Raw genomic sequence first — 57,671 nt, 5'->3', positions numbered from 1 at the left:
CCTCCTATTGCACCGGATGGTAAATAAATTGAATGTTTGTGTTTTTTCCCCAAAAATTTAACTTCTTCTAAAAATGCCTCATCAGCTAGTGCTCCGATACTAATGATGATCACTTCTTTTTTCTCAAGCACCTTTGGAACGTGCTGATGAGCCGTTGCTACGTTGGCTGCTTCCACTACGATGTCTATATCGGATTCGAGGAATTGATCGATATCATTGAACAACTGGACTCCATAATCAGCAGCTAGCTGTTCATATTTTTTTAAGTTGCGGACAAATAAGCTCTTCACTTTCAATCCGTCCAACTGCATTTGCTGTATTTCTTTTATGATGAATGTCGCAATGGAACCGGCTCCGATAATACCTATGTTCATTCAGACAACTCCTTATTCGGCAAATCCATATGAATCAGTGAAATGTTCAAAGCCGCCAAATTCTGTCACGCTCGATAGACCACTTTCTTTGATTCCTGGAAAATCGAGGCGTAAATCTTTGAAAATCGTATGATTGTTAAAGAATATGGCGCCAGCTTCGATACGATCAGCCAACCGTTTTGCTGCTTCGATGTCAGTTGTCCAAATGGATGCCCTTAATCCATATTCCGAATCATTCGCATATTTGATTACTTGCTCGGTATCATTGAACGACATCACCGGAATGACAGGACCAAATTGCTCCGCTCTCATGATCTCACTCTCCTGATGCACATTTGTAACGATGGCCGGAAGCATGAAATATCCGTCTTCCCATGTATCCTCGTTTAGTTTTCTACCAAAATAATGCACTTTGGCACCTTCTTTTTCTGCACGGTCAATCAAATCTTTCACGAAACGAAATTGTGATTCATTATTCAATGGGCCCATTTTGACATCCGGTTGGATCCCGTTTCCGACAATTGTTTTGTTAAATTCTTCGCTTAGTTTATCCAACAACTCTTCGTATCGAGTTTCGTGGACATAAATGCGCTTAATGGCAGAACATACTTGCCCAGCACCTTTCAAAACTCCATTTCTTAACTTTAGGATTGTTTCCTTGTTCAAATCGGCATCGGCCAATATAATGGCAGGGTCATTACCGCCCAGTTCCATATTCAATTTCTTCAAATTAGACGAAGACTTTTCCATCAATACTTTTCCTGTATTTGTGCCACCTACAAACGCAATTGTCCGGACCCGTTCGTCCTTCGCGATTCGATCTCCAATAAGACCACCCGAACCTGTCACAACGTTCAATACCCCTGGCGGTAGACAGTCAGCAAGCTCTTTCATGAAGACCATAATTGTCAATGGACAATCTGTCGCAGGTTTGAAAACGACTGTGTTTCCTGTCAAAATAGCCGGTATGACCCGCTTGAACGTTAAGATCATCGGGGAATTCCATGGGGTGATGATTGCCGTCACACCTCTTGGACGTCTCCGAATTTCGACCTGTTGGGCCTGTCCGGACAAATCTCTTGGCTCATACCAGTTTTTCAGGTTTTCCGGCAACTCATTTAAAATCTGTACACATCTTTGAATATCTAACTTGCCTTCTTGCAGAGTTTTACCATTTTCTCTGACAAATAAAGTCGTATATTCATCGACACGGTCTTTCACACGCTCCCATACTTGGTGAATACGCTCAATTCGTTCATCCAATGATGTTTGCGACCATGTTGGATACGCATCTGCCGCTGCCGTAATCGCCCGGTCTACATCTTCTTCGGATGCCAGCCCGATAAAACCGACGACTTCACTTGTGACGGCAGGATTGATGACGTCTTTGTGCCTATTTAACGTTTTCCATTCACCGTTCACTAATATCTTTCCTGAAATTTGCAAAGTTGCTTCCGTTTTATAGACCAATTTGTCTCCCTCATTTCCATTGAACGATCTTATTTTATTCTTTTCGGTTGAAATGACGAAGCGACACCCGGGGGCCCCCCGAATGGTTTAGCCATCGGTCCTACTGCTTCCATATCGACGACAATCAAAGTCATCTTATCTGACCCTGTAGCATTCTCCAATGCTTGGTCAAATGCATCGGCAGAACCTACTCTCGTTGACCCTATCCCCATCGAATGTGCCAGCTGTACAAAATCCGGACTGACCAAATCGACACCGACTTGTCGGCCATATGCTGCGTCTTGAATATTTCGAAGTACACCGTAACCGCTATCGTCAAACACAAGTATGATCATCGAAAGGTTCTCTTGGACTGCTGTTGCAAGTTCACCAATATTGACCATGAAGCCGCCATCCCCTGCTAATACGACAACCCGTTTATCAGGGTTTGCTTTTTGTGCGCCGATTCCTGTCGGTAAGGCTTGGCCAATTCCGCCTCCCGAGGCATGAATCGAATGGCGTGGTTTATAGATCTCGAACAGTCGGCTTCCCCAAACATTCGCTGGAACGGTAACGTCCCTTACAAAAATTGTTTCTTCGTCCAGTCTGTTTCTCATACTGTCCAAAATGTTTTCATAAGGTCCTAATGTTTTGCGTAACTTGGCTCTGAGCGTTTCACGCAATTCTTGCACATTTTCACTATATTCACCGCTCGGCATTGTGTAACCGCTTGCTTCTAGTTGAGTGACAAGACTCTCTACGACCGTTTTAATATCTCCGACTAACCCATACTTCGCTTCATAATTTCGGCTGACCGCCAAATAATCGGCATCAATTGTAATATGGTTTTCCGGCACTTCAACTGACCAGCCGGCAGTTTCATTACTCCGGAAACGTACACCAATACTAATGAGTACATCAGCATTCGCCAAAAATTGCTTTGTTTCTGGAGAAGCCCCAAAATGTCCAATACATTGCGGATGATCCTCCGGAATGATTCCTTTAGCTGATTGGCTCGTAATGACAGGCGCGTCCGTCATTTCCGCCAACTGTCTGATTTGTTCGGAAGCACCTGACAAAATCGCTCCGTTTCCGACCCATAATACTGGTCGCTTCGCTTCTTTCATCGCCTGCACAACCGCTTCAGGTACAATGAATTTTTCTTGTATTGAAGAACTATTTGCCAATTCATCGTAAATCGGAGTATCTGGAATAATGGCTGATTGATAATCAATTGGTATTTCAACACTTATTGGACCTGATGGTACTTGAAATGCTTCCTTGATCGCTTTTCGGATAAACCCAGTTGCCTGCTCCGGAACCTTTAGTTGGTAAGCTTTTTTACAAGCTCCCTCCATCATTTGAAGCTGATTTTTACATTCGTGGATATAACCTCTACCTGTCCCAATCTGTTCAGAAGAAACTTCACCGGTTATATGTAATAGGGGGACACCGGCACTCCAGGCTTCCACCAAAGCACCTGCTGCATTTCCTGCGCCTGTGCCTGTACTTGTAATTGCCACGCCTAGCTTGCCAGTCGATCTTGCATGTCCGTCAGCCATATTCACTGCGCCACTCTCTCCACGTGCACAAACTAATTCAATACTTCCTTCACGTAAAATCGCGTCGTAAATCGGCATATTATGAATACTCACAATCCCGTAAGCGGTTTCAACACCCGCATTGACTAATTCCTTTACTATTGCATCCGCTACCGTAAACTGCTTTTGTGTACTTTCCACTCCAAGTCCCCCTTGTCCTATAAAACTTTACTTAACCCACCCGATACTTCTATATTTGCACCTGTGACATAGCTGGCACGTTCCGACGCTAAAAATAAAATGACATTTCCGACTTCTTCAGGTAAACCGACCCGAGCCAGTGGGATTTTTCTATTTTCCGCCAACTCTTTATAATACACTTCCGGATCCACATCTGGTGCTCGTTCCAATCTTCGGCGTTCCCATTGGTCCGTTTTGATCAACCCAAGGCTAATTGTATTGATGAGTATATTATCTCTCGCCAACTCATGCGACAAACTTTTCGTCATATTCAACAATCCCGCTCTCGTTGCGGCAGTTGCAACCATGTGTGGTTCCGGCTCTTTGGAAAGTGTCGCATTCATATTGATAATTCGACCTTCCCCTTGTGCTTTCATGAATGGAACAACTGCTTGGACCGCGTAAATGACTGCAAAATATTTCAGATTGATTTGTTCTTGCCATTGCTCATCCGTAATGTCGAAGAAGTGTGACATAATACTCCGCCCTGCATTATTGACAAGTACGTCAATTCGTTTGAAATGTTCGCCCGTCGCATTAATGAATGCTTCTACGTCTTCACGTTTGGAAACATCACATGTTAGGCCGAATAGATTTTCCCGATTTGAATCGTTTGTCAACTTTTCGACTGCTTGGTTTAAGCGATCTTGGCTCCGTCCGCAAATAGCGACTTTCGCCCCCTCTTCCAGTAGCATCTTCGTTGTTTCAAAACCGATACCCGCCGTGCCGCCCATGACGACAACAACTTTGTCTTTTAAATTTAAATCCATACTACTCAGCCACCCCTTTTTTCCATCACTTCGTATTTACTAAAGCCCAACCGGGATCCGGCTCTCCCGCCATCTTCAATCTAGTTTCTGGCGAAGGCGGTCCTGCAATTCCCCATCTATCCGATAAATGCGGTACTCGCTTCCAAACTTGCGCGCGCCATGTTTTTTTATCTTCAATCACATCTACATAGCATGTGTACTCCATGACAAACCCGCCTGGATCTTGGAAATAACAGAAGATGTTATTGCCTGGTCCGTGTCTTCCCGGTCCCCAAATCTCTTTGTATCCTTTCTTCCGGACATTGCCGATTCCACGCATCACTTCATCCACACCTTCCACTTCATAGGCGATATGGTTGAGCGATGCATGTTCAGCCCGGTTAAACGAAATTTCATGGTGATTTTTATCGCACCGCAGGAACACCATCTGATCCTCACTCCAATCTGAAACCATAAAGCCGAGCACTTCAGTGAAGAAATCCGTTGACCGTTGGATATCAGTTGTGTTTAAGACGATATGGTTCAAGTAAAGCGGGTTCGAATTGACTTTTCTTTGCCATGGTTCTGTATGGATGTTTACCCATGTTGAAAGTTCATAGCAACGGTTTTCATAGTCTACGAAACGAAGGCCATAACCGCCCCCCACTTCATCTAGATAGCCCGGCTGTTGGATGATCTCCACGCCTTTCTCTTTCAGAAAGACCGCCGCTTTGTCTACTGCTATTTTGTCCACCATTCCAAATGCAATGTGATGGAGACCTCTTCTTTCTCCTCGTTGCAGATGAAGGATATGATGTTCAGGACTTGAACCGCGGAAATAGACATGATTGTCATCTTGTGAGACAACATCCAATCCCCATACATCCCTATAAAATTCGATTTGTTCTTCCAGGTTAGGTGTTATTAAACTTATGTGGCGTAAATGTGTTATTTCAAGCATTGAGTTTCCCACCTCTCCAATCTTTCTTTACTAAATGACATAGAATAGTAATTTTTTTACTCAAGCGGTTTTTTTACAATATCCTTTGTTTTGCATAGGAAACATTGTTTCTAATACTAATATTCACATTATCTTACTTGTGCATTTTTGTCAATACAGTTTTCAGACTTATCAAAAATTAACTTAAAATCAGTAACTAGGCACAGCTACAATTTGCTGAAAGACGCAAATAATGTCTATGCCTAGTAGATTGCGACTTCTTTTGTAATACAGATTAGATAGTCAGAACCATAAATGAGGATATTTCTCTAGCTACTTGACAAACTGCCGGGATAATCTTTTCTTCCATCAGCTCTTCGTCGGCCGCATGTTGTGTAATCGCTATGTTTATGGCAGCAATCACTTTATTGTCTTTCCCAAAGATCGGGCAAGCGACAGACCAAACTCCTGTTTCAAACTCCCCTTTATGGAAGACGTAGCCTTTTTCTTTAATGGATTGTAATTCATCACGCAATTTTTTGACTTCCACTATCGGTGCATCCGGTATCTGCAATACTTGCAGCTTTGACAACAACTCTTCTTTATTTTCTTCGGGTAAATGTGCCAATAGACATTTCCCCATCGCTGTAGCATGGACAGGCAGATGTGATCCGACGTTAATTGTAATCGTAGCGACACTTCTAGCCGGATACCTGGCGATATACACTATGTCATTCCCGTCCAATATCCCCATATGTGAAGACATGCCCGTTTCATCTCTTAACTTCTCCAAATAAGGCGCCGCTAGTTCTGGTAGTTCGAGACTGTTCAAATAAGTGTAGCCTAGTTCAAGTACTTTCGGTCTAAGTCCATAGCGCTTCGTATGACTATCTTGATAAATATAACCACACTCTTCCAATGTATACAAGATGCGATAAGGCGTTGTTCGGCTGACACCTAAATTACTTGCAATTTCTGCCAAGGACAAAGTCTGATTTTCTACACTGAACATCTTTAAAACTTCCAATCCACGTAAAATGGAATTTGAAAGATATTTTTCATTATCACTTTTTTGCTTTTCCAATTTCTTTTTTGTGATCTCCACTATCTATTCCTCTTCTCTTAAAAAATCTAATACATATTTATTGAATACTTCCGGTTTTTCCAAGTAACTGAGATGGCCCGCATCCGCTATTGTCTTCAAACGTCCGTCTTTCAGCCTTTCGACAATAATTTTCGACTCGCTGACAGGCGTCACCTGGTCCTCTTCTCCACAAATTACCAGTGTCGAAACCATAACTTTTGAATACTCATCCATTTGATTCAGGTGATATAAACTGTTGGCAACTGATTTATAACCCGCCGGTCGGACTTCAGCCATAATGTTTTGCGCATATTCCAAAATTGCAGAATCAACGTTTGCAGCGAGCAGTGCAGACGTTCTTTGTCTTGCTAATTCTTCCGGTGGAGTATTTTCCACGAGATCATGCCGAGCTTTTCTTTTCTTTATATTTTCTTCTTCATTGAGCCCAGCCGCTCCTCGGGTCGGTGCAGCAATCATCAATTTGGTAACCATTTCAGGAAACCTTATCGCAAAATCGATCGCAATCGCCGCCCCCATCGAATGCCCTAACAAATAGACTTCCTCTAATAGAAGATCATCAAGAAATTTCTTTAAATGATCCGCAAACTGGGAAAAATGTTGTAATTCTGGAACAGGGTCCGCACTTTGACCGTAACCGGGAGCATCCCAAGCAATTACCGTATAATCTTTCTTCAGCCCTTCCAATTGATGAATCCATGACTTCGAGTTATTTCCTAAGCCATGCAATAAGACCAGCGGTGGTCCACTTCCTTCTCTGAGATAATGAATTGGCAGATCCCCCAACTCCACTTTCGACATAAAACCCCTCCTCAAGCATTTTTATCGCCTTTTCTATGTTTTATTAATAAAACAAAGTTTTCGATATTAAGATTGATTGTACGTACTTATTCTTCATAAAGTCAAGCGACTCCCAAGTCCAAACTGACTATTACCGAAATACACTATATTCAAATAACTCCTTAAAATAAACAAAAAAGGAAATAAGAAGCGACCTCTTATTCCCCCTGTCTATAATTAAAATTGAGAATCTACATCGTCATTACATTATAAGAAGGGAGACTTCTATCTTAGGATATTATTTTTCAGCTACACGTAGAAACGGTTCGTCTGCTACTTGTATCGAGTCTGTTGGACATCCCTCACAAGCATCCATAAGATCATCTACTAAATCTTCTCCTATTGGCGTAACCCCTGTATTATCGTCGAGAATACTATAGGATAGGCCATCATCATCATAATCAAATATATCGGGGGCAGTAGCTCCACACGCACTGCAAGCGATACAAGTCTCTTGTTCTACTAATGTATACTTCTTCATATCGGGATTCCCCTTTCATCTTCTATTATCAATTGCGCCTCCGCACAATTAGATTTATGTCTTTCAATCTTGTGCAAAAAACTAGATGAACTCGTTTACAAGTTCCCTAAAAAGTTCAGGTTGTAAATCGAGATTCATATGGGCCAAGGGTTGCTCAGCATACCCTTTTACTAACTCCTGATAAGAAGGCTTCTCTTCTTGATAAACAATTCCAGTTACTAGGCTGTTATGTTTCATTAAAATGTTCATGGCCATTTCGCGGTTGGAAGAATCATATCCTTCTAGATCACTCAATTTGATCAAATTCTCTTTGAACCAATCATACGTATTCACTTTGTTGTATGTGACACATGGACTATAGACGTTAATAATAGAAAAACCTTTATGTTGTATTCCTGCTTCTATTGTCGCAGTCAATTCTTTAATATCCGCTGAGAAACATTGTGCCACAAAGCTAGCTCCACTAGTTATCGCCATCTCCATTGGAGATATTGCTTTTTCAATTGATCCTTCCGGTGTCGATGATGTAATAAACCCATCCTCTGAACGCGGTGATGTCTGACCTTTTGTTAAGCCGTAAATTTGATTATCCATTACGATATAAGTAATATCCATATTACGCCGCATCGCATGAATCGTATGTCCAATCCCAATTGCAAAACCATCGCCATCTCCTCCAGCCGCAACGACAGTAAGTTCACGATTCCCCATCTTTACCCCTTGAGCAATCGGAAGCGCCCTTCCGTGGATTCCATGTAAACCGTAGGATCTAATATAGCCTGAAATACGACCGGAACAGCCAATTCCAGAGATAACCGCCAGATCCTCTGGAGAAAGATGTAGATTAGCTGCACCACGCTGGATCGCTGCTTGTACAGAGAAATCTCCACAGCCTGGACACCAATTTGGTTTCACACCATTTCTAAAATCTTTAATTGTTGATGTAGACATGTTCTAACAACTCCTTGCCCGCGTCGTAAATATGGTGTGGTTGGAATGGATCACCATCATATTTCAATATGCTTTGAATTTTATTGACATGACCAACATTCATTTTTATAATATTGGCAAGTTGCCCCGTCGCATTGCTTTCTGCAACAAGTACATAATCTGCCCCGTCTATATAAGGCTTAATAGCTGCCGCCGGGAATGGGTGAATGAGTCGAATTTGCAAGTGATTTACGTTCAATCCATCTTCTCTCAGACGGTGGACAGCTTCTTCAATAGCACCACGCGTTGCATTAAATCCAATTAGTAAAAGATCTGTTTTTGTTGTTGGAACATTCACCGTGATTGGATTTGGGAATCGTTCTGTCAAGTTGGATAATTTACGCATTCTCTTATCCATTTGTTGTTTACGATTACTTGCAGTTTCATTTGGTCTACCTGCTTCGTCATGCTCGACACCAGTTACATGATGAATGCCACCTTTCACCCCTGGGATCACACGTGGAGAGACACCATCTTCTGTTACTTCGTAGCGTTTAAAATAATCCTTTTCATCCGTTTGTTCAATGTCACTAGTAATTAACTTACCTCGTCGAATGTGTACTTTATCAAAATCAAAAGTTTCTACGGTTTGTTTTGCTAACGAAAGTTGTAAATCGGTTAATAAAATAACAGGGCACTGGTATTCATCTGCAATATTAAATGCTTCTATCGTATCGTAAAAAGCTTCATCAGCTGTACTTGGCGCAATGACAACCTTCGGGATTTCTCCATGATTCCCATAGATCATCGCCATTAAATCCGACTGTTCTTGCTTTGTTGGTAATCCTGTAGATGGCCCACCACGCTGTGTATCAACAACCACAAGAGGGGTTTCCGTCATGCCGGAAAGGCCAATCGCTTCCATCATTAAGGATAATCCAGGACCAGATGATGCAGTGAAAGAACGAGCACCCGCATAGTTAGAACCGATTGCCATCGTCACAGCTGCAATTTCATCTTCTGTTTGAATGACTGTTCCACCCACTCTTGGTAACTTTTTAATTAAATACTCCATAATGTCAGAGGCTGGTGTAATTGGGTAAGCAGGCATAAAACGAACCCCTGCTGTCAAAGCCCCAAGCGCAATCGCATCATTACCAATCAGAAACATCCGTTTATGAGTATTTTCAGCCTTTGCAAGATATAAAGTTGAGGCTTTTTCTCCAAGGCTTTTTTGCATATACATATACCCTTCTTGGATAGCCTTCATATTTTTCTGAACCATATCTCCGCCTTTTCTATTAAATATCTCTTCGATAACAACAGAGAAATCCTCAACCTCCAAATTCATAACGGCACAAGTAGCACCGATCGCTACCATATTTTTCATCAAAGAAGTGCCGAGGTCGGAAGCGATATCAGTAAATGGAACAGGATATAGTTCAGCCTTCGAGTCTTCCGGCTTCACTGGTTTAAATTTCGTATCAGCAATGATAACACCTTTTTCATGTAATTCATGATAGTTTAGATCAATCGTTTCTTGATCGAATGCAAGAAGTATATCTAAATTATCGGCAACTGCCTGGACTTTTTCAGTACTTACGCGAATTTTATTGTTCGTATGACCACCTTTAATTCTAGATGAAAAGTGGCGATATCCATATAAATAAAAACCGAGCCGATTCAGAGTTTTGGAGAAAATCTCACCCGTACTTTCAATTCCTTCCCCTTGCTGTCCTCCCACTTTCCACGAAAGATCTGTTTTCATGAAATCTGCCCCTTTTAGCACGGTTACTGTTAAAATCATATAAGTTAACATTCAACCGCTGATTTTTGTCGATAAAATTACGATAGATAGCAATTCGGACAGTAAGCCGATAGTTATAGCCAAAATAACTTCAACATATATATTATCGTAAAACTTTATGCAAAGATTGCCGTACTATGTTTCGGTTGTAAACGTACATTCGGGTCAATGTACTGCTTTGCATTACTAACTGCGACCGGTGCCTCACCGAATCCGGTGGCAATCAGTTTTACTTTCCCTTCATACGTTGCAATGTCACCCACAGCATAAATGCCAGGAATGTTCGTTTCCATTTTATTGTTAACGATTATGCAATTTTTCTCAATCTCCAATCCCCAATCTTTAATTGGACCGAGCGCGGAAACGAATCCATAGTTGACGATAAAGTCATCGACATCAATCACTTCACAGTTTTCAGTTTTAGGCTCTTCGATGACGATTTGTTTAATACCACCTTCATCTCCGATCAGTTCAGACGGAACATAAGGGGTTTTGATTTCCACACTGGATTTTTTCAAATTTTCCACGCTATGTTCGTGAGCGCGGAATTTATCGCGTCGATGGATGATGGTAACTTTTTTCGCAATCGGTTCGAGCATCAATGCCCAGTCGACCGCCGAGTCTCCCCCGCCACATACTGCCACTTCTTTATCTGTAAACCTATTTAAGTTGTCAATGAAATAATGAAGGTTTTTCCCTTCGAATTTCTCCGCGCCTTCAATCCCTAAGCGACGAGCTGCAAATGCTCCGTTCCCTGCCGTAATAATGATCGTCTTTGAAAAATGAATTTCTTGATTCGTTTGGAGTTTAAAAATCCCGTCTTCTTGACTTTCCACCGTTTGTACAGCTTGCTCCAAGCAGATTGTCGTTGGGAACATATTCACTTGTTCCTTTAAATTATCGATCAATTCTTGGGCACGGACTTTCGGCAATCCAGCAATATCGTAAATATACTTTTCCGGATAGAGTACTGACAACTGGCCACCTAACTGAGGTAAACTTTCTATAATCTTCACACTAGCTTCCCGCATTCCTCCATAGAATGCAGTAAACAACCCAGCAGGGCCACCTCCAATTATTGTGATGTCGTATACTTTCTCATCGATTTTCATTTTAAATTCCTCACTTTCCTTCGATTGATGTCGATGCACCTCTACCGTTAAGTAAAATATGAAACTATGTAATCAATTACGCCGAGGCGTAATTGCATCCAGATTAAGAACGCAAGTCATCTAGAGTTTGGATGACCTGCTAAACTGGATAATTAAAGCGCTATCATTTTGTCACTTTTAGAGATGAAAGTCTTCTATGGTAGACGCCTCTACATTCTGTGCAAAAATATTTTTTGATTGAAGATCAGTTGATCCATCGATAAATTAGCGGTCTGCCTGCGCAACAATCGCTTCTCTTTCTTTCGCACGCTCAATGCGAATCTTTTCAAGTTCGCTGCCTTCTGGATAAGTCGGTAGTTGTGGTTTTGCCGCACCTAGCATAACAAGCATCATCGCATCTTCTTTTCCATCGTTGCGGATACCACGCTGAATGCCAGGTGGTACGCTGACACAGTCGCGCTTATTCATTTTTATCTCATACTCTTTTCCTTCATACTCTAAAAGGACCGTCATTTCACCTTCCAAAATGAAGAACACTTCTTCTACGTCTGAGTGTAAGTGCAATGGACCAATTGAACCAGCTGGTAAAACCATCGTGCTTAATGTGAAGTTGTTTGCTTCAATTACATTTGAATCTTTGTTTGCTGTTGCACCACGTCCAATATAGCGCATTTGTGCACGGCGATATCTCGGATCTAATTCTTCTTGGAACTTTAAAACGTTCCAGTCCAACTTTCTATCTCCCAATCTCGCAATATATTTCTTTTCAAAATCCTCTACTGTTGTGAACTCCATGTTTTCTTCCTCCCTATTTTTAGACCTCTTGACGAAAACGCTTATTCAAAGAAGGCCCCTGTTTTATATAGAAAACAATGTTTCTATATGGTCATATCATACTTCTAAATAAATTCATTGTCAACATAAAATTTCAAATCTTCTAATAATTAACTTGGTGATTAATGAGATGCTATGAAAAGATCGAACATTATCCGAAGATTGTGTGACGGCATTTGTGGCTAGTGAATCCGTTTGAAACCGCAGTTATTCACTTGGATGGAGGATGTACATCTCGTGCTGCTCGATCCGACAAATCAGATATTGTGAAAGGACTCGACCAAGGTGCGGATGATTATATTACGAAACCATTTGACGAACGCGAACTCACAGCAAGAGTGCGTGTGGCATTACGGCGTACAGAGGGTGAAAATCAACCAAAGGCTATTCAGGAAGGCCCATTTACTCTTGACTTGGAGTCCTATTCCATCCTATATGACACGCATGAAGTTCGACTTACGTTAAAGGAATTCTATATCATAGAAGCGATGATGAACCGGCCAAATCGGACGTTCACACGGGAAGACTTGCTTCAAGTAGCTTGGGAATATGACACGTATACAGAAGTTCGGACAGTCGATTCTCATATTCGAAATCTACGGGATAAATTGAGGAAATCCAATTTTCCTATTGAAGAGATTTTGGTGACGGTTTGGGGGATCGGGTATAAGTGGAGATAACACGGACCCCTCTAATCACACCATGCCATAAAGTCAGAAAAGGCAACTTTCCACGAATGGAAAATTGCCTTTTCTTTATGAAATCAAGCGCTTCTTTCATATAAAGAAGCAGACCATCAGCAAATTATTACTCAATTACGCAAAATAACATACACAAGATACACGACGTATGCTACAGCTAACATCAGACCTTCACGCTTACCAATTTTGAAACCAGTTCTTGCAAACAGTAACAATACTAAGGTCAATACTAGCATAATGACAACGTCAATAAATACTTTATCGTTCACTGCGATCGGCGTAATGACAGAGGAAGCCCCGAGAACAAACAGGATGTTAAAAATATTGCTCCCGACGATGTTCCCCAAAGCGATTTCACTTTCTTTTTTCAAAGCCGCTGAAATCGACGTAACCAATTCAGGTAGAGAGGTACCGATGGCGATGATCGTAAGACCGACCAATGTTTCACTCATGCCAAGAGAATAAGCAATCTTCGTAGCATGATCGACGACCAAATCCCCTCCGAAAATAATCGCCGCCAGCCCGACTAGCGTAATGAAGATATTCTTCCCCCACTTCACATTCTCAGTAGCTTGTGTAAGCGTGGAATTTTGACGGCTTCGAAGCCCAAGTTCAATCACATAGTACATAAAGATCGAGAGGAATAGCAAGAAAATCATTCCATCACTGCGCGTGAGCACATTGCTACTGAAGCCTTGCAGTGCCATATCACTCATCAACACCAACATGACAATACCTGCCAGTAAAGTGAACGGAATTTCTTTCCGAATGGTTTCGCTCTGTACTTTCAATGGAAACAGGAATGCTGCTATTCCGACCACGATGGTGATGTTGAAAATATTACTTCCCACTACGTTCCCCACTGCGACGTCTGCATTTCCACCCATAGCAGCAATAATACTGACCGTCGCTTCTGGTGAGCTAGTTCCGAGCGCTACAATGGTTAGCCCGATCAAAATAGGGGGAATTTGCAGTAGCCTTGCAATATTTGAAGAGCCATCTACGAAATAATCGGCTCCTTTTATTAATAATATAAATCCAATTATTAATAAAATATAGGACATTTATTGATTGCCTCCTCCAAGGGAATGAAATTTCTAGTCGATAAAATATTTTGTCCAATTACTGCACATATGATGCGACTTGTTACATTCACAATGACCCATAACACCATAGGAATTTGATTTTATATACCCATAGGTTTCATTGTTCTCAATCGCTAATATTTTATACGACGTCAGCTCCACTACAACGATCTTTCCTTCTTTGTTTATCACTTTTGATTATCTCACGTCATCACTGCTAATGCATCCTTCAAGTCATACAAAGATATTCATTTCTCATTAGAATCTACTTTTTTGAGTTATGGAAATCAAAAGTATACTAACTCTTTAAAAACAGCTAATTATATGGTAGACTATTCCTGTTCACACAATTTAATACTATAACTAGGGGTGTCCAACGTTATTGGACTGAGATGGAATGATAGTACACGCATTCCGGACTCTTTGGACCTGATCTGGCTCGTACCAGCGTAGGGAAGTTTTCATTTTATCAGCGACGCGTATTTTTGCGTTTTGAAGACCAGGTCCTATCTACGGAACTGGTCTTTTTTGTTGCCGATTCCCTTTACTTGAATCGAGTCATGGTCAAACCTCAAAAGGAGACGATGACAAAATGCAAGAGAAGAAAGAAGAAATCTATATCCATGAATGCTTTCCAGCAAGTCGAAAGGTTTACGTACAAGGAAGTCGTCCAGACATACTTGTACCGATGCGCGAAATTGAGCTATCACCCACTGTAACTGATCAAGGCGAAATACCGAATGAACCTTTTCGTGTCTACGATACAAGCGGTAAATATACGGAAACTGGTTATACAGTTGATATTAAAAAAGGACTGCCGAACATCAAGAAGAACTGGATAGTAGAACGAAATGACGTGGAAGAATATGAAGGCAGACAAGTGAAGCCGCGGGATAACGGGTATCGTTCAATGGAACAAATGCAAAATGATGCAGAATTTCCATTGTTGAAACGCAAACCATTACGAGCAAAAAGTGGCATGAATGTTACACAAATGCATTATGCACGCAAAGGAATCATTACACCTGAGATGGAGTTCATTGCTATTCGTGAAAATATAACGCCAGAACTTGTACGGGATGAAGTCGCAAGGGGCCGAGCCATTATCCCGTCGAATATTAACCACCCTGAAGCGGAACCGATGATTATCGGCAGTAAATTCCATGTGAAAATTAATGCGAATATTGGTAATTCTGCTGTCTGTTCATCCATTACTGAAGAAGTGGAAAAGATGACCTGGGCTACACGTTGGGGTGCAGATAATATCATGGATTTATCAACGGGAAAGAATATCCATACAACACGCGAATGGATTATCCGCAACTCGCCTGTCCCAGTGGGAACGGTTCCGTTATATCAAGCGTTGGAAAAAGTAAACGGCAAAGTGGAGGATCTCTCATGGGAAGTATTCCGTGACACTTTGATTGAGCAGGCCGAGCAAGGTGTCAGTTACTTTACAATCCATGCAGGTGTTCTACTTCGTTATATTCCCATGACGATTAATCGTGTGACTGGCATTGTCTCACGAGGTGGTTCTATTATGGCCCAGTGGTGTATGTTGCATCATACAGAAAGTTTCCTCTACACACACTTTGAAGATATATGTGAAATCATGAAACAATACGATATTGCTTTTTCATTAGGAGACGGATTACGTCCAGGATCTATCGCGGATGCCAATGACGAGGCGCAATTCGCTGAACTTGCAACACTTGGAGAACTAACGAAAATTGCTTGGTCCCATGATGTGCAAGTCATGGTAGAAGGTCCTGGACATGTGCCTATGCATTTAATCAAGGAAAACATGGACAAGCAAATGGAGATTTGTCAAGAAGCCCCTTTCTATACACTCGGTCCTTTGACGACAGATATTGCTCCTGCCTATGACCATATCACTTCTGCTATTGGTGCGGCTATGATCGGTTGGTTCGGGACCGCGATGTTATGCTATGTAACGCCTAAAGAGCATCTCGGTCTCCCGAATAAAGAAGATGTGCGTGAAGGCGTCATCACGTATAAAATTGCAGCACATGCAGCTGATTTAGCAAAAGGTCATCCCGACGCATACAAACGTGACGATGCATTGTCAAAAGCCCGTTTCGAATTCCGTTGGAGAGATCAATTTAATTTAAGTCTGGATCCTGAACGCGCGATGGAATACCATGATGAAACATTGCCGGCTGAAGGGGCAAAGGTCGCCCACTTCTGTTCAATGTGCGGGCCGAAGTTTTGCAGTATGCGTATTTCGCACGACATTAGAAAATATGCGGATGAAAATAGTTTAGAAGAGAAGCTTGCAATGGAAAGTGGCATGAAAGAGAAAGCTGAAGAATTCAAAAAATCCGGTGCTGAAATCTATCTTTAATCAGGAGTGAATTGAGTGATGACAACTGAACAGTTAATTCATCAGATTACTGTAAAACGTCGAAATCTTCATCAATTAGAAGAACAGTTGGCACTCTTGCAAGCACAATGTATACACGAATATACCGAAACCTTCACCTATAGGAAATGCTTGAAATGCTTGAAAATAGAGAGTGTTCATTATTAATAGATGTTCTGCCATTCAAAAAGGGCCATTATGTTCTTTGTGTTTCCTAGAAAAATTGTTGGTGCAATAAAAACAACAAAACCCACCTCGCCACTTTATAATGTGGATCGAGGTGGGTCATTTTTTTGATGGGGATTTATATTAATTTCATTAGAAATTCAAAGTCTGGTACGCTGATTATACGATTGAAGGTATCCGGATTATTAAACTTATTAATATTTAATCAAACTCTTCATATTCGTTCGGATGCTGTCCTTCTACTCTTCCCGCTTCACCTTTATCCAAGGAATCAATTTGTCTAATGTCTTCTTCGGTTAATTCAAAATCGAATACATCAAGGTTTGCTTTTTGATGATCATAAGAAGATGATTTCACGACGGTTAAGACTTCATTCTGTAAGTTCCAACGAATAATAATCTGCGCGGGTTCTTTATTGTATTTTTTAGCGATGGATACAATTGTTTCATTCTCTAACACGTCGTTTAATTTGCGCCCTAAAGGACTCCATGCCTCCGTTACAACTCCGCGACTTTTATTGTATTCCACTAGTTCGTTGTTAGTAAAATACGGATGGCGTTCAATTTGATTGGTAGCCGGTGTTACACCTGTTTCTTCAATGATCCGCTCCAGATGCTCTGGTAAAAAATTAGATACACCTATCGTCTTAATCAGTCCAAATTTCTGCGCATCGACTAACGCTTGCCATGCTTCTACGTATCGATCTTGTTTTGGAAGCGGCCAATGAATCAAGTATTTATCAAAGTAATCGATTCCGATACGATACAATGACTCTTGAATCATAAGAATTGCTCGTTCGTAATCATGTGAAGCACCAGGAAGTTTGGAACTTATTATCAATTCTTCTCTAGGTACAGATGAACGCCGAATCGCTTCCCCTACCATTCCTTCATTATTATAATTCGTTGATGTGTCAATCAGTCTGTATCCCGCTTCGATTGCTGTTAGTGTACTGACGACACCTTGCGCACCTTTTACTTTTACGGTTCCAAAACCAATTGAAGGAAGGCTCGTTCCATCATTCAATCGCATCGTTTGTACATTTAATTGATCCATTTTTATCTTACTCCTTTTTAATAGTACACTCTTCTAGTGGTGGAAACATGATTTCATCGGACATGTATACCGCTCATCTTATCCTTGTAAATTCCCTTACTGAAAGTTAATTAAACATTCTTTTCTGTTTGAAAAAAAAAGCACTTGTGTCTGCAATAAATATGAATGGTTGAACATCCACATTCTTTACTGGCTCAAGTGCACTTTTTATTTTTCCTTAAACAATCGATATAGCATAAAACAGAATAACAAACAAAATTAAATTTTGTTTGTCCGTGTAGTATATAGAGAATGAAAGTAACATCACTCTAGTCTCAATACCTTACTCACGCTTCTCTATCTTCTATCTATAGCTCATAACTTTAGTACATAGCTATGTAATCATTAGTTCAAGGGATAGTAATTTCTCACAACATATTTATTTATTCAATTTTATCATCCATACGAGCAAATCTTGCAGAACCGTTGTGTGGAGAGTGTAGTAAATATATTGACCTTTTTTCTCAGAACTGACAAGACCCGCATTACGCAAGATGTTTAAATGGTTGGAAATGCTCGGCTTACTCATCTCGAATTCTTCATGTATTTCACTAGCAGTTAAAGAACCTTTTTCACTGAGTAGCGTTAGTATTTGTCTTCTTGTTTCATCATTTAGGGATTTAAAAACTTCATTCAAATTGAGTCTCTCCTTTCGCTTGAGATATTTAGTCGTTTGTCTAATTAGATATTTATCTAATTATATACTATTTGAAGTGATTAAAAAAGCACCTATTTTGAAAACAACTATGAATGGTTGAATACTCACGTTTGTTTTCACACAGGCACTCCTTATTGAAATATTTACTTCACGTTTGACGGCCTCATGCGCTCTTTTAATTTGTCATGGTATTTCACCGTAGTTCATACGATCTTGTCTCACTAAGTGTTCAGCAATGTTTGCGCCAATGAAGAAAGCTGGCGCCGACGTATTGCCATCCGAAACAAACGGTGCAATGGAATCATCTGCAACGATCAAATCTTTTACACCGTATACTTCACCGGCAGCATTCACCACACCATTTTCTTCACTTGGCGCCATTCGTAGCGTACCTTGTATATGGTGTGTTGGACCTAAGTTTTCTTGAATGAACTTTTCGAGTTTGCTATCATCCTGAATGGTTTCCAGTGAGGGAGTAACGAGTTGATAGTGTGAATCTATTTTTGATAGTTCTGTTGCAATATTTTTAATATATACTCTGTAAACGTTTTTTATGGTTTCTAGGTCGGAGCGTTTATTCAAAAAGTCAGCATCAGCAATTGCAATCTTTAACGGATCCCCATTTTGGATTTTGATAGTTCCTTGGCTTTTCGGTTCTAATAAAATAACGACGATGCTTAACATTCCGCCAGTGCCGATTTGTCCAATTAGCTGCACACCACGGCGGTTGGGGTCAGCGCCTGGTGTTGGATCCGGTAAGAAGGCTCCACCCGTATAAAGCGCAAAAGGATCAGCGTCCGGAAGTGCTTTGTCATTCGGATTCGTTGTAAAGGTGGAAGTGTTAACTGGATGGGTAGTCATGTTCTTTCCCACATTCGCATTATGATGAACGACGGGAATACTCGCTTTATGGAGTGTTTCGGATGGCCCAATTCCAGAAAGCAGTAACAGTTGTGGGCTATTTATTCCAGCCGACACAATGACTTTTTTACGAGCATATGCGTAATAACATTTTCCTTCCTTAAGAAATTCAACACCTATTGCCCGCCTTTCATTATCAAAAATCACACGCTGAACCGTTGAATTATAAGATACTACTAATCTTCTTCCATTTACTCCTTCACCGTTTTCAGTCAGTACATCCGATGAAAGAAACGCCGTATCCGCACTTTCTCGTTGACCATAGGGGGTCTGATAAAGCTGCCACCTCGTAAAGGGGCCAAGTGGTGTATTGGGATCGTTATAATCTAAAATTCTTTTGAAACCAGTGGCTTTTTCCATCGCTGTAACTAATTTTTCAGCCATGGTGGTTGGATTAGCAGGAGCCTGCCTGATATCCAACTGCCCGTTATATCCTCTCGCATTTGGATTTTCCGTTTGGCCATTGTAGTTTTCTAGTAGTGAAAATTGATAGGTCTGTTGTTCAGGTGACCAAAGTGGACCTAGGAGGTTTTCCCATTGTTTCATATTCGCCTGTGATGGCCTTACATACTGGTTATTGTTAATGGAGGATCCGCCACCCAATGTTCGTCCTCCCGTCCAATCAAATGACCTTCCGTTTACATTTTTCTGGGGGACACTTTTTCCTTGCCAGAAGTATTGGGGGAAAAAGTCGTCAGTGAGAATAAATGGTGGCGCAAACAAAGAATCTCTGATCGGCTGTTCCTTACTGTTATTATCTCCCGCCTCTAAAACTAGCACAGAATTTTGTTTAGTATCTGTTAGTTTTCTGGCAATAGTAGCACCCGCCGGACCCGTTCCAATTACGATATAGTCAAACGTTGATTGATTATTGGCGTCTCTATTCATTTCAATCCCCCTAAGTGATTTTCAAGCAGTATATCCTATGGCATGGAAGGTTGGATTATGAAGCTTATAGAGACCATCGCCTGGATCGTAGTGCAAGGTCTTTGCGCATAATGGTTTATTTGATTAAAGCGAGGTAGTAAAAACCTTGTGAAAAAAAGCACCGCTAAATGCGATGCTTTTAATACCTCACTAATATTTCAGGTTGTTACTGCCAAACAGCATAGAAAGTTCCTGAACTTCTCTATCTTTATTTCAGATCACTTAACAGCTCACCTAATTTCTTCACACTAGCTGTTTCATCCGTTACGGTTTGTTCCAATAGCTTCTTTTGTCTGTCGAGTGCATTCATCAACGAAGTGATTTCTACTGACAGATCTGGCTTCGTTTGTTCTTTCTTCGTTTTCAATGACTGGATCGTTTTGAATAAATCTTCATGGTCGACAATTCGGCCAGCCCCCCACATGAGCTGTTCTTTTGGTGCTTTTATGACGTAGTCTGTAAAGTAGTTAAATACTTCCTGATCAAAGTCATACGCATACCAATTGTTGTCAATTGCATATAAGTGCTCGTCCAGCGGAGTGGCGATATCACCTGTAGTTAATGCTTCAATGGAAGCGGCTAAGTTTTTTACGTTGTTTTGCGCATGTTCATGAGGGAAAATCGGTTCGTCTTCCCAAGTCAATCGCACAAATTGATCTTCGGCATATTTATAAGCCGCCAACAAGCCGCTGTTCAACTCACGACTTTCATCGTACAATTTCTTCGCTTGGTCTGCATCCTCTTTTTCGAGTGCTGCCGCATATTCTTTATTCATGTACGCGACTTTTTTGTTCACTTCTTGTGCACTGGACATCGCTTGATCGATCTCTTTCGTCAAGTGATCCGACGCCACAGAAGCTTGTTCAAATACATCTGCGTCGATCATGTCTTTCATCGCTTGCAAACGTGTCGTGAAATCCAATGGCACGATAGCGGTTTGATCGTAGTGTATCGTCAATAATCCATAGAGATTTAAGTGGAATTTCAACGCATCGGCATTGTACGTATCTTCATTGTCGAATTGAGAATGATAGTGAGTTTTCATGAATTCACTATCTTGGAAATCGTTTCGAAGCGCTGGTACGCCTGCGATACCGAATGAGAAATCATCTGACCACGTACGCAACGGAGACACTACTGAAATTCCGTCTTTATACACATCGGCAACTGTAGGTACTTCTTTTGCAAACTCTGTCAAATAGTTATTCAACTCGTAGACGGATCGGATTTCATCTTGTGTCGTATGTTCATATGCCGGAAGCTCGAAGTTCAGATTCGCAAATGTCTTACCGACCCAGTCCGGATGAATATTGAAGATTTGATTGTAAGCGCCCGTCGACCAGTCGTATCGAGTATTCGACTTACCCCATTCTTCCGCGGCAAGCGCGTTGAAGACCAACGTCTTTTCCGGTTGATAGCCGCTGTCGATCATCCCTTTGGCGATTCCGAGCATTAATGCAATTGCTGCATTGTCGTCTTGGAACCCAGCAAAATATGAATCATAATGGGCGGACAATAAAATGTAGGAATCAGGATCTTTCCCGACGATTTTCCCGTAATAATTATACGTTTCCTGATCCATTTTCACGGTCGATTTAGCATCAAACTTTACGGTTAGCGTCTCTTTTTCGCTTGCCTCTAAAGCTTTCTTCAACTCGGCCGCGTCGGTTTGAGACATCGAAAACGCAGGTGCATCATCGGGTCCGCAAATGTCTTGCGCATTCAATGCATCGGGATCGACTTCTCCGTAGCCCGCTTCTTGCACCGCAATGACTGCAGCCGCCCCTTTAACATGTGCTTGATAGGCGGGATAATTAATCCACCATTCTTCCCTTTGATTAATATCGATTAATACAAGTTTCCCTTTTATGTCCAATCCTTCTAAATCTGCCGCGGTACCTTTTCCTGCGTAGATTACTTCAAGTTCCTGGACGCCGTTCGTATCAAAGTTCGCTTGATAACCGCCTAGCACAGCAAGATACTCTTTCCCAGCAGTATCTGTAAAGGACAAATCAGCCTTCTCGAACTCCCAACTATCTACCATAAATGCATCTTTCGTCACTTCAGTCAGTCCGATTTTCTTCATTTCTTCTCCAATTTTCTCCCCCGTCTTTCGTTCCGCTTCTGATCCAGCAGTCCGATAGCCAAGCTTCTCATTGGTTTTATATTCTTCCATTCCTTTAGCAAATTCAAAAGCATATTCCACATCTACTTCTGACAAGTATTTGTCTTTCTCATCTGACAACGGAATGGTCTTCACGTCCTCTACAGGCTCTTTCTTGTCCTTAGAGGAATCGTCTTTTGGCGTACACGCAACGAGCGATGTGGCAACGAGCATGGACAACGTTAAGTAACTCACCATCTTTTTCATATATCACAGTCCTTTTCATTTATTGCAATCAATTCATTAAACGATATAGAGTGAGTTTGCGCAATAGAAATATTCGGATTTTGTCATGAATTCTTTTGAATATTTTCACCGTACTAGATTTATAATAATGACGAGCAAACAAAATGCTTGTTTGTTTGCTAATTTACTTTAGTTAGTAAGGACCCACTCCTATTCAGATACTTTGAAAGATCCTCTCGCGTAAGTTTCCGTGTAGTATAAATGAAAATATGTATTCTAGATTATGCGTTCACACATATCATTTGTGATCTAATAGCACTACGCACTTAGTTGCGTATCACTTTCTTACAATCTATGATAATCTCACTCTTGGAAGTAAGTGTTAAGTAATTTAAGGGAATTGAGAGTGATAATATGTTTGTGTTTTTTGCGTTATTTGGTTTTCTATTTATAGTGATAGGTATTGTCGGCTTACTTATTAAAGTAATCTTTAAAAAACCGAAGAGAAAGTTTGGCACTCTCGCTTTAGTAGGCATTGCGATGTTCATAGTAGCTGCAGTCATTGTGCCAGACGATATAGAGCCAGAGATAGAAAAAGCTGATTCAGTGGAACAGACGCCTATAGATGAACCTTCTGAAACACCGAAGGAAGCACCTGATAAAGAGACTGTAAAAGATATAGAAAAACCGGAAGAGGAAATTTCCAAAGAGACTGAAGAAAAACCAGTTCCAGTCGTTGCGCCACCAAAAAATGATTCTTCAAAAGTAACTCCTGAAAAACTAAAAGACTCCACAGAGACAAGCGGTACCACTGCGAGAATCCCTGTAGAGTTAGTGAAGGTTATAGACGGTGATACGATTAAAATACTATATAACGGCAGGGAGCAAAACGTTCGATACTTGTTGATCGACACGCCTGAAACCAATCATCCTAGACTGGGAAAGCAACCATTTGGGGATGAAGCCAAAGCTAGAAATAAAGAACTGATCGAGAGCGGTACACTAGAAATCGAATTCGATATCGGTGAACGCTTTGATAAATACGACCGTTTACTTGCCTATATATATGTCGACGGAAAAAGTATTCAAAAAATCTTGTTGAGTGAAGGTTTAGCCCGTGTAGCGTACGTCTACCCACCAAATACTCGACACGTAGATCCTTACGAGAAAGCACAAGCCATCGCAAAAGAAAAGAAATTGGGTATTTGGTCAGTTGAAGATTATGCTACGGACACAGGCTTTAACGCGCAAGTAGTAAAAGAGAAACCTGCAGAACCGACACCTGCACCCACAAAACAGCCAGCTGCACCTGCTCCAGCACCTGCAGCCAAGCCAACACCACCTGTCCAAAACACGGAATGGTTTCAAAATTGTACAGAACTAAGGAAGACGTATCCTAATGGTGTGCCGAGCAGTCATCCCGCTTATCAACCTAAAATGGATCGTGATAAAGATGGATTTGCTTGCGAAAGATAAAATAATAGCTAGTTAGTAAAAGGAATTTTAAAACCGCGTGAGACCAAGTGTGCTAACTTGATTTCACGCGGTTTTAATTTTGCTTTCATCATTTCTTTATCCATTTCGACTCTACGGGAATTCCTGCATCGGTGAATAGATTATATACGGGACATCTTCTTTCCACTTCGGCTTTCAATTGCTCGATCGCTGTATCTGATTCATTCGTAGTAATTTCGCAAATAAAACGGATTTTCTGGAAATGTGTTTTTTGAATATAAGAATGTAATGGGATATGAAAAATCACTGTGCAAATTCATAAAAAATTTTCATAAAACGAAAACTATATTCAAGCACAATTCGTAACCAGTTATACCACCTTTACTCGCTTGATAAATAGTGAACATAAAAAACCAAGAATGGATATGATAGTGGCAAATAAAAATGCATTTTGCACACCTGAAATGACTGCTTCGGCTTGGTGAGCTGCCGTAATGGGATCGCTAATATTGCGCAAGAATGTATTTTGCGATGTATTTAATATAGTAATCCCAATCGCGGTACCAATTGCTCCAGACGTTTGGATGGTAGAGTTCACGATTGCCGTACCATCAGGATAGCGGTTTAGCTGTAGCGAGTTAATTCCATTTGTTTGAGATGGCGTCGTCACCATGGACATACTCATCATTAATAACATAAAGAAGATGATGATCAAGTAAAAGCTAGTCGTCGATGAAATCGTGGCAAAAAATAGCGTAGCCACAATACTCATTGCAAATCCACCAATAACCAAGCCCCTTGGACCATATCGATCAAAAATCCGCCCACTGACCATAGACGTAATACCGTTAAAAATACCACCCGGTAATAGTAACAGGCCTGCTATCGACGCGGATAAACCAAGTCCTGCTTGCATAAACAAAGGCAATAAAATATTGGAAGAAAATATAATGAGATTAGCAAACAACGTAAGGATGATGCCTAACGTAAACATGGGATGCTTAAACACTTCCAAATGTAACATCGGTTCCTTAATCGATCTTTGACGAAATGCATATAGAACGAGAGCAATCAAACCTGCCGCAAAAGATGAAATCACAATCGGACTTGACCATCCTTCACTTTCGCCAGCATAGCTAAATCCAAATACGATACCGCCAAAGCCAATGGTAGAAAGAATTATGGAGTATGCATCGATCTTTTGCTTCTGAACAGCGGATAGATTCGGTAAGTAAATGATTCCAAATATCAATGCGAAAACCAGAATCGGGGCGATGATCCAAAATATCAGTTGCCAATTAAAATAATCAATAATCAATCCCGCAGAAATCGGACCAATAGCGGGTGCAAACATCATGACTAGACCGACTAATCCCATCGCAGTTCCTCTTTTCCAAGGCGGAAAAAGAATTAGCACGGTATGGAATAACAATGGCACCAATAACCCAGTGCCTATCGCCTGAATAATCCGTCCGGTTAACAACATGATGAAGCTCGGAGATACAGCAGCAATTACTACACCCACAATTGAAAAACTCATACTCGTTATAAAAAGATTCCTTGTGGGAAAACGTTTGATGAGTAACCCCGAAACAGGAATGATAATACCGAGCACGAGTAAATACCCCGTAGTTAACCATTGCGCTGTAGATGGAGAAATCGCAAATTCCTTTATCAAGTCATTCATCGTCATATTTAATGCTGTTTCACTAAACAATCCGATAAACCCACCAATCAGTAGCACAGTCATGATGGGAGCGACTTTTAGCTCTTTATTTTTTATTTTTTCTTGTATTGAATCCTTCATGTATTGAACCTTCTTCCATAACATTTACTGACCATAAAAAATAAGATAACATCTAGCCACTACGATAGCTAGATATTACCCCGGAAATATACTTATTATAGAAGGGATGGGTATTTAATTTCCTTAAGACTTTTTCATTACCTAAACGTTGGGTTTTAAACGGTTTACATAATATGATTATTTTTCTTTATATCATGGGAAATGCTTGTTATAGCTGCTCCATGGAAAAGAAACTTATTTAAGACGGTTCGCTAAGGATTCGATTGCCAGTTTGAGCGCAGTTATTCGACGCTCATTCACTGTTTTTTGTGGGCTACCAACCTTCGCTTTTGCTAATTGCTTTTCAATAGATGGAATGATACTTTGTAAAATCTCCTTAGATTGTAAAGTCACTTTTCTGTCATAGAAAAAATCTACATCATACCAAACGTCTTGTAAGCTCTCTAATCCCACTTTTATAGCGTCGCGTCGCTTTTTTACAAGTGTTGTATTGGAACCTTTTTCCGTCATACTTTTATACGCATTCGAAAGTTTAGTATAAGTGGATTCTAAGGATCTAATGGTCAATTCTTGAACTTCTAAGCTAACCGTTCGCATACATGCTCCTCACCTTTCAAATTATTTTATCCAAACTGAAACAGCTATTTTATACATCAAAAGCACCTATGCATGAAACTTTTACGAATGTTTACACCTTCTCGTTTGTTTCATACATACGCACTTTTAAAAATTAATACGATCTTATTTACGCCAAAACGTTGTGCAATTTATCTTATCTTGAATATTAAATTCAATCAATTTTTCCATCAAGCCGTAATCAACTGATTCATTCCATTTAATTCTAAACAAGCCACTTGTAGCGCTATAGCCTGCTTCTGCAATTTCATCCGCAAAGCGCGCAATTCCTGCTGGTTCAGGTGAAATGCTCATATGGTGCTTTGCGATAGAAATGCCAATAATAAATGTGCCATGGTCAGAGAACATAGGTGTATTCCACTTCATTTGCGGTTCCAAATTCGGGAATGTAGTAGTGATCCACGCCAACACTTCCTCTACACGTTGACGATGTTCCGGGGAATCGATACCCGCTATGTATTGCTTGAATAGTTCCATGAGGTGACCTCCTGAATTGATTCCTTTGTAAATCATCAAAAAACACAGTTTTTAGATATAGCTAGCTGGGATTCTGACTCGATTATAGAGTGGTGAAAGTAAAAAGTAAAAAGCTTTTGTGCATGAAACTTTGCAACTGTTTAAAAAATCACGTTGTCCTCACGCACAGGTGCTCTTCTTAATATTTTTTCTTGTAGTGAATAATAAACTAATATAGAACGCTTTCTACTTCTTCATTTTTCACGATAATCTTGTCGGTTTTTGAATTCAGTTTTCAATTTAATACAAAGTTCAAATATTTACCTATTTAAAAAGTATATTCAAATAGACTGTCTAGAACAAGCTCTTGTATTGTTTCTTTTAGGAAAGTGTTATTTCTGTTTGAAAATCGTGACTAATAGCTGAGCGTTTAAAAAGCTCATCGCCAACAGATGGCGACGAGCTGAGATATCCTACTTAATCTTCTTTTGTTTGTATTGTCACGGCCGTTTCAGGATTACTCAAATCTCCCAGTGACGTGTCATTGATTGAAAATACACTTGTTTCTGTATCGTCTATTCTACTATTTTCCTCCCAAACCCATGGCGTTTTTTTAATTGTGTGATCTGCAAAAGGAATGTAGATGGACATAACAGCAAATATACCAAGTAGCATCACATACCACATATAAGGAATAATCTCGATTGGAGAAACAATACCGCCAGCAATTCCTACTAGTAATAATATTTGATTACCATACGGTAGGAGACCTTGTGCTACGCTGCTGAAAATGTCCATTAATGCAGCAGTTCTTCTTGGATCTACTCGGTGTTTATGTGTAATTTCTTTAGCGATATCGTTTGTTGCAATCAGAGCTGCTGTGTTATTCGCTATCGCGGCATCTGCCAGTGCAACCATTCCGGCAATCCCCAGTTCAGCAGATTGCCGACTATTAATCTTCTTTGTTACTTTCTCTATAATGAATTGAATGCCACCAGCATCTTTCATCATTTGAGAAAGCCCGCCAATAAATAGTGCCAACACTACAATTTCAATCATTCCTTCAAAGCCTTCAAATACTGCCTGGTTGAATGTCAAGAAGGTTAAATCACTAGTGAACAATCCGATAATTCCAGATAGTATAATCCCGCTCGTTAACACGGCAAAGACATTCATTCCTAATACTGCAAAGAGCAAAACAACGAAATAAGGTATAATTTTTATCAGATTATATTCGCCAATTTCAATCGGAGCGGAAGTCGCCTGCCCGCCAAATACCAGTAGTAATGCAATAGTTACCACTACTGCTGGTAGCGCAATCCAGAGGTTAATACGAAACTTGTCTCTCATTTCTACTCCCTGACCTCTTGTTACAACGATAGTAGTATCAGAAATGATCGATAAATTATCGCCAAAGAATGCTCCTCCCAACACAGCAGCAAATAACATAGCCATATTCAAATCCGCAACTTGTCCGATGCTAAATGCAATTGGAGCCAAAGCTGCTACAGTTCCACTTGATGATCCTGTTGCCAAAGACATTAGAGAACAAATTACAAAGAATCCGGCAATAAGAATAGACGTGGGCATGAAAGTTAAGCAAAGATTCACGAAGGACTCTACTCCACCCATGACTCCCGCTACAGTAGCAAATGCACCCGCCAGTAATACGGTTAATACCATAATTGCAATGTTTTCATTTGTACATCCCGAAATGAAGGATCCTACTTTCTTTTCCATGGGGGCCTTGTAGATGACAAATGCTGAAATAACCGCTAGGAATAATGCAGCAGAAGGCGGTATCTGATGAAACGGCTTTTCTACTCCAGCAATTGTTAGAATAATCCCTGTTCCAACCATAAGACCGATAAATATTAATAACGGTAATAAAGCTAACCCATTCGCGCCTCTATTTTCTATTCTATTCATTTCCCTACCACCCTTCAGAATATTCCGACTATAATTCGCACACTGACTGTAATCGCTTACAAAAAAACTTGGATAGTGTCTGCTTTCATTCAGACACTATCTCTCAATTATTGTAATTTCCCTCTGCCTTTGACTTCATATTCCTCTACTACTTCGCCTTCCGAAATTAAGTAGGCTTTCTCATGTAAATTACATACTGGACAAATATGATTAGGAATGATTTCTACTTTGTCTCCTATGTTAACTTCATTACTAAACTTTTCATTATAAATGATGGCATGCTCATCATAGACATCGTAAATATATACTTCATCATAATCTTTAATGCAGCCTAAACCAGTAGTCTTGGTTATTCCTTTACTTCTGGTTTGTGCAGTAATTCCTTTCGCACCGACATCGGTTATTACTCTTTCACGAGTAGGTTTACTAATAACTGTAGTTAAAATTGTAGCTGCACATTGATCGTAAGAACTAATTACATTAGCCTGGGAGGCGTCCATAAAGACATATGTTCCAGGTCTGATTTCTGTCACTCCGGTAGGTATGTCATAGCCTTGAAGTAAAGAAGGTGTAGAACCAATACTCACCACCTCTAGATGAAGTCCATTTTCACTGGCAAGTTCTGAAAATCTAAGTGTTCTAGCTACACTGGTGTAAAATATATCTCTGCATTCTTCCAAGTTTTCGGCCATATAAGAATGCCCATCATGAGAGAAGATACCTTTAAGTTCAATATTGTTACACTTTTTTAACTCATCCAGAAGTATGATAAAATCACTTTCTTCTATAATTCCGGAGCGTTCTTCTCCCACTTCGATTTCAATTACGACTTTCGCCTTCTTTTTGGAACCTTCAAAGATTTTTTCAATATCCGGAAGTTGTCTCGGATCGTCGATACCAAATGAAATTTCTATAGTATCGGATAACTCTCTGATCCGCTCTATTTTTTGTCTCCCCACTACTTGGTTGGCAATGAAAATGTCTTGCAGTCCACTTTCGGCCATCACTTCCGCCTCACCCAATTTAGCAACAGTGATTCCCCTCGCTCCAAGTTTTTCTTGAATAATAGAAATCTCTGGGATTTTATGAGTTTTAGTGTGAGGGCGCAATCCTACTTTGTTTTCGTTTGCATACTGTTGCATGGATTCAAGGTTTTTCATCATAATGTCTCGATTAATTAATAGAGCCGGTGTATCTAACTCCTTATATTTCATTTAGATTCCTCCATTGCAGCGATTGCTTCAATCTCCACAAGACACCCACTATACAGGTCATTTGAAGGGACGACTACTCTCGCAGGCTTGTGGTCTCCAAAAAAATTCGAGTAAACTTCATTTAGCTCCGGCCACAACTTAACATCAGGTATGTAAACCCTGCACATAATAATTGAATCTTTCTTTAATCCTGCTTCTTCCAGTACATACTCTAGATTTCGAAGCGCCTGAGCAGCTTCCACTTTCACTCCGCCTTGAGGTATAGTTCCTGTTTCTGGATTTATCGACAATTGTCCTGATATATATAACACACCGTTAAATTCCATGGCTGGGACATAGTGTCCTCCGTCACGTGTCGAGAATTTCGTTTCAATTTTCCTCATGGCAATGGCCTCCATATTTCAAATGTTGTTTAACAAATATTCTAAATCGTCTTCCATATGTTCTTGCATTAAGATTGATGCTCTATCTGCATCTTGATCTTTCATTGCATTGTATATTTCAAAATGTTGTTTGTGGATAATGACTCTTCTTCTTGCGTCCCTAAGCTTGGAACTTTTATAGAACCGTGTTAAATTTCTCAGATGGTTGGTCTGTTGATACAATCTTTCATTTTTACTTCCAATGAGAATTATATCGTGGAAAGCTGAGCACATTCTATTAAAGTCTTCGGATTCATTAGGGTTCTCAAGTTCGTTAATAAATTTTTCTTTTTCCAAAAATAGTTCTTGCAATTCCTGATGAACTTCTTCAGTCCAATTCGTAATTAACAATCTGACGGCGAGTGATTCCAGAACAATTCTACATTGGTAGATTTGTTTCAGATCTTCCTTAGATGTTTTATAAACAAATAAAGTACCATTTTTTCGAAGAAGAAGACCTTCCAATTCAAGTTTCCCAACCGCTTCTCTAATTGGACCTCTACTGACTTTTAACTTCTTGGCTAATTGCGCTTCAATAATTTGTTCATCCGCTTTAATAGCACCAGTTAAAATATCTTCTCTAATTGCCTCGTAAATTTGTAAATACAATGGCGGTGCTTGCACTATTTGTATTGTCAACCTCTACTCCTCCTCTCTGCTCTATCGTTTAACATCATTTTTCGAAATACTCTTTATCGATACGAACACCCGCTGCTAATAATACCGCCAGCTTAATTCTAGCCTTTTTCCCATCATAGTCGCTACCAAGAATAACCCCTTCATTTTGCAAGCTCCATGCACTACCTGGGAAATCATAGACGGTCTTAACTTCTCCTTCTTCCGCGCTAGTGGTCAGAATTACAATAACGCCTTTCTGAACTGCTCGCTTCACGCTGTCTAAAATATAAGGAGGAGCGTGCCCTCTGCCCGGCGCCTCGACGATGATTCCTTTCGAGCCCGAATCTGCAGCACAGTCAATGAATTTCCCATCCGACCCTAGCGTACATTTCACAAGGTCTATAGTTGGCAACGGATTGTTAATCGCATACGTTTCTCTATGAATAGGTTTTTGATAGTAAGAGACTTTCTCTTGATCCACAATTCCTAAATAACCAAATCCGAAAGAGGTAAACCCATCCACATTTGAGGCATGCTTTTTTTGAACATAACGACCCGAGAAAATTCTCTCATTAAATAAAGCAATCGTTCCCAAGCTACGGCTTTCCGGATGTGCTGCTAAGATAATGGATTGCCTTAAGTTAACAAAAGCGTCCGTTCCAATAACAGTTGGCCCTCTTTGAGAACCTGTAATAACTACAGGGCGGTCATCAGAAATGACAAGATCCAAGAAGTATGCGGTTTCTTCTAAAGTATCCGTACCATGCGTAACCACTATGCCATCGACCTGCTCATCTTGAAACACTTCTTCAATCTTCTCTTTAAGTGTATATAAATATTCAAAGTTCATATGGTTGCTTGGAATTTGGAATACTGACTGAACATCCAATGCAATTGTTTCAGGCAAATCACACATCTCTGACAGTTCTTCTCCAGACATAACACCAGCCGTAAGCAAACCGGTTTCCGGGTTTCTCTTACTAGCGATTGTTCCACCAGTACTCAACATGACAATTTTCTTTTTTTCCATTTTCAATCCACCTACTCTTTACTATTATTCTTTTTGGAGTCCATATTTACTGTTAGCTGTTAACAGCTAACAGTAAAGAAATCTTAGTACAAATATAGTTAATTGTCAATACTATTTAGTAAATTTAAATTTATCTGACTACTCTCCGGTTGTATTTCATTTTCACATTGAGGATCAAAGGATTAGCAGAGAAAATAGAATATGTGGTTCCATAAGAAAATAACTTCACTAAAATATATTTAAGCACGCAAGAGATTTAGCGGCTAACATAATATTGCAATTTGAATAGAGGTACCCACTAGCGTTGCATAGCTGTAAAATATGTGGTAAATAAAAAAAGCTGATAGGATCTGTTTGAAAAATGAAAAAAGGAGCTCTTTCCTGTAAAATTAGAACTGACGACCAATTAGCTTTTAATCTACAGAAAGGAGACTCCTTATGAGAGTAATAGACCAAAACTTAGTCTTACGTCAATATTTATCATGGCTACCGGAGAATAGACTTGCGTGTCCCTTGATGAATTATGAAGCGAAAAAGTTAACGGATTTTAATTTGGTCAAACTATTTATCGTAAGTACTTTGTGCAAATGGGAAAGCCTTCGTGAAATAGAAGAAGGAATTCGTTCTAAAAAAGCATTGCAGAGGGAATTGGAGCTCACATCCATCAGTTATTCACAAATTAGTCGTCGATTAATCGATTTAAATACAGCTGATTTAGCAGATTTTCTTGGTCGATTAGCTAGACATTATTGGGTACTTCAACGACATGCGAGAGGCATTAATCCGAAAGTGGGCATCCTCCGAATCATTGATGGAACTTATGTTAAACCACCCGATAATGCTTCCAATTGGACAGCCATATCTAAAGTTTCCAGTGGTATTAAACTTCATGTCAGAATCGCAGTCGCTTATGCTGACAGTGTATTTCCTAAAAAGATGATCCCATCCACGGGGAATATAGCGGATTCAGATGCTGTGAATCATATCATTGATGAGGATGCTTTATATGTTATGGATCGAGGATATGGCCAGAAGACAAAAATCGGGGGCTGGCTCGAAAGAAATATTCAATTTCTCTTACGTGTTCGAAAGACGTTTCGTGTAGAAATCATCAGGGCTTATAAACCTACTCTTCCCCATGTGAAGCGAAATGATTTAGTTTCGATATTGACACGAAAAGAAATTTGTAGATATATAGAGTTCGTGGACCATGAAGGAACCACGTTCCACTTACTCACAAACCGGCTTGATTTAAGTGAAAGTAAGATACTAGAGACATATAAGAATCGTTGGTATATCGAATTATTTTTCAAATGGATTAAGCAACATTTGAAAGTACGTCATGTGTTTAGCCACTCACCAAAAGGCATTTGGAATCAAATGTTTATCACGCTGATCACGTTTGCATTGATTGAAATCATGCGATTAATTCAACAACCGCGTAAACCAATTTGGGAGTTTCTTCGGATGATACGGCATTATGTTTTTCAGCCAATCAGTCAGTTACTAAAGTCTTGTAATCGGCGTCTAAAGAAAAGTAAAGGACGGCAAAAGCTACCTGAATGTATTCCTATCAAGATTGAATTTGGAGAGGATTTCGCCATTGTTTCACCCAAGACTAAAGAATGTTTTTTGAATAAGAAGAAATAGTTTCAAAAAAACAAGCAATTATCAACTAGCTAGTGGAAGGTACCAGGTCCCGACACTATTCTGAATTGTGTCGGGACCTGGTACCTCAAAAATTACTTTATCGTAGCAACCGCTAGTATAGGTTTCATTGCATCGCTGTTTATGAAGCATGTTCGTGTATAAATGAAATAGTACCTATGTGAGAAACTAACGTGAATGCTTACCATTCATGAAAGTTTCGTGCATAGGTACTTTTAAAATCTGGCTATTTTGCTTCAGCTTTCAATAAGATTTGTTCGATCTCTGTAAATCCTTTCGCGCGTGCATGTTGCAGCGGTGTAATATGATCGTTGTCCGGAATGGTCGCGTCCGCCCCGTGGTCTATGAGCAGTTGTACGACTTGTTGCTGGGTTTCGCCGCCGTCATTGAGGATGACTGCTTCCATCAAAGCCGTCCAGCCAAGATTGTTGACGTGGTTTATGTCCACTTCTGTTTGGTTGAGTATTTCTTCGATGATTGCCAAATGGCCTCGTTCGGAAGCCGGAATCAATGCCGTTCCGCCATAGCGGTTCCTGATGGCGGGATCTGCATGTGCAGCGATCGCGAGCTTCAATATGTCGAGATAGCCTTCCGCACCCGCGTACAGGAAGGGGTTATTCTTCATGTTATCCTGCAGGTCCACGTTGGCTCCCGCGTCCAGCAGTATTTCTGCCATTTCCGCGTCTTCGTTGTAGACCGCGATCATGAGCGCGGTCCTTCCTTCGTCGTCTCGTACGTTCAAATCGGCATGATTTTCTATCAAGTCGGCTACGATTTTCATTTCTCCGCGTCGCGCCGCCGTCAGTAATTGTTCATCCACTTCGGTTTCCTCCTTTATCGTTTCACGTATTTCTTCGTCAGTATTTATTGCACATGCTTGCATATAAAAAGTGGCAAGTACAAGTATCGCCAAGTATTTCCCCACTACTGATCGCCTCCCATACCGCACATTTTTACTTTTCCCGCTCGATTGCATCGATCTGTTCTGGCGGAACAAGCAACAGCAATACGTCTTTTCATGCAATGTTCCCGTCAAAAATCCCCCGAGAAATCACGATTCTTCGTTATCGCACGACTACTTCAACTATCGATCTACCTTTCATGGCAGCCTCTTTTCACTGCACCATTCATGCGTATTTCTTCCAGTTTACCAAATCATTCATGAATTCGTACAAAAGAATGCTTTCAGCGGACTGGACTACATGGGTTGATCCGTGTCACTTGTAAACATGAAAAATACCTGCAACAAACTTTCATTCAAGTTTGCTGCAGGTATTTTTTATTGCTTTTTCAGTTTCTAGTCTCAATATTTTTTATAACCCATTTTCAAGAATCAATTTCAGTTGGCGTCTAACATCTTTGACGTCTCCACTTTATAATACAACATATGTGCATCCGGAACTTTCACTTCCACCGCGTAGCGCGCTTCTTTTCCGTTCGTAAAGCGGACTGTCGCGATGAAGTTGCCCGGCTTGTTGACACGAATGAACACATCCGGCGAATCGGTATATTCTTCAAACGGCATGTTGCCGGACAATACTTCCCCGTCTGTCCGCATGAAACGAATGTTTTCAACCTCTTCATCCGCCGCCAGTTTTAGTCGCGCCCGCGTCTTCAAAATATCGCTCGCGTATACTAACTGCGCCTTCAATTTGCCGTCGACTTTCTTCACATCCACATAGTATTTATGATAGTAGCGTTTAATATTTTGATTTTCCATACCATAATTACCGCCTAGCTGCAACGTTCCTCTTCCTTCTTTCAACGGCGTCACTTGTACGCGATCGCCGGTATAGCCTGACGGTGTCTGTCTGCCTTTTATGATGGCTGCATGATACACCTCGGAGTTAACCGCAAATTCATCGGTGTCCTCATCGGTCATTATTTCCGAGAAACGCAGCATCGGACCCCATGTCTTTAATGAATAGGACTCGGGATGGACACGCTCCGTTAGTTGCATCAACTTCGCTGCTTGTCCTCTCGTTACTAATTCATTGATGCCGAATCTGTCGGACGTTACGCCTGTCGTAATGCCGAGTTTGTGCAGAATCAAGACATTTGCGCCATGCGACGTGTTCGGCTTGACGTCATGGAATGGATTTTCTTCCGCGTTAAAAGCAAAGCGTGGTAAATCGAATGCTTTCACGAGGATGGAAGCCAATTGTCCTCGTTTGACGGGATCATTCGGTCCGAAACTTCCGTCTTCATAGCCCCCAATCACTTCGAGCTCCGCAAGTTTGGCAATGGCATTATGATAGCCATTCGCTTTCGAAACGTCCTTGAATCCAGGATCCTTCACCATGTAATCGGGATTCAGTTTCATCAACTTCGCAATAATTGCTGCCGTCTGACCGCGCGTGATGGGATTGCCCGGCTTAAATAAACCGTCCGCATATCCCGTAATAATATGGCGTTCGGCCAATTCATTGACCGCCTCCGCAAAGTGCTTGGTTTCGGGAACATCCGTGAACTTTTGGTTGCTTGCAGCCATACTCGATAATGGCAGGCTGAGGGCAAGAGCCATCGTGCCAAATGTTATCCAAATCTTTTTCATTGTGTTTCTTCCTTTCTATTATGTAATCATAGACCAACGTACAGACGGAGAAATCCGTAAATAGTTTCATTGTATGTATACTATATTTTTAGCCAAAAGCAGGTTTATTCGAAATCGTAAAAAAGTACCATACTTTTATCATCGCAAGAAATATTGCTATGATGGAGTTATCACTACTATGGAAAGGATGGATAGATATGCTGCAATGGATTTCGAATCACTTGACACTTAACGGCACACCGCTTGAGCAAATCAGCCAAGTTCAGACGCTCTTCGCCGAGCAATTCGCATTTGAAAACCTGGATGTCTTACTGGCGAATGAAGAGCCTATTACCGAGCGATATCTTCAAAATAAAATGATTAGACACGGACGCGGTGGCTTGTGCTATGAGCTCAATGGCCTGCTGTATATCGCACTCAGAGATTTAGGTTTCCCCGTACAACTTGCCGCGGCTACTATTTGGGCACCGCCACCACGCAATCACTATGTCCTCGATCGTACACATGTTGTGAATTTGTTCCATTACGAGGATACATTGTACTTAATCGACAGTGGTTTCGGCAACAACCTCGTCATGCAGCCCGTTGCATTAGATGGAGAACCCGTTACTTCACCTGCCGGCACATTCCGGTTGCGAAGCGAAACGACCGAAAAAGGTACAATGGTATTTGAACAACTAAAAGACAATGGCTGGGAACTTCGCTATGGCCTCTTTCCTGACACGATCGACTGGGTGCACTTGGATCATGTCAAACAACAGATCCATCACTGCCCCGAATCTTCATTCAACAAAGCATTGCTCATCGCCAAAGTAACAAACGACGGCACGTACTCGATTAATGAAGATCGTTACCATCGCAAGTGTAACGGCAACGAAAAAACTCTGCCGTTCCAAGATCACGATGAATTACTTGAACAAGTTAGACAGCATGCAGCTCCAGCTGTTTATGAAGCGACCGTTAAGTATATAAACCAGCAAACAACCTCCTACGACTGATTTTGGTCGTGGAAGTTGTTTGTATGTAAAATGGTGCCAAGTCCCAACACTAGTCTGATCGGCCCTACATATACAGATGTTTTCTGGATTATAATAGTGTCGGAACCTGGTACCCAAAATCAGTGTGTCTCCGAAATTCAAGGATTCTTTGATAATCTTCTATGACGTCTATTTCTGACCAAAACAAACCGCTAACGTCTACAACATGTATAGTTATCTCATTTATAAATGAATATAAAACATTTTCCCACCAAAAATCGTGATTTTGCTCTTTTATTAGTTCATCCAGTCTCTCTACAAACTTTGCCAGAAATATTTTCTTAATTTTTGCTATGCCGACATATTCTCCACTATATTCTTTTAAATCTTTACCATGCCCGATTAGCTGATTATCATTACAAAAGAAAAGGTAATCTAGTTCACTATTAGAATCCATTAGTAAAGTTTGTTCATGCTTAGAGCCTAGTAGTTTGTCTAACATATTCTGCTCAAAGTATACATCTGCATTCGCTATGATCATGTCTTCGTCATGAAGTTCGTTTCTCGAAAACCATAAAGAGGCTATACTATTTGTCATACTATAAAACGGATTGAAATAATATGTAACATCGAGATCGCATAGAAGATCCTTAATAATATCCGCTTTATATCCAACAACAATTATAACTTCAATATTATTTCGTTGGAATAATTCAACAGTATGACGGATTAATGACCTCCCTCCTATATCAAGTGAACATTTGGGTACGTCGCCAATATATTCGCTAATTCTTGTTCCTCTTCCACCAGCCAATAAAATAGCTTTCAAATATAACCCTCTCCTTATGAAATGGTTTTTAAATTTTTCTTTATTTCATCTAGTAGATATTGGTTATTTTCGATAGTAATAGCACCGAGATGTCCGACTCTGAATATCTTACAACTTAATTCTCCTCCGTTAGGCATTACATATATATCACTATTCATCTTAAGCGATTGAACAACTGATTCAGGACTTATTGATCCAAGTGGACGTAAAGCTGTTAATGCGTTTGAAGGACTTTTCGTTGGAATTTCAAAAGGCAACTTGATAATTTCATTTCTAAAATGAACTGCTAGTTCTCTAGTTTCTTGAATTATTTTTGCAACACTCTTTTTATCAACATACTTCAATTTTTTATTCAATTGTAACAAATTACTTACGGCTGGAGTATAGGGAGTCTGCCCTCTTTCACCGTCAGACAAGTATTTGTTGAAGTTAAAGTATACGCTTTTAAAGGAAATTTCTCTCACACGATCTTGTGATTTTTTGTCGAGAACAATATAGGACATACCCGGCGGGAGCCCTAATGCTTTCTGGGAGCTAATAATAACTGCATTAGCATTACTTCTTTCCATGTCAAAAGAATCGGCTAAATAGGAACTAATTGCGTCTATTACTAGGAGTAAATGATTTTTTTCACAAAACTCCTTAACCAAGTTTATATCATAGAGTACACCTGTAGAAGTTTCATGTAAATTAATGAGAAGGCCTGTAAAACCTTTTTTATCATAAGGAATTAAATCACCAATAGTTAAATCTTCAAAGAAGTTTAATTTAATCTCTTGATAATGTAGACTATGGACTTGGCAAATCTCTGAGAACCTAGAACCAAAAACTCCTCCATTTACAACAAGTAACTTATCCTCTTTATCAAACAAATTTAAAACGGTTGCTTCCATTGCAGCTGTACCTGAGGCAGTTAAAAAAACCACTTTAGAATCTATAGGAGAGTTCATACTTCGCTTTAACAGCTCTTCACTTTCTAATGTTATGGTAGAGAATTCCGCATTCCTAAAGTAAGGCATTTGTTTGGACCCTATTTTCAGCACTTCCTTATCAAGTGTGACAGGACCGACTGTGAAATTTAACAATGTAATTCCTCCCTCTATACATGTTGATTTATAACTGTTTGACCCGTTGGCAGAAAGGTATCTATTCCAAGTAGAACAAAAACAGCCTATAATCCATTAGGCTTTCACATCGTACTCACTATTTGTAATAGATGCTGTCTGAATCCACCACGACCGTATCATATCCGTCATTGGTTTGAATGGTAAACTGATATTTTTTATACGCATACATTTCTCCGCTCTGACTCGAAGACGAACTCAATATTAATACATGCTGGTTCGTGAGGAGATTGGTCATAAAGCAAAGTCAGCTTCGTTTCATCTTTTGGCAGCTCAAAATTCAGCTTGCCAATTTTAGTATACTTCACACCATACATATTCCATTTGCCGCTTTCCTTTTTAAATATATATCAACAAAAGCCCCGCCTGATACTGATCCAAGTGAATCCGCCAAAATCGTATTAAAATACAGTGTGTCTTTAATGTCGGGACCCGGCATCAAAAATCTAAAGTTTCGTGTACAGGTACCTCTTTCTTCAACTTCCGAAAAAAGAAGTTTTATTGTTTGCACTAGAATTATTCGCATTTACTCTTCATTTATAGTTATTTTAAATATTTTTGTCATCTAAGGTAAAATATCTTCTAAATACATAACCCATCGCCTCTTCCCTATTTGATAGTTAATAATATAAGCAATACATTTTCACTAGATAAATCTATTTCATAGATACAATTGAACTATATCCTTAGTAACATCATAACCTTTTATTTACAAAGTATCAAAGTTCACTTACTATTCAGATATCTAAATTCAAAGAGCGCCAACTCCTGTCCTTGGAGTTGACGCGTTAATAAGGCTAATAAGAAGCCGAAGTACATCAATATAATTATAAAAGGCAAACCGTCAGCTACAAACGCTTCCGTAGGTAAGAATTTCACTTCATAGGTGCCATATTGTGTTTGAAAAGCTCTCTTCACAACACATGTAACTAAACAAGCGATCTATATTCTAATTACTAACTAATCGATCTCTGTCCATTAACAAAACGCCAGTATTTGTACGCAATAAAACAGTGGGTGACGTAACTAGTTCATTCAACATACATGCTCCGAGATTTGTAATTTCTACTTGAACATCTATTGGATGCGCTGACATTTGTATTTTTTCATGTAAAAGTTGAAGTGGCTGAAGAGCTGTAAACCTTTCCTTATACAAAATAATATCCACATCACTGTATTCTGTACATGCTTGAATTCCTGTTGCCATCGTAAAACCTATACTTCCACCGATTCCCCAGCGGATATCTTTAAATAAATCCCTAAGATATTCGATAGTCTCTTCATGACTGGTAGGTGGAACACCATGTGTCGCTTCTTCGGCTGTTATGACTTTGCGAATATTGTCTTTTGTTGTGAAGGCGGCAAATCGTTCAGAACGATTTGCGCCTCTAAATCCAATCGGAACGATATGATTCATTGTTTTCATTCGTCGCACGACAGCTATTGTGTTCGCTGTTCCTTCATTCAGTACCCAGTTTGGTATCGTTTCATTACTGTTAATTTCTAGATTTGACTCCAAATAGACAATGTCATGAACATTTACTTCCATTGTGATTTAATAGCATCCCGCACAGCAATTGAAGCTTTGCGGCCTTTTTCAACAGCTTTTTCTGATGTTAGACGAACACGTAATGAATCATCTTTTGATTGTAATATGTCAGTAGTTGCGGCTTCAATTGAGCTTTTCACTCGATTGACTTGCTCATCTGACGGTTGATCAGCGTCTATATCTTGAAGTAATTCATGTATCGCGCCTAATGATTGGAATGATTGAATATCATAAGCCATCGATGGAACGGTTTTTGCAAATTCATCTAGTTCTTCAACTGTACGCATCGTCACGAGAGCAGCTGATTTCTTTGACATGACATGTACTTGAATTGCTTCATCATCAAACGATAAGATTCTATTACTCTGCATGCCATGTGATAAAAACGCACCTGAAATAGCTTTTCCGACAATTAAAGTGACTAGTGGATGGCCGTTCTGACGTGCAACGGCATACGCTTCTACACTTGCAGCACAAGCTAAATAAATACCAAATAGTTCCTCGTGGTATCCAAACGCTTGTCCTGGTACATCCACGATCGGAACAATGACTCTCTTTTCATCCATCTCAGCATCTTCTTCAATCGCTTCACGTACATACTTCGCAACTGTCCATGCTTCTTCAAGACCAAACTCACCGTTTCTCGCTCTATAAAACTTTGATTCTTCATTTGGTACGACTGCAATATAACGTACTTTTCTTCCATCTTGTTCTTTATCTGCAACTAATACAGATGGAGTTGATGATATGGATGGTGCATTATCAGTCAGTTTATTAAACCATGAACGCCCACGACTTTCTTGCTGGCTACTTTGTTTATTCTCCTTCGTTCCCATATATTTTGCACGATGTTTTAAATAACTCTGCGCCTCTGTAGGTTCAATTTTTTCCTTTACAGATACTTCATCGAGCATGCTCAAAAATTCTGTATACTGCTGCGTTCGCCCGGCATACTTATTTTCGCTCCAAATCGATTCAATGGCTTCTATATAGTTCGGTAAGTCATCTTCCACAACCTTATCGATCAATGCACTTTCAAAACGGCCACTTCCGCCAATCATCTTCCAAATAAATTGCTTATTTTTCGAGTTAAGCTCTCTAACACCCGCTTCTTGCTCTACTACTTCAGGGCCGTTCATTCCCAATCTACCCTCCCTTGTCATGATAAGGGCTGAACATAATCCAGCAGTTAGTGACATTCCTCCGAATGAACCAATTTTACCTGGAATTATACCAATCACTGGTACATGTTTTTTAATAGCAACAATCGCAGAGCTGATTTCAGCGATAGATAGTAATCCATAGTTCGCTTCTTGTAATCGAACTCCACCTGTATCGTATATGATGATTGGATAGATCAAGTGACCATTTTCACAGTCTTCTAGTGCCCTCTCTAGAGCACCTGCAAATTTAGCACCTGAAACTTCTCCAATTCCTCCACCCTGGAAATTTCCTTCTATAGAAATAACAAGAGTCGACTTGCCGGCAATAGTTCCTTTTGCAATGACCATTCCGTCATCGCTTTGTGGAACTATGTTTTGCGCTTCCAAATGGGGTGATTCAAAGCCATCAAATGGTCCTAACAACTCTACCATTGATCCTTCATCAAGCAAAATTTGCGCACGTTCTCTCGCCTTACTTTCAACTAAACTAACTTGCAACATGTTAGACATGGGTACTCACCTCCGCAGCTTGAGCCAATCGAATCGATACGACACCTGGCGTAGCACCAAAATCATTAATTTTGATAGATGCCAAAATTTGTTGTTGAGCCATAAAGCGTTCAATGACTCGCTCCCATGTATCGGCATATCCTGTAATGCCCGTCCGAATTTCAACAATCGCTTCGTTTCCCTCTATTGGTTCCATCAAAATTTCTAAATCACCTGATCCTACGACTCCAATATGCGTCTTGCTTTGAATAGGTTTACTCGCTGGAAACTTGTACACTAACTTCTCCATATGAAAACCTCCTTTGTTGTTTTGTTATCCAATTCGAAATAAAAAATGTAGTTGCTAGTAAATCTGCAGATCCGCCTGGTGAAATCCAAGACTGCTGAAATTCTCTATCCAGACGTTCGACTGCTTCAATAGAGAAGTTTTTCATAATGTTTTCAGCTTCCGTTTTGGCAAATTCTAATGCATCCAATCCACCTCGATGAACTAAACATGTATCATTAAGATTTGATATAAGGGCTAGCAATGTTAGTAACTTCGCTTCTAGCGGATTGTGATTGAAACGCGCTTTCTCATAAGTTGGATAGCTATACTTGCGAATATGTGGAAAGCCATATTGTGCTTCTTCTCTCGCACCTGGCATTCCATATTTTTTCTTAACATTTAATCCGTTCGTTGGCTGATTTGGTATCATTCGGTCTGATAGTTTTGCCAATTCTCCTGCATCTTCAAGAACTTGTGGAAAAGAGATATTTCCTTTTCTACGCGCAATCGCCGCACAGATCAATCCAATAGACCAAATGGCTCCCTTATGTGTGTTGACATCGTTTGTCACGGTAAACATAAGTTGCTCACCGGTTCGTCCGATTTCACCGAACTGCTCACGTAAACGAGTAGTAGGTGTTTTCCCATAATGTAGCAGTGCTATGTTGTAAAATGTTTCATGCAAACTTAATGCCGATTCACACATTAATGAGTGGTTCAAGTCTACATGTGAGCCGTTGTTGTGCAAATCGACCAATCCAGGTTTAGGTGTTAATTCCACTTCTTCAAACAAAGCAGCTACTGCTTCATCTGCAATAACCTTGCAAATCTTTTGACGCATGTGACATTCACTCCTTACCAACTCTTGAATCTCGCAGGTGGCTCATATAAACCGCCTGACCACTGAACCAAATCATCAATACTTTTTGCAGCTAGTAATGATCGATTGGCTTGCCCTCTTTGAATATTCATATCTTCAGGCATCGCTATCATTCCACGATCTCGCAATTGCTGTGTTTTCTCAAGATCATGTTCCATTCCAAGTGGTGTTACTCCAGCGATTGATGCAATCATTTCTCTTCGCTCAGCAGGACTATCTGTTTTATATAAATAGGCAATTCCCTCTTCTGTTACTACGTGTGTAATGTCTTCCGCATAAATCATGACTGGTGCAACTGCTAAATCAGCTTGCTTTTTCACATCAATTGCGTCTAATCGCTCCACAAAAACAGGCGTATTTGCATCTTGATAAGTTTCTGCGACCTGAACTACCAACTTTTTACCTCGCGCAAGTTCATCCGTGGAAGTCATCATATTATACCAAGCCTCTGTGGAATGGCGTCTGCCTCCTGGATTATGGCCCATATTGGGTGCTCCACCATAGCCGGCTAAACGACCTTTTGTTACGGTAGATGAATTTCCATACGCATCCATCTGTAAAGTTGAGCCTATAAATAGATCTGCTGCGTACTGACCTGCTAGTTGAGCCAATGTTCGATTAGATCGCATACTACCATCCTTACCCGTGAAGAATACATCTCTTCTTGCTTGAACATACTTCTCCATTCCAAGTTCCCCGCCAAAACAATAAATACTTTCTGCCCAACCGGACTCTATAGCTGGTATCAGTGTAGGGTGAGGATTGAGAATCCAGTTTTTACAGATCTTTCCCCTTAAACCTAGACTTTCTCCGTAAGTTGGCAATAATAATTCAATAGCTGCTGTATTAAAACCAATTCCGTGATTTAACGATTGAACTCCATGTTTTTCATAAATTCCTCTAATGCACATCATGCCTTGTAACACTTGAATATCCGTTATATGTCGTGGATCACGTGTAAATAATGGCTCCAATTCGTAAGGCTTATCGGCTTCTACAATGAAGTCTACCCAAGAACTCGGGATGTCGACACGAGGTAATTCATCAACAATTTCGTTCACCTGAACAATAACAATTCCATCACTAAATGCGGCTGCCTCTACAATCGTAGGTGTTTCTTCAGTATTAGGTCCCGTATATAAATTACCTTGTCTATCGGCTTTATCTGCAGCGACTAGTACCACGTTAGGTATTAAATCCACAAATAGTCTCCCATATAGTTCCACATACGTATGTAGATCGCCAAGTTCCAATTTACCGTCTTCTAGCATTTGCGCAATTCTCATGCTTTGCGGTCCTGCATAGCTCATATCAATTCGCTTCGCAATGCCTTCTTCGAAAATATCTAAATGTTCCGGTCGAGATACACTTGACATAATCATATGCAAATCATGAATTTTTTCTGGATTCACCATTACTAATGATTGAGATAGAAATGACGCTTGTTTTTGATTATTTCCTTCGAGCACTACACGGTCTCCTGGTTTAATTAATAACTCTAAAGCTTCTATAATTCTATCCGTAGGAATGATCAGACCATCAACCACCTTGTTAACGCTTTCAATAATTTGTTGTTTTTTTTCAAATCTCTTATTCCACGAACTTATAGTAGTATTTGTCATATCTACACTCCTTTGTTTTTCTCTACGTACAGACAATCATCTACTCCATTTGTAGTAACCGCATAACTATGAATATCAGGATAGGCTTGATTTGCTAGCCGCTTCAATACATCACCAGGTGGCATTTCAATAAATTGACGTACACCATTTTCATGTAAAACAGTGGTGACATCATGCCATCGAACAGGTAACGCAATACTTTCTGCCAAGTCATCTGAAATATCTTCAGCTCGTCTTAAAACTCGAGCATTTCTATTGGCTATTATAGGAATAGTTGGACGTCTCAATTCTAAAGAACTCAATCGTTCCTTCAACTTTTTCTGAACTGGAAGAAATAATGGAGAATGAGAAGGAGTCGTGACACGTAACATTTTCGCCGAACTCGCTCCCTTTCCATCTACTTCTCTAATCACTTGTCTCATGGCACTTTTATGTCCAGATAATGTTAGCTGTGTTGGCGAATTACGGTTAGAAACATATACAGGAAATTCTTTCGTATGGATAGTCGAAACCACTTTTTCTAATTGAACTTCTGTTAACCCAACAATGACAGCCATTCCATAATTCTCGTCTTGAAGCTCTTCCATTAATTCTCCACGTTCTTTCACTAACGACAAAGCGTCTTCAAATTTCAAGACATTTGCTATAACAGCAGCTGCAAAGGCTCCAACCGAATGGCCGGCAACAAATTGTGGCTCTGCTCCTTCATCCATAAGATACCTTGCTGCTGCCACACCCGTGGTCAACATAGTCATCTGCACATTTTTTGTACTGTTCAATTTTTCTTTAGTTTGTAATGCACGGATGGGCTCATTTAGTATTTCCGAAGCTGTATTTATTGTTTTGATCACACCAGAATATTGAGGTAGATCATCTAAAAATAGTGGATACTGTGAACCTTGCCCAGGAAATAACCATGCGCTTTTCATATGAATCACCTACAATAATTTACTTTTCACGCTAAATATTACATCTTCGGTGTGTTTACGTAGAATGGATTTCACTTGAACAATATCATCCTTCACTAAACAGCTGTAAATTTGCTTATGTTCTCTCACTGACTTCTCAATCATCTTATTGCTGGAAAAATGAATAACCTGAATACGTAATAACGGTAATGATATTTTGCTGTACATATCAGTCAATACACTACTCTTACTCAACTTCAAGATTAAGTAATGAAATTGATAGTTTAAGTGAGCATATTCTGTAATGTCATCTACTATTGTCATGTGATGGACAAGTGTTTTCATCTCATCTAATAACATTTTTTCTTGACTAGGTTTAGTCAAGCGTTCTACTGCTAATAACTCTAATGAATTGCGGACATCCAATAAATCTTTCATCTCATCTATTGTATACCCTTTGATATAGGCACCCTTTCGAGGTACGCGTTCAATAATTCCTTCCATAGTGAGTAAATAGATTGCTTCTCGAACCGGAGATCGGCTAATTTGAAACTGTTCAGCGTAATTACTTTCAACAACTTGATCGCCAGGTTTTAACTCATTGTTTAATACTTGCCCTAGTAATTGATTCGCTACCATTACTGATAAAGCGTTATCTAATGACTTCTCAAAATATTCCATTGGCTCACCTCAATTTAAGTCACATAGTCGACTGTATACTATCATATTATACAAGTTGGATAATTTATTCAATAGTAAATATTGAATATTCCAATAACATTAAAAATTTAGCTTGCATATTTCCAATTTATTGATTATCCTAAATTTAGAGTACAGTCGACTAAATAATTCTAGAGGAGTGAACGAATGGTAATTTACGGTGTTGCAATTTTAGCTGCTTGTTTTTTAGTAGGGATGTTTTGTGGTGAAATTATTGGAAGCCTAATGGGTGTAGATTCCAATGTAGGCGGTGTAGGAATCGCCATGCTTTTGCTTATTGTCGTAATAGATAGACTACAAAAGAAAGACATGTTAAGTATGCCAGCTCAGTCTGGTTTAGCTTTTTGGAATGCCATGTATATACCTATCGTCATTGCCATGGCAGCTAGTCAGAATGTGTTAGGCGCTTTAACAGGTGGACCTTTGGCTATTGTCGCTGGTGGGGTTACAGTCGTTATAAGTTGGTTCTTCGTTCCTATCTTAGGCGGTAAGAAAGCAAAGGAATCTGAGATTGATTTCAATAGAACTAATCCACTAAAACCAAAGGGGGCAAATTAACATGTTCATGGAAGCGGTTACAAATGCACTTGAATCAAATGGATTGATTACAGGTTTTATAGTTGTAGGTATTACAATGTACATTGCTTATCTAATATCTAGCAAGCTAACAAGGGGGCTCGTGCATGGATCCGCTATTGCAATCGTTCTCGGTTTGATACTCGCCTATTTTGGTGGTCTTTTTTCAGAGGGCACAAAAGGTTTGTCCGATATTTCCCTATTTGCTGGAATTGGTTTTTTAGGCGGAAGTATGTTGAGAGATTTCGCAATCGTAGCTACCGCTTTTGGTGCAAACTTTGATGAAATTAAGAAAGCGGGTATTCAAGGTGTACTCTCTCTATTTTTCGGTGTATTCCTATCATTCTTTATCGGTGTAGTCATAGCGTTAGTCTTTGGTTATACTGATGCAGTTAGCCTTACAACTATTGGCGCGGGCGCCGTTACGTATATTGTGGGTCCAATAACAGGTGCGGCATTAAATGCAAGTTCCGAAGTAATCGCTATCAGTATAGCAGCTGGTTTAGTGAAATCAGTTCTGGTTATGGTAGGAACACCGTTTGTAGCTAGATTCATTGGATTGAATAATCCTTTATCAGCTATGATATACGGTGGGTTGATGGGTACTACCTCTGGCGTAGCAGGTGGCTTAGCCGCAACAGATATCCGATTAGTCCCTTATGGAGCCGTCACTGCTACCTTCTACACGGGTTTGGGTTGTTTACTTTGTCCTACTATACTTTACTTGATTACAAACTCGATATGGTAATAGTTTTATTTACTTAATTTACATCTTTCCCATTCAATACTATGTTAAATGAGGAGTTTCATGTATCTATTTATTATCTTTTTGACATTTGGGGTGTTGACAGGCTTACTGTCCAGTCTGTTTGGATTTGGTGGCGGTTTTGTTGTAGTGCCAATGTTATATATAGTATTACCAACATTAGCGTTTCCTGATACTCTAGTAATGTACGTAGCAATAGGAACGTCATTAGCCATTATGATTGTAAATTCCACTAATTCTACAATATCTCATCATCGCAAAAAACATATCTTGTGGTTTATCTTTTTACAACTTGCACCGACAATCGCTGTTGGTGCAATAATTGGAGGGTTAGTTTCCCCTTTAATTGAAGGAGATATTCTTAGATATTTATTTATTACTCTAGTCGTGTATACAATTTTTTCATCTCTTATTACGAAAAGCTTTATCCATATTAAAACGGATTCTATACAGATGCCTAGTCGCTTGAAAACATCACTCGCCGGAGGAATAATTGGGTTTATTTCTACTTTACTTGGAGTTGGCGGAGGTTTAATGACCATACCATTTTTACGTACTTGTCACTTAAAAATGGTCAATGCCGTTTCGTTAGCCACCCCTTTAAGTCTGCCCATAGCAATTTTTGGAACGATCACTGCTATATATAACGGTTTTAACCATCCTGATCTTCCTCCATGGTCTCTTGGTTTTGTTTATATTCCAGCATTTCTAGGTATTGTATTTGGAGGATTTATAGGTGTGCCAATCGGAATATGGATTTCTCACATCCTTCCTGATCGATTATTTTCTAGAATCTATTTATTATTACTCTCGATTGTTGTAATGACAATGATCTTCGAATAATATATAAAGTTAAAAACAGTCTTGAAAGTCATATCCTACTGACTTTTAAGACTGTTTTTTATTAAATAAAAGGAAATGTTTATCCATTCACGCAATCTTCAACCACAACGTCTAATACGACAAAAATGCCCGGCAATCCACCGGGCATTTCTATCATTCTCAATATTCGTAATAGCCGCTGTCTGAGCGCACATCGACTGTATGACGACCGTCATTCGTCTGAACAGTGAATCGATATTTTTTGTACGTATACGTTTCACCGCTCTTCCCATCTCGATCTCTTGCCTCTGACTGGGAGATGAACTGAATGTTGACAGGTTTTTGATAAGAATAATCATAACGCAAAATCTGCTCCACTTCATCCTTCGTTAGCTCAAAATTCCTCTTGCCAATCGGGGTGTACTTCAAATCATGTATTTTCCATTTACCGCTTTCCTTTTTAAACATATAATCCACGAATAATCCGCCTGAAACCGGTCCGTCTGAATCCAGCAAAATCGTGTGAATGTTCAGTGTGTCTTTGCTTGGTTGCGAATAATTCAGACGGAACGACAACTCTGATACATAGAACGGGAAGAAAGAATTATCGCACTCGAAACAAACATATGGATAATCTGGCTTCATTTGAACATCTGTGAATCTTGCAGTGGCATAAGGTAGTAGCTCGGCACGAATTTCACTAAACTTTTTCTTCGCTATCATTCCTCTGATCATGACACCTTCTACCTCAGCCGATTTGCGGTGTATAAGATCCAGCACTTGCTCTTTGCTCACTGTTCCTGTTTCCACAGGTGTGACGCCCACTTTCAACGCTCGACTCAAAAACTCCGCGTAATGCGCACGGGTTACCGGGCGGTTCGGATAAAAATTACCCTGATCGCCTTTTGCTACGCCATTCACCAGCAGTGCGTGCGCATGCACAAAGCCCCAATGATCCTGATATAAGTCATGGAAGCCACCAGGCCGCTCATCGAAACGAAAACGGAACGCCAAATCCAAAATTTTCGCCATCTGAATCCGTGTAACCGGCGCATTCGGATTAAATTTCTGATTTAATCCTCCGCTCACGATACCCGCCTGTGTCAAATTCATGATGGGCTGATAGTACGGGTGGCTCAGCTGCACATCTTTATAAATCAGCTTTTTACTTGCTTTTGGCAGCTTAAGCGCCTGATCGAGCAATGTCGCGACATGTTTTCGGCTAATCGGCTCATTCGGCCGGAATTTGCCGTCCGGATAGCCGCTAATAAATCCTTTCTTCTCCATCTCTTGGATCGCTGTATAGTTCGGATGCTTCTTCGGCACGTCTGTAAACTCTTTTGCGGATGCCTGTCCTGTATGAATGAAGGTAATGGATAAGATGAACAGTAATGCAGTCCACAGAACAGTTTGTAGTAATTTACTCATGTCTTCACTCCTTGTATGTTTGTAGTAAATGCTCTTTCGGATAATTTGTTCGTGACTGTGATGCTCTGATTTAACATCAATAAAGTGTAAATTCGGTGCTGTAAAATCTTTAATCCATAATTTCGTTGAATCCTAGATTTTTCATCTTTATCCTTTACTGCTATCTCTAGTAACCAAGTATTCCATCTCAACAGTGCACTAGTAGAAGTCGAGGTAGCAAATTGAAAATGAGTTACATCATTCAATCTCCCCCTTCATGTAGTACTATAGTACAAGGTTAATAGAATCAATTCAACATCTAAATAGAAAGTATATTTAGAAAACTAGCTAACTCCTATAAAAAATTGTATCTATTATATAAGTCACCAGCAGACACCCCAGCACACCCGCTACCAACAAAGAGCCCCCTTCATTACACCAATCTCACTCAAAAACACCACTCAACCCGCATAAAAGAAGAAAAATTAGGACAAGATGAATATAGCAGCAAAGAAATAGCATAAATCATGCATAACTTTTCAAAATACCAAACAGTAAAAGAGGTAGTGTATGGGCTTTTTTAAAAAGAAAACTAATACGAAAGAACAATCCACTCCCCCTAGCCAAACGAACGAAAACAGTTCACCAAACGATTTAAAGACAAGTCTTCAAGACAATATACAATTCGTAAAAAATAGCTTGGGCGAAAGCTCGGATATTGTCATTCGAGAAATCCGAATTGGTCAAGGCGGATCGGTGAAAGCAGGTATTTTCTATACCGATGGATTGACCGATACACCTTCATTGCAAAATTTCATAATGGAATCTTTGATGTTGGATATAAAAGGTACCGGATTAGAAAAGAAGTTGACACCAGGACATAATATTCTAACCGCCTTAAAAGACTTTGCTATGACGGTAGGAGAGATTAAAGATCTAACCAGTTTTGATGATCTTTTCACTTCTCTTTTATCAGGAGATACTATTCTGTTGATCGATGGATATTCTGAAGGTCTCGTGATGGGTAATAAGCACTGGGTTGAGCGTGGGATAGAAGAGCCTGCGTCCCAGACAGTCGTTAGAGGACCACGCGAAGGGTTTTCCGAAAATCTGCGTGTGAATACGGCATTAATTCGTCGGAAAATTAAAGACCCAAGTCTTTGGGTGGAGTCAAAGGTTATTGGTACACGCACGAAAACGAATGTTGCCCTCATGTATATTCATGGCATTGCAAATGACAAGATTGTCAATGAAGTCCGTTTACGTTTGGATCGAATAGATATTGATGGGATTCTTGAAAGTGGGAATATCGAGGGATTCATTGAAGATTCAACGTATTCCCCTTTTCCTACTGTTTTCAATACAGAACGTCCGGACATAGTAGCTGCGGCACTTCTTGAAGGACGTATAGCCATTTTAGTAGATGGAACACCATTTGTGCTGATTGTTCCGGCACTATTCGTCCAATTTTTTCAATCTCCTGAAGATTACTATGTGCATACAGGTATTGGGAGTCTGATTCGACTTCTTCGCTTTTTTGCATTTGTGATTGCGTTGCTTGCACCCGCATTATTTGTTGCTATCACGACTTTTCATCAATCCATGTTACCCCCTGCATTGCTCATTAGCCTAACAGCCCAACGAGAAGGTGTTCCATTTCCGGCATTTATTGAAGCCGTCATTATGGAAGTCACTTTTGAAATATTGAGGGAAGCAGGCATACGAATGCCCCGCTCTATCGGTTCAGCCATGTCGATTGTAGGCGCATTTGTAATTGGGACCGCGGCAGTTGAAGCCGGCATTATTTCTGCCGCCATGGTAATCGTCGTTTCCATAACCGCCATATCTAGTTTCGTTTCGCCTACTTACAACATGGCGATTTCGGTAAGAATACTACGTTTTGGATTTATGGGGTTGGCTGCATCGTTTGGTTTATACGGCCTTGCCATAGGTTTCGTCGCTATGATTCTCCATTTATGCAGTTTACGTTCTTTTGGTATACCGTATATGGCACCATTCGCACCATTTAATGTTTCCGATCAAAAAGATACGTTGATTGTTGTACCTATATGGAAAATGTTTACTAGACCACGCCTAATCAATCAAACCAATGTGGTGAGGCAACAAGATCCAGCTTCTGCAAAACCACAACCACCAAAAAATGATGAAACGAGGGAGTAATTGATGAAAAAAAGCCTATTGGTACTCTTAATTCTCACCCTGTTTCTCTCGGGTTGTTGGGATCGGAGGGAGTTAAATGAGCTCGGCATCGCAATGGCAATTGGGATCGACAAGTCAGATGATCAATACGTAGTCACCGCTCAAGTGGTCGTACCCGCAGAGGTATCTATGAAAACAAATAGTCAGGGGCGTTCAGCAGTTACTCTCTTTCAAGAAAGTGGAGAATCGATATTTGAGGCTTTTCGAAAAATGACAAAGGTTTCTCCTCGAAAAATTTATCCCGGTCATCTTCTTATACTGGTCCTCAGTGAGGATCTAGCTAAAGAAGGAATAGCTGAATCATTAGATTTACTTTCAAGGGATTGGGAGCTTCGACCGGACTTCTATGTAGTAGTTGCGAAGAATACTACCGCGTCCGAAGTATTGAATGTGAATACACCAATAGAAAGTATTCCAGCCACTAAAATGTATAACTCTCTTCAAGTGTCAGAAAGAAACTGGGCCGGAACAAAAGGCATTATATTGGATGAGCTAATTAAAGATCTGTTAACTGACGGAAAGGAAGCTGTATTAACAGGAATTGAAATAATAGGAGACAAAGAAATAGGTTCAAGCAAACAGAATGTGGAAACGATCACTTCGTCTGCCGAAATAAAATATGATCATTTAGCTGTCTTTAAAGGAGATCGGCTTGTCGGCTGGTTAAATGAAGAGGATAGCAGAGGATACGCGGACATCACCAACTCCGTAAAATCAACCGTAACAGCTATTCCTTGTCCCAAAAAGGGGGAAATCACTTTAAACATTCTTCACTTCCATTCCAAAGTCACAGGTGCTATCAACAAAGGAGAACCTGAAGTGAATATTAAAATTCAAGCAGAAGGCGATTTAGGAGAAGTTCAATGTCCAATTGACCTAACGAAACCCGAGACCATTGACGAGTTAGAGAAAGTTTATAAAAAAGAAGTGGAAGAAGTTATTCATCAGACAGTAAATACAGTAAAAACTCAATATGCATCCGATATTTTCGGGTTTGGTGAAGCCATCTATCGATCCAATCCGATAGAGTGGGAAAAGATGAAAGATCATTGGGATGAAAAGTTTTCTGAAGTAACCGTCAATACGCAGATTGATCTAAAAATACGTCGGACCGGTACAGTAAATAATTCTTTCTTAGAAAAGATAGAGGACTAACTCATCATGATAAAAAGTATAGGAATACTTTTGATAGCAGCTGCCATTGCGTGGTTTGAAGTCCCTTCTCTCTTGGATAAAAAACACAAAAAAGAATTGCTTGTGTTTTCCATTCTTCTTACGATTGGAGTATCGCTAGGCATGGTACTAGGATTCGGAAAAACTCTTCCATCCCCAATGGAATTACTCACTTTTTTGTTTACACTGCTTACTGATCTAATGGCTCCTTTACTATACTGAATAACCACGCAAAGAGAAAGGTAGGATATGAAATGATAGAAAATGTTAAAATTAATCCGTACCAATTTCTAGTGTTGGTTATTTTCTTTACAATAGGTACAGGCATTTTAATTGTCCCGTCCGTTTTAGCTGCGGAAGTGAAGCAAGACGCATGGATTGCCGCAATAATTGGTACAGGAATCGGCTTATTGGTCATATGGCTATTCACGACTATAGCTCAGTGGTTCCCTCACCTAACCTATATTCAACTCAATGAAAAGATTTTTGGTAAATGGATAGGGAAAGCGGTTTCCGTATTATTTGTATCCATGGCAGCACTTTACACGTCTAGCCTTTTATATTATTCCGCGACATTTATCACAACCAATATGTTGCCTACTACTCCCATGGTGGCCCTCAATATTCTCATGATGGGAATTGTCGTGATGGCAGTCCGGCTCGGATTGGAAACCATTGCGCGTTCTGCAGAAATTTTCATTGTCGTTTTCTTTGTCCTTTTCCTCATTTTGGTGGTGTGCATTTCATCTCACATCAAATTTGAAAATTTAGAGCCCTTCTTTGTGGAAGGGACAATAACGCTCGTTCAATCCAGTATATATTTTGTCGCTTCATCTTTTGTCAATGCGATTGTGTTATTAATGATTTTCCCCGCTCTTATGAACGAAATGAAACAAGCTAGAAAGTCTTTTTTCATTGGAAACGTAATAGGCGGAATCATGATCATCATTCTTTCTTTTTTGAGTGTTTCGGTATTAGGTGCTGAGGATACAGCGAGAGAGATTTATCCAGGCTATGAATTGGCTAAAAGAATCAATATTGGAGATTTTATACAGCGTATTGAAGGATTAATGGGTTTCCTTTGGTTCATCGCCCTCTATTTTAAAACGGTACTTTATTTTTACGCTACTGTTTTAGGGATCGCGCAAATTTTACATTTGAAAGACTACCGCCCCTTAACCTTGCCGTTAGGAATGATTGCTGTAATCGTCTCCCTTGTGCTCTATCCGAACGTCGTCTACCAAAAAGAAATACAACAATCGACTGAAATATACTTTTCTCTCTTCATTGGACTTTTCTTGCCTCTTTTACTAGTTATCGTATATGCCTTTCGAAAGAATAAGTTAAAAAAGAGTCCTGAACCTGAAAGCCCTTAAAATGAATTCGCTTAGTACTTGGCAATAAATTATATAGTGATCCAGCTTATCTTCTCCTTTAGAGATAGCTGGATCACCATTACTTGTGAAATACAGAACGGACACTACGTACGGTGGGCACTTTAAACCACTCTCGAACCGCTTTACTACCCTCGCTCTTCATCCATCCACGCTATATCCGCGATGTTCACATCTACCTTTCACTCTCTTATAACACACGATGCACCACACGCTTCCCTGCCTCTACATGCCCGACATACACTGGAAACTGCATGACTCTTTTTCGGTACTCGTACAAACTTTCTTCTCTTCCCGATTCCGCAAATGTTAATAAATTCGGCATCAACCGATCAGCGTGCGTGACCTTCACACCGGTCTCACGAAACGTTTCGCTATGTAATCGATACGCGTCTGCCTCTTTCTTGCCAAGGTAAAATGCATACCAATTTGGTTGTGTACTTTTCACCACAAAGAGCTTAATTTCACCAATACGTAACGTGTTCTTTTTCATCGACTGCTGGATGGCTTCCTGGTCGAACTCGATCTCTTTTAGTTTCTCGCAATCTTCGTCCATTCGGATTTTATGATTCGTGATTGCCCAGAAAATGCTGTGGGCGGTTAATGACATATCGGTATCTACTGCGTAATCAAATAATTCTTCAACTGTAATCATAGGTACACCCTCCTTTTTTGGGCCAAAATATGTAGAACGGTTCAAGTCATTGCAGCGAGTCGACCGTTGTCTTTGTTGTAGTAGACAGTGAAGCCACCGACTGGGCCGTTACGGTGCTTGGCCACTGTGATTTCGAGATGATTCTGGAGTTCCGATTCTTGATTGTAGTAATCGTCTCTAAAGAGGAAGCACACGACATCGGCGTCTTGTTCGATGTTGCCGGAGTCTCGTAGGTCGCTCATCATCGGTTGTTTGTCCTGTCGTTGTTCGACTGCTCTGGAAAGCTGAGATAGGACGACAACGGGGCAGTTAAATTCTTTTGCCATCGCTTTTAAATCTGCGCTAATTTGGCCAATTGCCTGGTTTTGGTTATTCGTTCTTTCCTCCGGTCGGATGATTTGCAAGTAATCAATGAAAATAATCGGTCGCTTGTCCGGTTGTGCTTTAATGACTCTGCGGGCAGTTGCTTTTATTTGACTCACTTTTATTCCGCTTCTGTCGTCGATACGGATTTTAGCGCTTTGCAAATGATCGAGCGCTGTCATCCATGTATTCTTCTGTGTGTTATCAAAATGTTTATATGGATTGCGCATCTTTAATCGACTGTATCCACCCGCTGTAGATATTAGACGGTCGGTCATCGTGTTACGGCTCATTTCGAGAGAAAAGACGATCGGTAAATGATCGTTTAATCCGGCAGTTAGCGCGAGATGATTGAGTGTATCCGTCTTTCCCATGGAAGGTCTAGCGGCGATGACGATAAATTCACTGTCTTGGAATCCGTTTAACAGATAATCCATCGGCTGTAAGCCTGTGCTAATTCCTGTCATGTCCGGTCCTTGGATGAAAGGGCGTTCGTACTGACTCACGAGGTAATCGTCAAGTAACAATAATTCATCTGATCTATGATCGGTATCTAACTCTTCTAACGCTTTGACAATCTCACTGTTCTCCCATTGTTCGTTCTGTGCCAACTGTAGGATTCTCGCTGTCTCAAGTTTCTTCCACTTGGAAATGATGATTTCTAAATACTCGTCAAAGTGTGTGGGATTGGCAAAACGACGTAGTTCCGAAACATAATTGGCACCACCGAGTTCTGCCGGTTCGCGTGTCGTCAGCAATGTGATGAAGTCAATTGGGCGTCCGTTGTTGGCTAATTCTTTCATGGTTAGATAAATATTTTTGTGCAGCTGTGTCTCAAAGAATGCGGTTTGAATCCCGCTGTCCAGAACCAAATAATTTTCCTTCATCATCGTACCGAGAAGACTTTTTTCCATTAGTTCACTATTCATACGTGTTCATCCCCTTTATTGAAATCTAGCACTGGCAGAGCGAGCATACGCTTTTTCGGCTTCTGTACCGCAGCTAGTTCATTGACATAGTTTTCGAAGTTGGTTGCGTTAAATAACGTCGATGGCCGCAAGAAGCGGTTGAATTCAGCATGGTGGATCCACTCGGATACTTTGAGATCGACGACTTTCATGAAGTCCTCTTGTGTATAGCCTTCCTTCATCCTGCCATTGATGAACTTCTTGGTTGCTGTAGACTGGGCTTTAAATTGCTTTCCAGTTTTCTCATTCAGATAATTAATGACAACATGTGCGACGTCGAGAT

General features: G+C 40.2%; 54 protein-coding genes and 1 riboswitch (1 of these 55 running past the window's edge). Of the genes, 13 read left to right on the top strand and 41 right to left on the bottom strand.

What is annotated here, in order from left to right; all coding sequences use genetic code 11:
* The 12 genes from nadX to CSV77_RS14320 all read right to left on the bottom strand — a co-directional run.
* Positions 1-374: the 5' portion of an aspartate dehydrogenase gene (nadX, locus tag CSV77_RS14375; RefSeq protein WP_099636370.1), read on the bottom strand. It extends 403 nt beyond the left edge of the window; only the first 374 of its 777 coding nucleotides appear in the window; the start codon lies at positions 372-374; its stop codon lies beyond the left edge, outside the window.
* A 12-nt stretch (positions 375-386) separates the two neighbouring features.
* A complete protein-coding gene (locus tag CSV77_RS14370; protein ID WP_233212266.1) occupies positions 387-1,844 on the bottom strand; it encodes an aldehyde dehydrogenase family protein in 1,458 nt (485 codons plus the stop codon).
* Positions 1,845-1,873: 29 nt separating this feature from the next.
* Positions 1,874-3,565, bottom strand: a complete 1,692-nt coding sequence (locus CSV77_RS14365; protein ID WP_233212265.1) for a thiamine pyrophosphate-binding protein — start codon at positions 3,563-3,565, stop codon at positions 1,874-1,876.
* A gap of 17 nt (positions 3,566-3,582) precedes the next feature.
* Entirely contained in the window at positions 3,583-4,374 is a 792-nt protein-coding gene (locus CSV77_RS14360) for an SDR family oxidoreductase (protein WP_085130864.1), read from the bottom strand.
* Positions 4,375-4,399: 25 nt separating this feature from the next.
* A complete protein-coding gene (locus CSV77_RS14355) occupies positions 4,400-5,314 on the bottom strand; it encodes a VOC family protein (RefSeq protein WP_099673933.1) in 915 nt (304 codons plus the stop codon).
* A 274-nt stretch (positions 5,315-5,588) separates the two neighbouring features.
* Positions 5,589-6,398 carry an IclR family transcriptional regulator gene (locus CSV77_RS14350; RefSeq protein WP_232319183.1) on the bottom strand — a complete coding sequence of 270 codons (810 nt, stop codon included), beginning with the start codon at positions 6,396-6,398 and terminating at the stop codon, positions 5,589-5,591.
* A gap of 3 nt (positions 6,399-6,401) precedes the next feature.
* On the bottom strand, positions 6,402-7,196 hold the full coding sequence (locus CSV77_RS14345) for an alpha/beta fold hydrolase (protein ID WP_099673932.1): 795 nt from the start codon (positions 7,194-7,196) through the stop codon (positions 6,402-6,404).
* A 277-nt stretch (positions 7,197-7,473) separates the two neighbouring features.
* Positions 7,474-7,716, bottom strand: coding sequence for a ferredoxin (locus tag CSV77_RS14340; RefSeq protein WP_099636374.1), 243 nt, complete (start codon positions 7,714-7,716; stop codon positions 7,474-7,476).
* 81 nt (positions 7,717-7,797) lie between these two features.
* Positions 7,798-8,667 (bottom strand): 2-oxoacid:ferredoxin oxidoreductase subunit beta, encoded by an 870-nt coding sequence (locus CSV77_RS14335; RefSeq protein ID WP_099673931.1) that lies wholly within the window; start codon positions 8,665-8,667, stop codon positions 7,798-7,800.
* Positions 8,648-10,414, bottom strand: a complete 1,767-nt coding sequence (locus CSV77_RS14330) for a 2-oxoacid:acceptor oxidoreductase subunit alpha (RefSeq protein ID WP_099673930.1) — start codon at positions 10,412-10,414, stop codon at positions 8,648-8,650. Before CSV77_RS14330 ends, CSV77_RS14335 begins: the two co-directional genes overlap by 20 nt.
* A gap of 155 nt (positions 10,415-10,569) precedes the next feature.
* Positions 10,570-11,565: an NAD(P)/FAD-dependent oxidoreductase gene (locus CSV77_RS14325; protein ID WP_099673929.1), complete on the bottom strand. Its 996-nt coding sequence runs from the start codon at positions 11,563-11,565 to the stop codon at positions 10,570-10,572.
* A gap of 264 nt (positions 11,566-11,829) precedes the next feature.
* Positions 11,830-12,360 carry a cupin domain-containing protein gene (locus tag CSV77_RS14320; RefSeq protein ID WP_085130871.1) on the bottom strand — a complete coding sequence of 177 codons (531 nt, stop codon included), beginning with the start codon at positions 12,358-12,360 and terminating at the stop codon, positions 11,830-11,832.
* Positions 12,361-12,584: 224 nt separating this feature from the next.
* Between CSV77_RS14320 and CSV77_RS14315 the strand changes: the two genes are divergently transcribed.
* Positions 12,585-13,079: a response regulator transcription factor gene (locus CSV77_RS14315; RefSeq protein ID WP_233212264.1), complete on the top strand. Its 495-nt coding sequence runs from the start codon at positions 12,585-12,587 to the stop codon at positions 13,077-13,079.
* Between the two features lie 131 nt (positions 13,080-13,210).
* Here CSV77_RS14315 and CSV77_RS14310 read toward each other — a convergent pair whose 3' ends face one another.
* The gene (locus tag CSV77_RS14310; protein ID WP_099673927.1) at positions 13,211-14,164 is read right to left on the bottom strand and encodes a calcium/sodium antiporter; all 954 of its coding nucleotides are present in this window, start codon (positions 14,162-14,164) and stop codon (positions 13,211-13,213) included.
* 376 nt (positions 14,165-14,540) lie between these two features.
* Positions 14,541-14,658: riboswitch (TPP riboswitch) on the top strand.
* A gap of 119 nt (positions 14,659-14,777) precedes the next feature.
* On the opposite strand from CSV77_RS14310, the gene thiC reads away from it, so the two are divergent.
* Both thiC and CSV77_RS17050 read left to right on the top strand, forming a co-directional pair.
* Positions 14,778-16,550 (top strand): phosphomethylpyrimidine synthase ThiC, encoded by a 1,773-nt coding sequence (thiC, locus tag CSV77_RS14305; protein WP_099673926.1) that lies wholly within the window; start codon positions 14,778-14,780, stop codon positions 16,548-16,550.
* A gap of 18 nt (positions 16,551-16,568) precedes the next feature.
* The gene (locus CSV77_RS17050; protein WP_199203762.1) at positions 16,569-16,736 is read left to right on the top strand and encodes a hypothetical protein; all 168 of its coding nucleotides are present in this window, start codon (positions 16,569-16,571) and stop codon (positions 16,734-16,736) included.
* Positions 16,737-16,955: 219 nt separating this feature from the next.
* Here CSV77_RS17050 and CSV77_RS14300 read toward each other — a convergent pair whose 3' ends face one another.
* The 4 genes from CSV77_RS14300 to CSV77_RS14285 form a co-directional block, all read right to left on the bottom strand.
* Entirely contained in the window at positions 16,956-17,810 is an 855-nt protein-coding gene (locus CSV77_RS14300) for an aldo/keto reductase (RefSeq protein WP_199203761.1), read from the bottom strand.
* Between the two features lie 418 nt (positions 17,811-18,228).
* Positions 18,229-18,486 (bottom strand): autorepressor SdpR family transcription factor, encoded by a 258-nt coding sequence (locus CSV77_RS14295; protein WP_099673925.1) that lies wholly within the window; start codon positions 18,484-18,486, stop codon positions 18,229-18,231.
* Positions 18,487-18,690: 204 nt separating this feature from the next.
* On the bottom strand, positions 18,691-20,316 hold the full coding sequence (locus tag CSV77_RS14290; RefSeq protein ID WP_099673924.1) for a GMC family oxidoreductase: 1,626 nt from the start codon (positions 20,314-20,316) through the stop codon (positions 18,691-18,693).
* Between the two features lie 247 nt (positions 20,317-20,563).
* Positions 20,564-22,726, bottom strand: a complete 2,163-nt coding sequence (locus CSV77_RS14285) for a M28 family peptidase (protein ID WP_199203760.1) — start codon at positions 22,724-22,726, stop codon at positions 20,564-20,566.
* Between the two features lie 393 nt (positions 22,727-23,119).
* Between CSV77_RS14285 and CSV77_RS14280 the strand changes: the two genes are divergently transcribed.
* Positions 23,120-24,181, top strand: a complete 1,062-nt coding sequence (locus CSV77_RS14280) for a thermonuclease family protein (protein WP_233212263.1) — start codon at positions 23,120-23,122, stop codon at positions 24,179-24,181.
* Between the two features lie 88 nt (positions 24,182-24,269).
* On the opposite strand, the gene CSV77_RS17450 is transcribed toward CSV77_RS14280, so the two are convergent.
* The 9 genes from CSV77_RS17450 to CSV77_RS14235 form a co-directional block, all read right to left on the bottom strand.
* Positions 24,270-24,467 carry an OsmC family protein gene (locus CSV77_RS17450; RefSeq protein ID WP_233212262.1) on the bottom strand — a complete coding sequence of 66 codons (198 nt, stop codon included), beginning with the start codon at positions 24,465-24,467 and terminating at the stop codon, positions 24,270-24,272.
* A gap of 63 nt (positions 24,468-24,530) precedes the next feature.
* Positions 24,531-25,967 (bottom strand): DHA2 family efflux MFS transporter permease subunit, encoded by a 1,437-nt coding sequence (locus CSV77_RS14270; protein ID WP_099673922.1) that lies wholly within the window; start codon positions 25,965-25,967, stop codon positions 24,531-24,533.
* 234 nt (positions 25,968-26,201) lie between these two features.
* Positions 26,202-26,564 (bottom strand): hypothetical protein, encoded by a 363-nt coding sequence (locus CSV77_RS14265; protein ID WP_099673921.1) that lies wholly within the window; start codon positions 26,562-26,564, stop codon positions 26,202-26,204.
* 144 nt (positions 26,565-26,708) lie between these two features.
* Positions 26,709-27,080, bottom strand: coding sequence for an iron chaperone (locus CSV77_RS14260; RefSeq protein ID WP_099673920.1), 372 nt, complete (start codon positions 27,078-27,080; stop codon positions 26,709-26,711).
* Positions 27,081-27,536: 456 nt separating this feature from the next.
* The gene (locus tag CSV77_RS14255; RefSeq protein WP_099673919.1) at positions 27,537-28,988 is read right to left on the bottom strand and encodes a Na+/H+ antiporter NhaC family protein; all 1,452 of its coding nucleotides are present in this window, start codon (positions 28,986-28,988) and stop codon (positions 27,537-27,539) included.
* Between the two features lie 107 nt (positions 28,989-29,095).
* Entirely contained in the window at positions 29,096-30,202 is a 1,107-nt protein-coding gene (locus tag CSV77_RS14250) for an alanine racemase (protein ID WP_099673918.1), read from the bottom strand.
* Complete coding sequence (locus CSV77_RS14245; RefSeq protein WP_099636647.1) at positions 30,199-30,585, bottom strand: RidA family protein; 387 nt, start codon at positions 30,583-30,585, stop codon at positions 30,199-30,201. The genes CSV77_RS14250 and CSV77_RS14245 overlap by 4 nt, the downstream gene beginning before the upstream one ends.
* An 18-nt stretch (positions 30,586-30,603) precedes the next feature.
* Entirely contained in the window at positions 30,604-31,263 is a 660-nt protein-coding gene (locus tag CSV77_RS14240) for a GntR family transcriptional regulator (RefSeq protein ID WP_099673917.1), read from the bottom strand.
* A gap of 34 nt (positions 31,264-31,297) precedes the next feature.
* Positions 31,298-32,272 (bottom strand): asparaginase, encoded by a 975-nt coding sequence (locus CSV77_RS14235; RefSeq protein ID WP_099673916.1) that lies wholly within the window; start codon positions 32,270-32,272, stop codon positions 31,298-31,300.
* Positions 32,273-32,710: 438 nt separating this feature from the next.
* Between CSV77_RS14235 and CSV77_RS14230 the strand changes: the two genes are divergently transcribed.
* Positions 32,711-33,922: an IS4 family transposase gene (locus CSV77_RS14230; protein ID WP_099673915.1), complete on the top strand. Its 1,212-nt coding sequence runs from the start codon at positions 32,711-32,713 to the stop codon at positions 33,920-33,922.
* A gap of 244 nt (positions 33,923-34,166) precedes the next feature.
* Here the strand turns inward: CSV77_RS14230 and CSV77_RS14225 are convergent, their stop codons facing one another.
* Positions 34,167-34,823, bottom strand: a complete 657-nt coding sequence (locus CSV77_RS14225; protein WP_099673941.1) for an ankyrin repeat domain-containing protein — start codon at positions 34,821-34,823, stop codon at positions 34,167-34,169.
* Positions 34,824-35,279: 456 nt separating this feature from the next.
* On the bottom strand, positions 35,280-36,494 hold the full coding sequence (locus tag CSV77_RS14220; protein WP_099673914.1) for an S-layer homology domain-containing protein: 1,215 nt from the start codon (positions 36,492-36,494) through the stop codon (positions 35,280-35,282).
* 197 nt (positions 36,495-36,691) lie between these two features.
* Here CSV77_RS14220 and CSV77_RS14215 point away from each other — a divergent pair, with 197 nt between their 5' ends.
* A complete protein-coding gene (locus CSV77_RS14215; protein WP_099673913.1) occupies positions 36,692-37,492 on the top strand; it encodes an arylamine N-acetyltransferase family protein in 801 nt (266 codons plus the stop codon).
* 88 nt (positions 37,493-37,580) lie between these two features.
* Here CSV77_RS14215 and CSV77_RS14210 read toward each other — a convergent pair whose 3' ends face one another.
* The 9 genes from CSV77_RS14210 to CSV77_RS14170 form a co-directional block, all read right to left on the bottom strand.
* Positions 37,581-38,300, bottom strand: a complete 720-nt coding sequence (locus CSV77_RS14210; protein WP_099673912.1) for a phosphocholine cytidylyltransferase family protein — start codon at positions 38,298-38,300, stop codon at positions 37,581-37,583.
* A gap of 14 nt (positions 38,301-38,314) precedes the next feature.
* Complete coding sequence (locus CSV77_RS14205; protein ID WP_099673911.1) at positions 38,315-39,385, bottom strand: pyridoxal-phosphate-dependent aminotransferase family protein; 1,071 nt, start codon at positions 39,383-39,385, stop codon at positions 38,315-38,317.
* Positions 39,386-40,373: 988 nt separating this feature from the next.
* Complete coding sequence (locus tag CSV77_RS14200; RefSeq protein WP_099673910.1) at positions 40,374-40,973, bottom strand: malonate decarboxylase holo-ACP synthase; 600 nt, start codon at positions 40,971-40,973, stop codon at positions 40,374-40,376.
* Positions 40,964-42,646 (bottom strand): biotin-independent malonate decarboxylase subunit beta, encoded by a 1,683-nt coding sequence (locus tag CSV77_RS14195; RefSeq protein ID WP_099673909.1) that lies wholly within the window; start codon positions 42,644-42,646, stop codon positions 40,964-40,966. Before CSV77_RS14195 ends, CSV77_RS14200 begins: the two co-directional genes overlap by 10 nt.
* The gene (locus CSV77_RS14190; RefSeq protein ID WP_099673940.1) at positions 42,639-42,935 is read right to left on the bottom strand and encodes a malonate decarboxylase subunit delta; all 297 of its coding nucleotides are present in this window, start codon (positions 42,933-42,935) and stop codon (positions 42,639-42,641) included. Before CSV77_RS14190 ends, CSV77_RS14195 begins: the two co-directional genes overlap by 8 nt.
* A complete protein-coding gene (locus CSV77_RS14185; RefSeq protein ID WP_099673908.1) occupies positions 42,901-43,755 on the bottom strand; it encodes a triphosphoribosyl-dephospho-CoA synthase in 855 nt (284 codons plus the stop codon). Before CSV77_RS14185 ends, CSV77_RS14190 begins: the two co-directional genes overlap by 35 nt.
* Before the next feature lie 14 nt (positions 43,756-43,769).
* Entirely contained in the window at positions 43,770-45,416 is a 1,647-nt protein-coding gene (gene mdcA, locus CSV77_RS14180) for a malonate decarboxylase subunit alpha (RefSeq protein ID WP_099673907.1), read from the bottom strand.
* A gap of 2 nt (positions 45,417-45,418) precedes the next feature.
* Positions 45,419-46,345 carry an ACP S-malonyltransferase gene (locus tag CSV77_RS14175; protein ID WP_099673906.1) on the bottom strand — a complete coding sequence of 309 codons (927 nt, stop codon included), beginning with the start codon at positions 46,343-46,345 and terminating at the stop codon, positions 45,419-45,421.
* Positions 46,346-46,354: 9 nt separating this feature from the next.
* Positions 46,355-47,005 carry a GntR family transcriptional regulator gene (locus CSV77_RS14170; protein ID WP_099673905.1) on the bottom strand — a complete coding sequence of 217 codons (651 nt, stop codon included), beginning with the start codon at positions 47,003-47,005 and terminating at the stop codon, positions 46,355-46,357.
* 186 nt (positions 47,006-47,191) lie between these two features.
* On the opposite strand from CSV77_RS14170, the gene madL reads away from it, so the two are divergent.
* Genes madL through CSV77_RS14155 form a run of 3 tightly spaced genes read left to right on the top strand, consistent with a single transcriptional unit; the run spans position 47,192 to position 49,229 of the window.
* On the top strand, positions 47,192-47,602 hold the full coding sequence (madL, locus tag CSV77_RS14165; RefSeq protein WP_099673904.1) for a malonate transporter subunit MadL: 411 nt from the start codon (positions 47,192-47,194) through the stop codon (positions 47,600-47,602).
* A 1-nt stretch (position 47,603) separates the two neighbouring features.
* A complete protein-coding gene (madM, locus tag CSV77_RS14160) occupies positions 47,604-48,368 on the top strand; it encodes a malonate transporter subunit MadM (protein WP_369802780.1) in 765 nt (254 codons plus the stop codon).
* Positions 48,369-48,428: 60 nt separating this feature from the next.
* Entirely contained in the window at positions 48,429-49,229 is an 801-nt protein-coding gene (locus tag CSV77_RS14155) for a sulfite exporter TauE/SafE family protein (RefSeq protein WP_158232081.1), read from the top strand.
* 159 nt (positions 49,230-49,388) lie between these two features.
* Here CSV77_RS14155 and CSV77_RS14150 read toward each other — a convergent pair whose 3' ends face one another.
* Positions 49,389-50,636 (bottom strand): S-layer homology domain-containing protein, encoded by a 1,248-nt coding sequence (locus CSV77_RS14150; protein WP_099673902.1) that lies wholly within the window; start codon positions 50,634-50,636, stop codon positions 49,389-49,391.
* A gap of 549 nt (positions 50,637-51,185) precedes the next feature.
* Between CSV77_RS14150 and CSV77_RS14140 the strand changes: the two genes are divergently transcribed.
* The 4 genes from CSV77_RS14140 to CSV77_RS14125 are packed head-to-tail and all read left to right on the top strand — an operon-like array spanning position 51,186 to position 55,384.
* On the top strand, positions 51,186-52,796 hold the full coding sequence (locus CSV77_RS14140) for a spore germination protein (protein WP_099673900.1): 1,611 nt from the start codon (positions 51,186-51,188) through the stop codon (positions 52,794-52,796).
* A gap of 3 nt (positions 52,797-52,799) precedes the next feature.
* Positions 52,800-53,990, top strand: a complete 1,191-nt coding sequence (locus tag CSV77_RS14135; protein WP_099673899.1) for a Ger(x)C family spore germination protein — start codon at positions 52,800-52,802, stop codon at positions 53,988-53,990.
* Positions 53,991-53,996: 6 nt separating this feature from the next.
* A complete protein-coding gene (locus CSV77_RS14130; RefSeq protein ID WP_099673898.1) occupies positions 53,997-54,230 on the top strand; it encodes a hypothetical protein in 234 nt (77 codons plus the stop codon).
* A 32-nt stretch (positions 54,231-54,262) separates the two neighbouring features.
* Positions 54,263-55,384 (top strand): GerAB/ArcD/ProY family transporter, encoded by a 1,122-nt coding sequence (locus CSV77_RS14125; protein ID WP_099673897.1) that lies wholly within the window; start codon positions 54,263-54,265, stop codon positions 55,382-55,384.
* A gap of 208 nt (positions 55,385-55,592) precedes the next feature.
* On the opposite strand, the gene CSV77_RS14120 is transcribed toward CSV77_RS14125, so the two are convergent.
* The 3 genes from CSV77_RS14120 to CSV77_RS14110 all read right to left on the bottom strand — a co-directional run.
* Positions 55,593-56,057: a hypothetical protein gene (locus CSV77_RS14120; RefSeq protein WP_099673896.1), complete on the bottom strand. Its 465-nt coding sequence runs from the start codon at positions 56,055-56,057 to the stop codon at positions 55,593-55,595.
* 41 nt (positions 56,058-56,098) lie between these two features.
* Positions 56,099-57,349, bottom strand: a complete 1,251-nt coding sequence (locus CSV77_RS14115) for a replicative DNA helicase (protein WP_099673895.1) — start codon at positions 57,347-57,349, stop codon at positions 56,099-56,101.
* A partial coding sequence (locus tag CSV77_RS14110; protein ID WP_199203759.1) for a conserved phage C-terminal domain-containing protein occupies positions 57,346-57,671 on the bottom strand: 326 nt, incomplete at its 5' end. The genes CSV77_RS14115 and CSV77_RS14110, both read right to left, overlap by 4 nt.

The sequence above is a fragment of the Sporosarcina sp. P16b genome (assembly GCF_002743065.1).
GTDB lineage: Bacteria > Bacillota > Bacilli > Bacillales_A > Planococcaceae > Sporosarcina.
The sequence above is the reverse complement of the archived record's forward strand: the minus strand, read 5'-3'. Positions and strand labels throughout refer to the sequence as shown.

Coding starts and splice junctions, on each gene's coding strand:
- CSV77_RS14360 (WP_085130864.1), bottom strand. CDS start 4,374: ATGGATTTAAATTTAAAAGACAAAGTTGTTGTCGTCATGGGCGGCACG.
- CSV77_RS14355 (WP_099673933.1), bottom strand. CDS start 5,314: ATGCTTGAAATAACACATTTACGCCACATAAGTTTAATAACACCTAAC.
- CSV77_RS14345 (WP_099673932.1), bottom strand. CDS start 7,196: ATGTCGAAAGTGGAGTTGGGGGATCTGCCAATTCATTATCTCAGAGAA.
- CSV77_RS14340 (WP_099636374.1), bottom strand. CDS start 7,716: ATGAAGAAGTATACATTAGTAGAACAAGAGACTTGTATCGCTTGCAGT.
- CSV77_RS14335 (WP_099673931.1), bottom strand. CDS start 8,667: ATGTCTACATCAACAATTAAAGATTTTAGAAATGGTGTGAAACCAAAT.
- CSV77_RS14330 (WP_099673930.1), bottom strand. CDS start 10,414: ATGAAAACAGATCTTTCGTGGAAAGTGGGAGGACAGCAAGGGGAAGGA.
- CSV77_RS14325 (WP_099673929.1), bottom strand. CDS start 11,565: ATGAAAATCGATGAGAAAGTATACGACATCACAATAATTGGAGGTGGC.
- CSV77_RS14320 (WP_085130871.1), bottom strand. CDS start 12,360: ATGGAGTTCACAACAGTAGAGGATTTTGAAAAGAAATATATTGCGAGA.
- CSV77_RS14310 (WP_099673927.1), bottom strand. CDS start 14,164: ATGTCCTATATTTTATTAATAATTGGATTTATATTATTAATAAAAGGA.
- thiC (WP_099673926.1), top strand. CDS start 14,778: ATGCAAGAGAAGAAAGAAGAAATCTATATCCATGAATGCTTTCCAGCA.
- CSV77_RS17050 (WP_199203762.1), top strand. CDS start 16,569: ATGACAACTGAACAGTTAATTCATCAGATTACTGTAAAACGTCGAAAT.
- CSV77_RS14300 (WP_199203761.1), bottom strand. CDS start 17,810: ATGGATCAATTAAATGTACAAACGATGCGATTGAATGATGGAACGAGC.
- CSV77_RS14290 (WP_099673924.1), bottom strand. CDS start 20,316: ATGAATAGAGACGCCAATAATCAATCAACGTTTGACTATATCGTAATT.
- CSV77_RS14285 (WP_199203760.1), bottom strand. CDS start 22,726: ATGAAAAAGATGGTGAGTTACTTAACGTTGTCCATGCTCGTTGCCACA.
- CSV77_RS14280 (WP_233212263.1), top strand. CDS start 23,120: ATGTTTGTGTTTTTTGCGTTATTTGGTTTTCTATTTATAGTGATAGGT.
- CSV77_RS14270 (WP_099673922.1), bottom strand. CDS start 25,967: ATGAAGGATTCAATACAAGAAAAAATAAAAAATAAAGAGCTAAAAGTC.
- CSV77_RS14265 (WP_099673921.1), bottom strand. CDS start 26,564: ATGCGAACGGTTAGCTTAGAAGTTCAAGAATTGACCATTAGATCCTTA.
- CSV77_RS14260 (WP_099673920.1), bottom strand. CDS start 27,080: ATGGAACTATTCAAGCAATACATAGCGGGTATCGATTCCCCGGAACAT.
- CSV77_RS14255 (WP_099673919.1), bottom strand. CDS start 28,988: ATGAATAGAATAGAAAATAGAGGCGCGAATGGGTTAGCTTTATTACCG.
- CSV77_RS14250 (WP_099673918.1), bottom strand. CDS start 30,202: ATGAAATATAAGGAGTTAGATACACCGGCTCTATTAATTAATCGAGAC.
- CSV77_RS14245 (WP_099636647.1), bottom strand. CDS start 30,585: ATGAGGAAAATTGAAACGAAATTCTCGACACGTGACGGAGGACACTAT.
- CSV77_RS14235 (WP_099673916.1), bottom strand. CDS start 32,272: ATGGAAAAAAAGAAAATTGTCATGTTGAGTACTGGTGGAACAATCGCT.
- CSV77_RS14230 (WP_099673915.1), top strand. CDS start 32,711: ATGAGAGTAATAGACCAAAACTTAGTCTTACGTCAATATTTATCATGG.
- CSV77_RS14225 (WP_099673941.1), bottom strand. CDS start 34,823: ATGCAAGCATGTGCAATAAATACTGACGAAGAAATACGTGAAACGATA.
- CSV77_RS14220 (WP_099673914.1), bottom strand. CDS start 36,494: ATGAAAAAGATTTGGATAACATTTGGCACGATGGCTCTTGCCCTCAGC.
- CSV77_RS14215 (WP_099673913.1), top strand. CDS start 36,692: ATGCTGCAATGGATTTCGAATCACTTGACACTTAACGGCACACCGCTT.
- CSV77_RS14200 (WP_099673910.1), bottom strand. CDS start 40,973: ATGGAAGTAAATGTTCATGACATTGTCTATTTGGAGTCAAATCTAGAA.
- CSV77_RS14195 (WP_099673909.1), bottom strand. CDS start 42,646: ATGTCTAACATGTTGCAAGTTAGTTTAGTTGAAAGTAAGGCGAGAGAA.
- CSV77_RS14190 (WP_099673940.1), bottom strand. CDS start 42,935: ATGGAGAAGTTAGTGTACAAGTTTCCAGCGAGTAAACCTATTCAAAGC.
- CSV77_RS14185 (WP_099673908.1), bottom strand. CDS start 43,755: ATGCGTCAAAAGATTTGCAAGGTTATTGCAGATGAAGCAGTAGCTGCT.
- mdcA (WP_099673907.1), bottom strand. CDS start 45,416: ATGACAAATACTACTATAAGTTCGTGGAATAAGAGATTTGAAAAAAAA.
- CSV77_RS14175 (WP_099673906.1), bottom strand. CDS start 46,345: ATGAAAAGCGCATGGTTATTTCCTGGGCAAGGTTCACAGTATCCACTA.
- CSV77_RS14170 (WP_099673905.1), bottom strand. CDS start 47,005: ATGGAATATTTTGAGAAGTCATTAGATAACGCTTTATCAGTAATGGTA.
- madL (WP_099673904.1), top strand. CDS start 47,192: ATGGTAATTTACGGTGTTGCAATTTTAGCTGCTTGTTTTTTAGTAGGG.
- madM (WP_369802780.1), top strand. CDS start 47,604: ATGTTCATGGAAGCGGTTACAAATGCACTTGAATCAAATGGATTGATT.
- CSV77_RS14155 (WP_158232081.1), top strand. CDS start 48,429: ATGTATCTATTTATTATCTTTTTGACATTTGGGGTGTTGACAGGCTTA.
- CSV77_RS14150 (WP_099673902.1), bottom strand. CDS start 50,636: ATGAGTAAATTACTACAAACTGTTCTGTGGACTGCATTACTGTTCATC.
- CSV77_RS14140 (WP_099673900.1), top strand. CDS start 51,186: ATGGGCTTTTTTAAAAAGAAAACTAATACGAAAGAACAATCCACTCCC.
- CSV77_RS14135 (WP_099673899.1), top strand. CDS start 52,800: ATGAAAAAAAGCCTATTGGTACTCTTAATTCTCACCCTGTTTCTCTCG.
- CSV77_RS14130 (WP_099673898.1), top strand. CDS start 53,997: ATGATAAAAAGTATAGGAATACTTTTGATAGCAGCTGCCATTGCGTGG.
- CSV77_RS14125 (WP_099673897.1), top strand. CDS start 54,263: ATGATAGAAAATGTTAAAATTAATCCGTACCAATTTCTAGTGTTGGTT.
- CSV77_RS14120 (WP_099673896.1), bottom strand. CDS start 56,057: ATGATTACAGTTGAAGAATTATTTGATTACGCAGTAGATACCGATATG.
- CSV77_RS14115 (WP_099673895.1), bottom strand. CDS start 57,349: ATGAATAGTGAACTAATGGAAAAAAGTCTTCTCGGTACGATGATGAAG.